Raw genomic sequence first — 56,691 nt, forward strand, 5'->3', positions numbered from 1 at the left:
CTCCACCCCGCGGCCGCCCCCCCCGAGGGGTGGCCGGCCGCGTCGTCGAGCCGCGCGTCAGGCGAGCGCGCGGGCGATGAGGTCCGCCTGCTCCACAGCGTGGATCTTCGACGAGCCCGTCGACGGCGCCGCCGCCGCCGGTCGCGACACGACCGAGATGCGCTTGCCGCTGCGGTTCGCGATCTCAAGCGAGATGAACGGCCACGCGCCCTGGTTCTCCGGCTCGTCCTGCACCCACACGACCTCGGCGTTCGGGTACTCCGACAGCACGGCCTTCAGCTCGGCGACCGGCATCGGATAGAACTGCTCGACACGCACGAGGGCGATCGAGTCGTCGGGCTTCTTCTCGAGCTCGCCGCGGAGATCCCAGTGGATCTTGCCGGAGTGCAGCAGCACCTTGCGGACGGCGCTCTTGTCGATCGCGCGGTCGTCGCCGATGACCGGCTCGAACCGTCCGCTCGTGAAGTCCGCGACCTCGCTCGTCGCGCCGCGCAGGCGCAGCATCGCCTTCGGGGTGAAGACGATGAGGGGCTTGCGCGGGCGCGCGTACGCCTGGCGGCGCAGGAGGTGGAAGTACGATGCGGGCGTGGAGGGACGCGCGACGGTCATGTTGTCCTGCGCGCACAGCTGCAGGAATCGCTCGATGCGCGCCGACGAGTGGTCGGGCCCCTGACCCTCGTAGCCGTGGGGGAGGAGCATGACGACGCCCGACTCCTGGCCCCATTTCTGCTCGGCGGCCGACACGTACTCGTCGATGACCGACTGCGCGCCGTTCACGAAGTCGCCGAACTGCGCCTCCCACAGCACGAGCGACTCGGGCGCCTCGACGGAGTAGCCGTACTCGAAGGCGAGGGCGGCGTACTCGCTGAGGAGCGAGTCGTACACCCAGAAGCGCCCCTGGCTCTCCGAGAGGTTGACGAGCGGCAGCCATTCCTGGCCGTTGACGCGGTCGTGGAACGCGGCGTGGCGCTGCACGAACGTGCCGCGGCGCGAGTCCTGCCCGGCGAGGCGCACGTTCGTGCCCTCGAGCAGCAGCGACCCGAATGCGAGCAGCTCGCCGAACGCCCAGTCGATCTTGCCCTCGCGGCTCATCTGCACGCGCTTGTCGAGCAGCTGCTGCAGCTTCTGGTGCACCGTGAAGCCGTCGGGCTTGTTGGCGTGCGCGTCGCCGATCTGCTGCACCACCTCGACGGGCACGCCCGTCGACTCCGGCGCCCCGACGACGACCTCGGCGGGGGCGTCGGGCGTCACGACGGGGTTCGCGCCCGTCTCGGCGGCGTGCGTCTCGGCGAAGGCGACCTCGAGGCGGTTCTGGAAGTCGGCCTTGGCCTGGTCGTACTCCTCCTCGGTGATGTCGCCGCGGCCCACGAGCGCCTCGGTGTAGAGACGGCGCACGGAGCGCTTCGCCTCGATGAGGTCGGTCATGAGCGGCTGCGTCATCGAGGGGTCGTCGCCCTCGTTGTGACCGCGACGGCGGTAGCAGATGAGGTCGATGACGATGTCGCGGTGGAACCTCTCGCGGTACTCGAACGCGAACTCCGCGGCGCGCACGACGGCCTCGGGGTCGTCGCCGTTCACATGGAGGATGGGCGCCTGGATGGTCTTGGCCGGGTCGCTCGCGTAGATCGACGTGCGGGAGTCGTTCGGCAGCGTGGTGAAGCCGACCTGGTTGTTCACGATGACGTGCACCGTTCCGCCGGTGCGGTAGCCGCGCAGCTGCGACATCTGCAGCGTCTCGACGACGACGCCCTGCCCGGCGAACGCGGCGTCGCCGTGCACGAGGATCGGCAGCCACGCGAACGAGGCGATGGGGCCGCGGTCCTGCTTGGCGCGCGCGATCCCCTCGAGCACGCCGTCGACGGTCTCGAGGTGCGAGGGGTTGGCCGCGAGGAGGACGTCGAGCTCGGCGCCCGCGTCCGAACGGAAGGTGCCCTGCGTGCCGAGGTGGTACTTGACGTCGCCCGAGCCGCGCTTGTTGCCCGGCAGCGCGCCCTCGAACTCCTGGAACACCTCGCCGTACGCCTTGCCGGCGATGTTCGTGAGCACGTTGAGGCGGCCGCGGTGCGGCATGCCGATCGCCGCGCCCTCGAGGCCGGCGTCGGCCGCGCCCTGCAGGATGCGGTCGAGGAGGGGGATGAGCGACTCACCGCCCTCGAGCGAGAAGCGCTTCTGGCCCACGTACTTCGTCTGCAGGAACGTCTCGAACGCCTCGGCCTCGTTGAGCTTGCTGAGGATGCGCAGCTGCTCGTCGTGGTCGGGCTTGACGTACTTGACCTCGAGGCGCTCCTGGAACCACTCGCGCTGCTCGTGGTCGGCGATGTGCATGTACTCGATGCCGGTCGTGCGGCAGTACGAGTCGCGCAGCACTCCCAGCACGTCGCGCAGCTTCATCTGGCGCTTGCCGCCGAAGCCGTTCGTGACGAACTCGCGGTCGAGGTCCCAGAAGGTGAGGCCGTGCGACTCGATCTCGAGGTCGTGGTGCTCGCGCTGGCGGTACTCGAGCGGGTCGACGTCGGCCATCAGATGGCCGCGCACGCGGTACGAGTTGATGATCTCCTGCACGCGAGCGGTCTTGTCGATGCGCTCGGACAGGTCGACGGCGACGTCGGGGTTCCAGCGGATGGGCGCGTACGGGATGCGCAGCGCCGCGAAGATGTCCTCGTAGAACCCGCGCTGCCCGATGAGCAGCTCGTGCACCTTCTTGAGGAACTCGCCCGAGCCCGCGCCCTGGATGACGCGGTGGTCGTACGTGCTCGTCAGCGTGATCGTCTTGCCGATCGCGAGCTCGTTGAGCGTCTTCGGGCTCGCGCCCTGGAACTCGGCCGGGTACTCGAGGGCGCCGGCGCCGATGATGGCGCCCTGCCCCTTCATGAGCCGCGGCACGGAGTGGACCGTGCCGATGCCGCCGGGGTTCGTGAGGGAGATCGTGGTGCCGGCGAAGTCGGCGGCCGTGAGCTTGTTGCCGCGCGCCCGCTTGACGAGGTCCTCGTACGAGGACAGGTACTCGTTGAAGGTCAGGGTGTCGGCCTTCTTGATGCTCGGCACCATGAGGGCGCGCGTGCCGTCGGGCTTGGGCAGGTCGATCGCGATGCCGAGGTTGATGTGCGCGGGCGCGACGACCGACGGCTTCCCGTCGATCTCGGCGTAGAAGACGTTCTGGCTGGGGAACTCCTTGAGCGCCTGGATGAGCGCCCATCCGATGAGGTGGGTGAAGCTGACCTTGCCGCCGCGCGCACGCGCCATGTGGTTGTTGATGACGATGCGGTTGTCGATCATCAGCTTCGCGGGGATGGTCCGCACGCTCGTCGCGGTCGGGACGGTCAGCGACTCGTCCATGTTCTTCGCGAGGGTCTTGGTCATGCCCTTGAGGACGGTGACCGTGTCCTCCTCGGACTCCGCGGGCTGCGCCGCGTTCGGCTTCGCCACCGGCTGGTCGGCCGGGATCGGGGCGGGCTTGGCGGGCCGGGCCGTCGTCCGTGCGACGGGCTGCTGGCCGATCACGGGGATGGGCGCGGTCGGCGGGTGCGCCTCGGTCGAGGCCTGCGCCGTCGTAGCGGGCGCAGCGGCGCTCGAGCCGGCGTTCGAGCCGTACGCCTCCAGGATGGGCCACCATTCCTTGTCGACGGAGTTCCGATCGACCTTGAACTGCTCATAGAGCTCTTCGACGAGCCACTCGTTGGCGCCGAACTCGCCCTCGCTCGATGCACCGACGCCCGTCACCTGGCTTGACACGGCAGGATCGCCCACTTTCGTCCCTGAATCGTTGGCACGCCGGCTCCCGAGGCGTTCTCGCGGCGACGGGTCTCTGCGCGTGCGTTCGGGCAACCAGCCTATCCCAATCCGCGGTGCCCACGACCCGGCTCCGACCGGCTCGAGTCGGCGCTCGCGCCTCGTCGTTCCGGTCCGTGCGCAGTCTCGTCGGGCTGCGGCGGCGGCAGGGAATCCATCGGAAAGCACCCCGCGGGCGGCCCCATCGCTTCGGACGTCTTGCGCGCCCCTCGCCGCTCGGGCGTGGCGAGCCGCCTGCGGGTCGATCCGACGCCCCGCGACGGCACACGGGCCCCGGGGCGCGTGCGCCCCGGGGCGTCACCGCCGCCGCCCTCGCTCCGTCGCGTCGTGCACCTCGCCGACGAGCTCCTCGATGATGTCCTCGAGGAAGAGGACGGCCGTCGTCTCGCCCTGCCCGTCGCGCACGCGCGCGAGGTGCCGGCCGGCGCGGCGCATGATGGCGAGCGCGTCCTCGAGGTCCGTCGTCTCCTGGACCGGCACCATGTGGTGGATGCGCTTGGCCGGGATGGGGCGGGCCGCCTTCTCCTCGACGTCGTCGCCCTCCGCGGCACGCAGGATGTCCTTGAGGTGCACATAGCCGACGGGCTCGTCCTCGTCGTCGACGATGACGTAACGCGAGTAGCCGTGCTTGGCGACGGCGCGCTCGACCTCGTCGGGGGTGACCTGCTCGGGGAGCGTCACGATGTGCGAGAGCGGCACCGCGATGTCCTTCGCCTTCTTGTCGGTGAACTCGACCGCGGCGGCCACCGTGCCGGCGGTGTCGTCGAGGACGCCCTCCCTGCGCGACTGCGCGACGATCGTCGCCACCTCGTCGAGCGTGAACGTCGACGCCGCCTCGTTCTTCGGCTCGACGCCGAACAGGCGCAGCACCGCGTTGGCGATCCAGTTGAGCACCCAGATGACGGGATGGAACACCTTCGACACCCACACGAGCGGCGGCGCGAGCAGCAGCACGGCGCGGTCGGGCACAGAGAACGCGAGGTTCTTCGCGACCATCTCGCCGAACACGACGTGCAGGTACGACACGAACAGCAGCGCGATGACGAACGCGACCGTGTCGACGGCCGCCTCCGGGATCCCGGTCAGCGCGAGCGGCTCGGCCAGCAGATGGTGCAGCGCCGGCTCGGAGACGTTGAGGATGAGCAGCGAGCAGATCGTGATGCCGAGCTGCGAGGTCGCGAGCATGAGCGTCGCGTGCTCCATGGCGTAGAGCGCCGTCTTCGCGGCGCGCGAGCCCTTCTCGGCGAGGGGCTCGATCTGCGACCGCTTCGCCGAGATGACGGCGAACTCGCCGCCGACGAAGAAGGCGTTCGCGAGCAGCAGCACGACGAGCCATGCGAGTCCTGCCCAGTCGCTCATCGGGCGTCCTCCTCGGCGTCTGCGCCCTCGGGGAGCGGGTCGGGGGTGAAGCGCACGCGGTCGACGCGGCGTCCGTCCATGCGCTCGACGCGCAGCACGCCGCCGTCGACGGGGACGGCGTCTCCTGTTTGCGGGATGCGCTCGAGCACGCTCATGATGAATCCGCCGACCGTGTCGTAGGCGTCGTCTTCCGGGACATCGACGGCGGCGCGATCGCGCAGCTCGTCGGGGCGGAGCTGACCGGGGAACGTGAGCGAGTCGCGATGACGCACGACGCCGGCGAGGCGGCGGTCGTGCTCGTCCGACACCTCGCCGACGATCTCCTCGACGAGGTCCTCGAGCGTCACGACACCGGCGGTGCCGCCGTACTCGTCGACGACGACGGCCATCTGGTAGCCGCCCGCGCGGAGCTCCGCGATGAGGGCGTCCAGGCGCACCGTCTCGGGCACCCGCAGCGGCTCGCTCGCGAGGGCGCCGGCCGGGACATCCGCCCTGCGGTCGCGGGGAACGCCCACGGCGGCCTTGAGGTGCACGATGCCGACGATGTCGTCCATCGACTCGCCGTACACGGGGAATCGGCTGTGCCCCGTCTGGCGGGCGAGCTGCACGACGGCGTCGGCGGAGTCGTCCGCGGCGATCGCGTGCACGCGGGGGCGCGGGGTCATGACGTCGGCTGCGCTGTGCCGTGCGAACGTCAGACTGCGGTCGAGCAGGGTGGCGGTGTCCTCCTCGAGGACGCCCGCGAGGGCCGAGCGGCGGACGAGGCTCGACAGCTCCTCCGCCGAGCGGGCGCCTGAGAGCTCCTCCTTGGGCTCGACGCCCATGGCGCGCAGCACGCCGTTCGCGCTGCCGTTGAGCACGGCGATGACGGGGCGGAACACGGCCGTGAACGCGATCTGGAAGGGCGCGACGACCTTGGCGGTCGCGAGCGGGAGCGCGAGGGCGAAGTTCTTCGGCACGAGCTCGCCGAGGATCATCGACAGGATCGTCGCGACCGCCATGGCGACCACGGTCGAGACGGGGACGACGACCGCCTCGGGCACCCCCCACGAGGTGAGCGGGGGGCGCAGCACGTTGGAGAAGGCGGGCTCCAGCGTGTATCCCGTGAGGAGCGTCGTCAGGGTGATGCCGAGCTGAGCGCTGGAGAGGTGCGTCGAGGTGTGGCGGAGCGCCCGGATGGTGAGCGCGAGCCGCGTCTCCCCGCGCGCCTGCCGCGCTTCGAGGTCGGCCCTGTCGAGGTTGACGAGGGCGAACTCGCTCGCGACGAACAGGCCCGTGCCGATCGTCAGGATGAGCCCCACGCCCATGAGAACGTAATCCATCACGCATCACCTCCGAGGGGCTCGGAGTGCGGGCTGTGGGGCGAACGTCTGCAACTGGGAGGGTCGTCCATCGTGCGTGTCATCCTACGGCACGGGCCGGGGCTTCGGCGGATGGCCGATGCGCCGACGGCATGACCGGTGCGCGGGCTCAGGCGAACGCGGCGGCGCGGTAGCCGCGGATGTACTGCGGCGGCCAGACGCGCTCGGGCTCCACGCCCAGCTCGCCCGCGGCCCGCAGGGCGAAGTGCGGGTCGCGGAGGAACTCGCGCCCGGCGAACACGGCGTCGGCGCTGCCCTCCGCGAGGACCTCCTCCGCCTGGCGGCCGGTCGTGATGATGCCGACCGCGGCCGTGAGGGCGCCCGTCCGCTCGCGCACGCGCTCCGCGTAGGGGACCTGGTACCCGGGGCCCACCTCGATGCGCTGGTGCGCGACGAGACCGCTCGCCGAGACGTCGAAGAGATCGGCGCCGGCGTCCGCGGCCCAGCCCGCGACCGTCGCGACGTCGTCGACCTCCAGCCCGCCCGGGGCGGAGTCGACCGCTGAGAAGCGCACGAACAGCGGGACGGCGTCGCCGACCTCCGCGCGGACGGCGCGCACGACGTCGAGCACGAGCCGCGCGCGGTTCTCGAGCGAGCCGCCCCACGCGTCGTCGCGGAGGTTCGACAGCGGCGAGAGGAACTGGTGCAGGAGATAGCCGTGGGCGGCGTGGACCTCGAGCACCTCGAACCCCGCGTCGACGGCGCGCCGCGCCGCGGCGCGGAAGTCCGCGACGACCTGCGCGATGCCGTCGGCATCGAGCTCCCGCGGCTCGGCGAAGCCCTCGTAGGCGACGGGCGACGGCGCCACCGTGGTCCAGCCGCCCTCGGGAACGGGCACGCTCCCCGACGCGTCGGCGAAGGGCCACCAGGTCGACGCCTTGCGCCCCGCGTGCGCGAGCTGGATGCCCGCGACGGCGCCCCGCGCACGGATCGACCGGACGACGGGCGCCCACGCGTCGCGCTGGGCGTCGTTCCAGATGCCGGCGTCGCGCGGCGAGATGCGCCCCTCGGGGGAGACCGCGGCCGCCTCGCTCATGACGAGGCCCGCCCCGCCGGAGGCGAACTGCGCGAGATGGACGTGATGCCAGTCTCCCGGCACGCCGTCTTCCGCGCTGTACATGCACATGGGCGACACCCACAGCCGGTTGGGGATGGTCGTGTCGCGGATCGAGAGGGGGCTGAAGAGCAGGCTCACGGCGGATCCTTTCGGCGGTCGCCGGGCCGAGGCGACGGCGGCGCGGATAGGGTGGCCGCATGCCGGGAGGACATGCAGCGCACTCGGACGAGTGGACGGGGCACGACGCGGCGCGCGTGCTCCGGGTGCCAACCGCCTCGGATCACAAGTATTCCCGCGGTGTCGTCGCGTTGCACACCGGATCGCGCGCGTATCCGGGTGCCGCCGTGCTCTCGGCGGAGGGGGCGTGGCGCGCGGGATCCGGGATGGTGCGGTGGGACGGCCCCCGCGAGGTCGCGGCGCTCGTGCTCGCCCGCAGGCCCGAGACGGTCGTCGGCGCGGGGAGGGCCGATGCCCACGTCATCGGCTCCGGCATCGACGCGCGTGCGCGGGACGATGCGCTCACGACGCGCCTGCAGGCCGTGCTGCGCGGCGGCGCGCCGGTCGTCGTCGACGCGGGAGCGCTCGACCTCGCGGCGCAGGCGCGCGTGCCCCTCGTCGTCACGCCGCACGACGGCGAGCTGCGCGAGGTGCGCATCCCCCTGGGCTTCGGGATCGACGACGTCGACGACGACCCGCTCGCGCCGCGGCTGAGCGGCGCCTTCGCCGAGCGCGTGCTCGTGGTGCGCGAGACGGCCGTCGCGCTGGGCGGCGTCGTCGTGCTGAAGGGGGCCGCCACGATCGTCGCGACCCCGGGAGGATGGTGGACGACGGTGCGTGCGGGAACCCCCTGGCTCGCCACCGCCGGCACGGGCGACGTCCTCGCCGGGGCGCTCGGCGCGGTGCTCGCGGGGGCGGCGGCAGCGGCCCGCGTCGAGGGGCGCGAGCTCGACGTGGAGGAGCTGGGGCCCGTCGCCGCCACGGCGGTGTGGCTGCACGGCACGGCGGGGCGCATCGCCGCGGGGCAGGTGTCACCCGCGGGCGGCGGATCCGGGCGTCCGATCACGGCCCTCGACGTCGCGGAGGCGCTGCCGGCCGCGTTCGTCCATGCGCGGGTTCCGTAGGATGGGGCGCGTGCCGAACCGCGTCGTCCTGTGGGCCGGGTTCGTCGCCGTGCACGCATGGGTCGCCGCCGCCGGGTTCTGGATGCCGAACCAGCCGATGGGCGACGTGAACCTCGTGTACGACCCGTGGTCGACGCGCGCGCTGTCGGGCGACGGCATCGTCGGCGTCACGGAGTCGTGGGTCTACCCGCAGCTCGCACTCGCCCCCATGATGCTCGCCCAGGCGCTCGCGGGGATCGGGGGATACGACCTCGGCTGGGCCCTGCTCGTGACCGCGCTCGACGCCGTCGCGTTCGCGATCCTGCTCGGGCGGGGGCGCTCCCGGGCGCGCGTCGGCGCTGCGGCGTTCTGGCTCGCCTTCCAGCTGCTCCTCGGGCCCGTCGGCATGTACCGGCTCGACGCCGTCACCGTGCCCCTCGCGATCACGGGACTGCTCGTGCTCGCGACGCGGCCCGCCGTCGCGTCGGCGGTGCTGACGGCCGGCGCCTGGGTCAAGGTCTGGCCGGCAGCGCTCGTCGCGACGGCGTTCGTCGCGCTCCGCGGGCGGCGGGGCGCGGTCGCCGTGGGAGCGGTCGTCACGACGGGCGTCGTGGTGGCGCTCGTGCTCGTGAGCGGGGGAGCGGCGCACCTCGCGGGGTTCGTCACGATGCAGACGGGCCGAGGGCTGCAGCTCGAGGCGCCCGTGAGCACCGCCTACCTCTGGGGCGCCATGCTCGGCATCCCCGACTGGTGGATCTTCTACGACCGCGAGATCCTCACCTTCCAGGTGACGGGCCCGAACGTCGACGCCGTCATCGCGGCCATGACGCCCCTGCTCGCCGTCGCGGTCCTCGCGGTGCTGGGGGTCGCCTTCTGGAAGGCGCAGTCCGGGGCCTCGTACCGGTCGCTCGTGCCGCCGCTCGCGCTCGCGCTCGTCCTCGTGCTCATGGTCTTCAACAAGGTGGGGTCGCCGCAGTTCCACGACTGGCTCATCGCGCCGATCGTGCTGTGGATCGTGGTCGACCGCGCGGCGGCGCGCGGGCCGGCGCTCGCCGCGCTCGGCTGCGCGCTGCTCACCCAGCTCGTCTACCCGCTGCTCTACATGGGGGTGATGACGGCGGATCCCGGCCCCGTGATCGTGCTCGCGCTCCGCAACGCGCTGCTCGTCGTGCTGCTCGGATGGGTCGTCGCTCGTCTCGTGCGCCTTCCGGCCAGGCGACGCGCCCCCGTCCTCCTCTCCGGGCGCTGACCCGGGTCGTCCTATCGAAGGGAACCGCCATGCTCGTCGCCTTCTCCGTCGCGCCGTCGGGAGACGGCCGCGCCGACGGATCCGTCCACGACGCGGTCGCCGCCGCCGTCGCCGTCGTCCGGGCATCGGGGCTCGCCCACCGCACGACCTCCATGTTCACGGAGATCGAGGGGCCGGACTGGGACACCGTGATGGCCGTCGTCAAGAGCGCGACCGAGGCCGTCCTGCCGTTCGGGTCGCGCGTCTCGCTCGTGCTGAAGGCCGACATCCGCCCGGGGTACGAGGGCGAGATCGACGGCAAGATCGCCCGGCTCGAGAAGGCGATCGACGCGCGCGACGATCGGGCCTCCTGATCGCCCGTAGACTCGACGGGTGACCACCTCGACCACCACGTCGAGGGGTGCGGCGATGTGGGCGCTCCTCTCGCTCTCCATCGGAGCCTTCGGCATCGGCATGACCGAGTTCGTGTCGATGGGCCTGCTCCCCGGCATCGCCGGCGACCTGCTCCCGACCGTGTACGGGGCGAGCCCGGAGGACGCCGTCGCGCAGGCGGGCGTGCTCATCAGCCTCTACGCGCTCGGCGTCGTCGTGGGCGCGCCGACGATCGCCGCCGTCGTGTCGCGGTACCCGCGGCATCGCGTGCTCATCGCCCTCGCCCTCGCTCTCCTCCTCTTCAACGCGCTCACGGTCGTCATGCCGACCTTCGAGCTCGTCGGCCTGTCGCGGTTCCTCTCGGGACTGCCGCACGGCGCCTACTTCGGGATGGCCGCCGTCGTCGCCGCCGACCTCTTCGGTGCGGAGAAGCGTGGGCGCGCGATCGCGGTCGTCATGGGCGGCCTCTCGATCGCGAACCTCGTGGGCGTGCCGGGAGGCACGCTCCTCGGGCAGCTGCTCGGATGGCGCGCCGCCTACCTCGTCGTCGGCGCGGTCTTCCTCGCGGCGCTGCTCATGATCGCCTTCTTCGTCCCCGCGCAGGCGGGAGACCCCGGCCGCACGTTCCGGAGCGAGCTGCGCGTCTTCCGCATCCCGCAGGTGTGGTTCACGATCGCGATCGGCTCCATCGGCTTCGGGTCGTTCTTCGCCGTCTACAGTTACGTCGCCACGCTCGTCACGGAGGTGTCGGGCGCCGACGAGCGGATGGTCCCGATCGCGCTGGTCGCCATCGGGCTCGGCATGACGGTGGGCAACTTCCTCGGCGGGTACCTCGCCGACCTCAGCGTGAAGAAGACGCTCGTCTACGGCCTCGTCGCGCTCGCCGCGGCGTCGGCGCTCGTCGGCGTCGTCTCGCACGTGCCGTGGCTGCTCGTCGTCGCGCTCCTCGTCTTCGCGACGGTCTCGGCGACCGCGACGCCCACGGTGCAGCTGCGCCTGCTCGACGTCGCCCGCGACCATCAGGCGATCGGAGCGGCTCTCAACCACTCCGCGCTCAACGTCGGCAACAGCCTCGGCGCGGCGCTCGGAGGCGCCGTGATCGCCGCGGGCTGGGGCTACGTCGCGCCCGTGTGGGTGGGCGTCGTGCTGGCCGTCGTCGGCGCCGCCATCGCCGTGACGGCGTTCGCCGTCGAGCGGCGGACGCCCGCGCGCGCGTTCGACGAGGCGTTCTCGTCCGAGGACACCTCGTCCGAGGACACAGGGACCTCGCCCATCCCGACGGCCTGATCCGGGTCGGCGCGGCGAACTAGGCTCGAGGCGTGACCGACCGATGCGCCTGGGTGCGCGACGCCATCCGCCTGCTCGAGGCGGACGCGAACCGCAGCGCCGACACGCACCTGCACGTCTTCCCGCTCCCGCCCGAATGGGGGATCGACCTCTACCTCAAGGACGAGTCGGTGCATCCCACGGGATCGCTCAAGCACCGGCTCGCGCGCTCGCTCATCCTGTACGGGCTCGTGAACGGCCGCATCGAGGAGGGGACCACTCTCGTGGAGGCCTCCAGCGGATCGACGGCCGTCTCGGAGGCGTACTTCGCCCGCATGCTGGGCCTCGACTTCGTGACGGTCGTGCCGCGCCGGACGAGCGCCGAGAAGATCGCCCTCATCGAGTTCTACGGAGGGCGCTGCCACTTCGTGGACGCGCCGGGCGACATGGACGGCGAAGCGGCGCGGCTGGCGGCGGAGACGGGCGGCCACTACCTCGACCAGTTCACCTACGCCGAGCGCGCGACCGACTGGCGCGGCAACAACAACATCGCCGAGAGCGTCTTCCAGCAGCTCGCCGCCGAGCGGTACCCCGTTCCCAGCTGGATCGTCGTGGGCGCGGGCACGGGAGGCACGAGCGCGACGTTCGGGCGCTATGTGCGCTACCGGCGCCATCCGACCCGCATCGCCGTCGTCGACCCCGAGAACTCGGCCTACCACGAGGGATGGCTCAGCGGCCGCGACGACATCGTCACCGGGCTGCCGAGCCGCATCGAGGGCATCGGCCGCCCGCGGGTGGAGCCGTCGTTCATCCCGGGCGTCATCGACGAGGTGCTGCCGATCCCCGACGCGGCGTCGCTCGCGGCCATCCGGGTGCTGCGGGATCGCACGATGCACTGGGCGGGCGGATCGACGGGCACGAACCTCGTCGGCGCGTTCCAGCTCATCGCGCGCATGCGCGCCGAGGGCCGCACCGGCAGCGTCGTCACGCTCATCTGCGACGGCGGCATCCGGTACGCGCACACCTATTACGACGACGCGTGGATCGCGGCGCAGGGGCTCGACCTCGCCCCGCATCGCGCCCGCCTCGAGCGGTTCCTCGCGACGGGGGAGTGGGACGCCTGAGAATCCGTCCAGGTCGGGCCGCGGCGCCGGCGGCGGCGCATAGCCTCGAAGGCATGGAAGCGATCTACACCACGGAAGCACTCGCCACGGGAGCCGGCCGCGACGGCCGCGTCGTCGTCGCGGGCACCGATCTCGACTTCGACCTCGCCGTGCCGAAGGCCATGGGAGGCTCGGGCGACGGCGCCAACCCGGAGCAGCTGTTCGCCGCCGGATACGCGGCGTGCTTCCACTCCGCGCTGCAGGCCGTCGCGCGCACGAAGAAGGTCTCGATCACGGGCACGTCCGTCGGCGCGCGCGTCGGCATCGGCTCGAATGGCGAGGGCGGCTTCGCGCTCTCCGTCGACCTCGAGGTCGTCATCCCCGAGCTCGACGCCGCGACCGCGCAGGACCTCGCCGACGCCGCGCACGAGGTGTGCCCGTACTCGAACGCGACGCGCGGCAACATCGACGTGCGCGTGAGCGTCGTCGACGACTGAGGGACTCAGGCGTCGAGCAGGCGCCGGAGGTGGTGCGCGACGGCTTCCGTCTCGATGAGGAAGCCGTCGTGCCCGAAGTCGCTGTGCAGGACCACCGACTCCTGCCCGTCGAGCGTGCGCGGGATGCTGCGGGCGATCCGGTGCTGCCCGTCGACGGGGAAGAGCCGGTCGCTGTCGACCCCGAGCACGAGCGTCGTCGCCGTGACGCGCGCGAGCGCCTCCTCGACGCCGCCGCGGTCGCGGCCCACGTCGTGGGAGTCCATCGCCTCGACGAGCAGCATGTAGCTGTTCGCGTCGAAGCGGCGCGTGAACTTGTTGCCGTGGAAGTCGAGGTACGACTCCACGGCGAACCGGCCGCCGTGGCCCAGCGGGCTCACGCCCGACTGCCATGAGCGCTGGAAGCGCTGGTTGAGCTCGGTGGGGCTGCGGTAGTTGAGCAGGGCCATCCGGCGCGCGAGGGCGAGGCCGCGGTGCGGGCCCTCGCCCGGTGCGGCGTCGTAGTAGTCGCCGCCCGCGAACCGCGGGTCCATCTGGATCGCCTCGAGCTGCACCGAGTTGAGCGCGATCTGGTCGGCGGTGTTGATGGGCGGCGACGACAGGATGGCCAGGCGCGCGACCCGATCGGGCAGCCCGACGGCCCATTCCAGCGCGTGCATCCCGCCCATCGACCCGCCGACGACGGCGGCCCAGCGGTCGACGCCGAGGGCGTCGGCGAGGCGCACCTGCGCGGCGACCTGATCGCGGATGGTGAGGTACGGGAAGCGCGACCCCCACGCCTCTCCGTCCGCGTGGATGCTCGCGGGGCCCGTCGATCCCTGGCAGCCGCCGAGCACGTTCGGGGCGACGACGAACCAGCGGTCGGTGTCGATGGCGAGCCCCGGCCCGACGAGCTCCTCCCACCATCCCGCGGTGGGGTGGCCGCGGCCGGCGGCGCCGCGCACGTGGCTGTCGCCCGTGAGCGCGTGCAGGATGAGGATCGCGTTGTCGCGTGCGGGCGAGAGCTCGCCCCAGGTCTCGTAGGCGATGCGGAAGGCCGGCAGCACGCCGCCCGCCTCGGTGCGGAGCGGACCGAACGCCGCGAAGGCGCGGTCGCCGGCCGGGTCGCCGTCGCGCCACGCTCCCGTCGCGCGCGGTCGCCCGGCCATGGAGCGGGCGTCGGCCTCCGTCACGGGAGCCGACGGCACCGTATCCTCGGAGATCTGCCAGTCCATCCGTCCATTCTCCCGTGCCGCGCGGTCCCGTCGCGCCAGTGTTACGCGCGGGCGCGTCGCGTCGCATCGCGTCGCGTCGCCCGGACGCCCGGCTGCCCTTCCGCCGAGACCAGCTCTCGTCGTCGAGACCAGTGCTCCCCGCACGGGTTTCGACGACCAGGGCTGGTCTCGACGAATGCGGCCGCACCGCCCCGGACGCGCCGCCCCGGACGCGCGGATGCCCCGGGCCGGGGCCCAGGGCATCCGCGGGGGAACGGCGTCAGGCGCGGGCGGCGGCGGACGCCTCGCGTGCGGCGACGAGCGCCTGCTCGAGATCGGCCTTCAGGTCCTCGACGTTCTCGAGGCCCACGGAGAGGCGCACGAGACCGGGCGTCACGCCGCTCGTCAGCTGCTGCTCCGGCGTCAGCTGCGAGTGGGTCGTCGACGCGGGGTGGATGACGAGCGAGCGCACGTCGCCGATGTTCGCGAGGTGGCTGAACAGCGTCAGCGAGTTCACGAACGTGCGGCCGGCGTCGACACCGCCCTTGAGCTCGAACGACAGCACGGCGCCGACGCCCTTGGGCGCGTAGCGGTTCGCTGCCGCGTACCAGGGCGACGAGGGCAGCCCGGAGTAGTTCACGGTCGCGACGTCGGGGTGCGACTCGAGCCACTCCGCGATCTCCTGCGCGTTCTGCACGTGGCGCTCGACGCGCAGCGACAGCGTCTCGATGCCCTGGATGAGCTGCCATGCGCTGGCAGGGGCGATCGACGAGCCGAGGTCGCGCAGCAGCTGCACGCGCGCCTTGATGATGTAGGCCAGCTCGTCTCCCACCGCCGCGGTGTAGCTGGCGCCGTGGTACGACGGGTCGGGGACCGTGAGCCCCGGGAACCGGTCGACGTTCTGCGACCACGCGAAGCGGCCGCCGTCGACGATGACGCCGCCGATGACCGTGCCGTGCCCGCCGAGGAACTTCGTCGCCGAGTGCACGACGATGTCGGCTCCGTGCTCGAACGGCCGGATGAGGTACGGCGTCGCGATCGTGTTGTCGACGATGAGCGGCACGCCGCTCTCGTGCGCGATGTCGGCGACGGTCTGGATGTCGAGCACGTTGACGGCGGGGTTCCCGATCGTCTCGGCGAAGAACAGCTTCGTGTTGGGGCGCACGGCGGCGCGCCACTGCTCGGGGTCGTCCTGGTTGTCGACGAACGTGACGTCGATCCCGAGCTTGCCGAGCGTGTACTTGAAGAGGTTGTACGTGCCGCCGTAGATCGAGCTCGACGACACGATGTGGTCGCCCGCCTCGGCGATGTTGAGCACGGCGAACGTCTCGGCCGCCTGGCCGCTGGCGACGAGGAGCGCGCCGGTTCCGCCCTCGAGTGCGGCGACGCGCTGCTCGACGACATCCTGCGTGGGGTTCTGGATGCGCGTGTAGATGTTGCCGAACTCGGCCAGCGCGAACAGGTTCTGCGCGTGGTCGGCGTCCTTGAACACGTACGACGTCGTGTTGTAGATCGGCGTGGCCCTGGCGCCCGTGACGGGGTCGGGCTGCGCGCCGGCGTGGATCTGTGTGGTCTCGAACCGCCAGGTGTCGGTCATGGTGCAGCTCCTCGGGTCGAACGATGGTCGGATGCGATGTCTCGGGGTGCCCGCCCTCGGGCACATCAGCGACAGTACGGAACCCCGCACGACCGGGCAATGCACGGGAAACGCGGCGTCATATCGCCCGTCGCCGGGCGTCACCGGGCGTCACACGACGACACGACGGGGACGGCATACTGGACGGATGGCGAACAGACGCGCGGTCGTGACGGGAGCGAGCTCGGGGATCGGGGAGGCGACGGTGCGGGCGCTGCGCACGCGCGGGTGGGACGTCGTGGGCGTCGCCCGCCGCGCCGACCGGCTCGCCGTCCTCGCGGAGGAGACCGGAGCGGACGTGTTCGCCGCCGACCTCACTCGGCAGGAGGACGTCGACGCCCTCGCCGACCACGTCGCCGCGGGCGGTCCGCTGCACTCCGTCGTCCAGATCGCAGGAGGCGCCCGCGGCACCGATCGCGTCGAGACGGGGAGGGCGGAGGACTGGACGTGGATGTTCGACGTCAACGTGCTCGCCACCCAGCGCGTCGTCAAGGCGCTGCTGCCCCAGGTGCGCGCCGCCGTCGACGGCGGCGCGGGACACGGCGATCTCGTCTTCCTCACCTCCACGGCGGCCCAGCTCGCGTATCCCGGCGGAGCCGGGTACAACGCCGCCAAGGCCGGGGAGTCGATGCTCGCGAACGCGCTGCGCCTCGAGCTCAACGGCGAGCCGCTGCGCGTCATCGAGATCGCGCCGGGGATGGTGCGCACGGAGGAGTTCACGCTCACGCGCCTCGGCGGCGACCAGGACGCCGCCGACGCCGTCTACGCCGGCGTGGAGAACCCGCTCACGGCCGAGGACGTGGCCGACGTCATCGCCTACGCGCTGGACGCGCCGGGGCACGTGAACCTCGACCTCGTGACGATGCGCCCCGTGGCGCAGTCGGCGCAGTACCTCCTCCACCGCGGTCCGCTCGCGACCCGCACGAACTGACGAAGGACCACCGATGACCGACGCGCCCCTCGACCGCGAGACCCTCACCTGGGACGGCTTCGGCGCCGCCACCCGCGACCTCGCCCGCAGCATCCTCGACAGCGGCTTCGCACCCGAGGTCGTGGTCGCGATCGCGCGCGGCGGGCTGCTCCCCGCCGGGGCGATCGCCTACGGGCTCGGCGCCAAGAACTGCGGCGCCATCAACGTCGAGTTCTATACGGGCATCGGCACGGTGCTCGATGCTCCGGAGGTGCTGCCGCCCGCGCTCGACATGGAGTACCTCGACGGGCGACGCGTGCTCCTCGTCGACGACGTCGCCGACTCCGGGCGCACGCTGGCGCTCGCCGTGAAGCTGCTGCAGGACAAGGGCGCCGACGTGCGCTCCGTGACGATCTACACGAAGCCGTCGACCATCATCCAGCCCGACTTCGCGTGGAAGGACACCGATCTGTGGATCGACTTCCCGTGGTCGTACAAGGGCACGGTCCGCGAGGAGGACCTCGGCCTGGCCCCCACGGCGTGACCGAGGTGGCCGGGAGATCTCTCGTCGAGCTCGCCGACGCGGGTCTCATCGACGCCGGATGGGCCGCCGCGCTCTCACCCGTCGCCGCGGACATCGCAGCGCTCGGCGAGCGGCTGCGCGCCGAGACCGCGGCCGGCCGCTCGTACCTCCCCGCGGGTTCGCGCGTGCTGCGCGCCTTCCAGCGTCCGCTGGCGGACGTGCGCGTCCTCATCGTGGGGCAGGATCCGTACCCGACGCCGGGCCATCCGATCGGGCTGTCGTTCGCCGTCGACCGGTCGGTGCGCCCCCTGCCGCGGAGCCTGCAGAACATCTACCGCGAGCTCGAGGCCGATCTCGGCATCCCGCCCGCCGCGCACGGCGACCTGTCGGCGTGGAGCGATCAGGGCGTGATGCTGCTCAACCGCGTGCTCACGGTCGCGCCGGGCGCGCCGGCGTCGCACCGCGGCTGGGGATGGGAGAAGGTCACGGAGACGGCCATCCGCGCTCTCGTCGCGCGCGGCGGCCCGCTCGCCGCCATCCTGTGGGGGCGCGACGCGGCGAACCTGCGGCCGCTCCTCGGCGATGTGCCGGCGGTCGAATCGCCCCATCCCTCCCCGCTCTCGGCGAGCCGCGGCTTCTTCGGCTCGCGGCCGTTCTCCCGTGTCAACGCCCTGCTCGCCCAGCAGGGAGCGGCCCCCGTGGACTGGACCGTCCCCGCGTAGGCTGGGCGTCATGCTCGAGGAGGAATACCAGAAGCGCCGCACGCTGCCGCGTCACCTCCGTCGGCCGCCCGAGCCCGAACGCCCGTTCAGCTACGAGATCCGCCCCGCCGTCGCGTCCGACATCGAGGACATCCGCGAGATCTACAACCACTACGTCACGAACTCCGTCGTGACCTTCGACGAGAAGCGCTGGACGCACAGGCAGTGGAAGGACAAGTTCCTGTACCTGCAGCGGCTCGGCCTGCCGTTCCTCGTCGCGGTCGCCCCGACCGGGCAGGTGCTCGGCTATGCCCTCGTCTCACCGTGGGCGGGCAAGACGTCGTACCGGCACACCGTCGAGAACTCGATCTACCTCGGCCACGCCGCCACGGGGAAGGGCCTCGGGGCTGCGCTGCTGGGCGCGCTCATCGAGGCCTGCGAGGAGAGGGGCATCCGTCAGCTGGTGGCCGTCATCAGCGACAAGGGCGCGGAGGGCTCGGTCGCGCTCCACGAGCGCTTCGGGTTCGTGGAGACGGGCCGTCGGGGCCGCGTCGGCTTCAAGTTCGGCCGCTGGCTCGGCACGATCTACATGGAGAAGAAGCTGCAGCCGCGCAAGCGGCCCGGGGTGCTCTCCCGCCTGTTCGGCGGCGGCGACGAGGCCGACGCCGTCGACTGACGGCCCCGCCGGCCTACGGCGCGATCGCCTGGCGGGGCGCGACGGGGGAGGGCTGCGTCAGCAGCACCGCCAGGTGCTCGAGCCCCATGGCGGGCGCGACGAGGCGCTCCCACGGGAACCGCGTGCGCGTCTCGTCGAGGAACGCCACCGCCTCGGCGAGATGGCGCGGCTCGTAGTTGTGCACACCGGTGATCGTGAGCCACCGCCGCACGACCCGCTCGGCGTCGATCGCCAACGGCTCGGCGGGCGCCACGGCACCCGCGAGCACGAGGCGTCCGCCGATCGTGAGCGCCGCGAGCGCCGACGTCGCCGCGGGCGTCGCGCCCGAGAACTCCATGGCGACGTCGACCTCGCCCGTGTGCGATCCGGGTGCCGCCAGCGCGGTCGCGCCGAACGCCGAGGCCAGCGAGCGCCGCGACGCATCGGGGTCGACGACGACCACCTCCGATGCGCCGCGCGACCGCACGGCCGCCGCGGCGGTGAGCCCGAGCATCCCCGCCCCGCTCACGAGCACCCGCAGGCCCATGAGGTCTCCTGCCGCCTCGAGCACGGCCATCACCGTCGCCGTGGCGCAGCCGGCCGGTGCCGCCACGCCGTCGCACAGCGTCGCCGGCACGCGCACGACCGTCGCCCCCGCGGGCAGCAGGATGTGCCGCGCGTACGCGCCCGACAGCGGCCAGGGCCCGTCCACGGGCTCGTGGCCGACCTTGCGCAGCTTGCGGCACTTCGCGGCGCGACCCGAGCGGCAGCGGTCGCACGCATGGCAGCCGACCGTCACACCCCACACGATGCGCTCGCCCGGCGACGCGGGGGCGCCCTCGCCCGCGGCGACGACGGTGCCGACCGCCTCGTGCCCCAGCACGCCGGGGCAGGGCGCCGCGCGGCGCCCTGCGAGCGTATGGCGGTCGCTCCCGCACACGGTGGCGAGGTCGACGCGCACGATCAGCTCGCCGTGCCGCGGCGCGGGCACGGGCAGCTCCTCGAGACGCACATCGGAGCCGCCGTGCCAGACCGCCGCCGTCGTGCGGGTGACGACGGCGGCGAGGGCCGGCTGGGCGAGCGTCACAGCCCGACGAGCGCGGGCACGTCCGCGACGGAGTCGAGGATGTGCGTGGCGCCCGCCTCGGCGAACTCGGCCGCTCCGTGCGTGCCCGTGAGCACGCCTGCCGCGATCAACGCACCCGCGCGCAGACCGCTGAGCACGTCCGACGCGGTGTCGCCGACGTTGGCGATGGCGCGCACGTCGTCGACGCGGAGGCTCAGGAGCGCGGTCAGCAGCATGTCGGGGAAGGGGCGGCCGCGCCCGGCGTCCGACGGCGACAGGGCGAGGTCGGCGATGCCGCGCCAGTCGAGCGCATCGAGCAGCGCATCGCGGGTCTCGGCCGAGAAGCCGGTCGTGAGGGCCACCCGCACACCGCCCGCACGCAGGGCGCCGATCGTCTCCGCGGCCCCCGGCAGCGGCGTCGCCGCGCCGCCGCGGATGAGGTCGAGGTAGGCCGCCTCGAACGCGCGGTTGGCGTCGTCGGCGCGTTCCCCGGACCCTGTCAGCGCGCGGAACACCTCGATCTTCGACTGGCCCATCGTCTCGATGGTGTAGGCGGCCGCCCGATCGCGCTCCGGCGTGCCGTCGGCGATGCCGACGGCGTCCATGGCGGCGCCGAACGCGGTCATGACGGCGCCGTCGTCGGCGACGGTCGTTCCGGCCATGTCGAGGCAGACGAGGCGGATGGGGACGGTGCTCATGCGGAGGTTCCTTCGCTGTCGAAGAGCTCGGCGACGACCGACTCGGCGAGGCCGAGCCCCGTCGTCATGCCGATGCCGGTGGTCACGGAGACGGCGCGCACGCCGTCGGCGGGCGTCGCCCGCAGGAAGTCGGCCGGCGCCGACGCGTACACGCCCTGCCAGCGCTCGCGGATGCGGGCAGGGGTGCCGAAGAGCTCGGCGGCGAGCGTCGAGAGCAGCGTGAACGATCCCTCGTCCTGGAACGGGGCGAGGGTCCCGCCTCGCACATGCGAGTCGCCCACGACGAGGGTGCCGTCGGGGCGCTCTGTGTACATCTGGTTGATGTCGCGGTCGAGGATCTCCGGCCGATCCGCCGCGATGCGCGCACGCAGGGCGGGCGCCGACGGTGTGCCGGCGAAGGCGGAGTACCGCAGCATGGACGATCCCGTGAGCACGGGCATCCCGAGCCCGACGCCGTCGGCGAGCATCATGTCGAGACCGCACCGGACGATGCCGTGACGCTCGGCGATGTCGGGGAGCAGCTGGTCGATGTCGTGGTTCACGGCGATCACGATGGCGTGCGCACGGATCCCGCCGCGTGTCGTGTGCAGCACGCCCGTCTCCGCGGAGAGGGCGGCCGTGCGCCACCGGAACGCGACGCCGCGCGCGGCGAGGTGCGCCGCGATGGCGGGGCCGGCCTCGCGCGGGTCGACCTGCAGATCGCGCGGCAGCAGCGCGCCCCCCACCGCACCGCGCACAGGGGCGCGCGCGCCGACCTCGGCTCCCGTCAGGAGCACGCCCTCGCCCGCCTCGGCCAGCACGGCGCGCTCCTCCTCGGTGCGGGCGACGAGCAGCGTCCCCGACGCGCGCAGCCAGAATCCCGCGCGCTCGGCGAGGCGCAGCCACAGCTCGCGCGCCCGCTCGGCGTACGCGCGGGCCTCGCCCGCCTGCACGCTCGTGCCGATGTGCCCGAAGTTGCGCACGGTGGCGCCGGCGATGGCGCTCGCGCGGTCGATGACGACGACGCGCAGCCCCCGCTCGACGGCGGCGGCCGCATGGCCGAGCCCGACGATGCCCGCTCCGACGACCGCGAGATCGTACGCGTCGTCGCTCACCGGACGGCCCGGCGGATGAGCAGCGACACGGTCTCGACGACCACGACGAGCGCGATGACGACGAGCACGTAGGCGAGCACCTCGTCGAAGTGGCGCCCCTGCAGGGCGTTCAGCAGCAGGAACCCGATGCCGCCGGCGCCGACGATGCCGAGCAGCGTCGCGGAGCGGATGTTCTGCTCCAGCAGGTACATGAGGTGGCTCACGAGCGCGGGCACCGACATCGGCACCGTGGCCGAGAAGAACACCTGCGCTCGCGTCCCGCCCGCGGCGGCGAGAGCGCGCTCCGGCCCGTTCGGCACCTCCTCCATCGAGTCGCCGATGAGCTTCGCGAGCAGGCCCACTCCGCCGATGCCGAGGGCGAGGGCCCCCGCCTGCGGGCCGATGCCGGCAGCGATGATGAAGAGGATGGCGATGACGAGGTCGGGGATGGCGCGCACGACGAGCGCGATCCCGCGGAAGACGTTGCGCACCCATCCGTTCGGCGCGACGTTGCGCGCCGACAGCGGGCCCACCACGGCCGAGATGACGGCCGCCATGAGCGTGGCGGCGAAGGCGATCTGGATGGTCGTGACGACGGCGGAGAGCACGTCGTCCCACCCTCGGCTGCCGAACGTGGGCGGCCAGATGGCGCGCTCGCGCGCGGGGTCGACGATCTGATCCCACGACGGCGTGAGCACGCGCGCGACGTCGGGCGCCGCGTAGAGGAACGCGGCGACGACGAGCGCGACGCCGAGCCAGATCCAGAGGTTCGCGGTCAGGCGCTCGCGCGTCCACGGCCGGTGCAGGGCCGCCTCGATGCGCGTTCCGCGCTCCTGCGCGGGGGTCTGCGCGGCCGGGGCGCCTGCGCCGGGCCGGCGGTCGGCGACGGCGCGTGCGACGGCGTCGCCGACGCCGCGCCCCGTGGGGCGCACGCCGAGCAGCCGCGCACGCAGCAGCGACGACACGATCTCGAACACGACGCACAGCGCGATGATGATGACGACGAGGGGGATGACGCGGCGCATGCCGGCGGGTCCTCCGTGCAGCGCGTCGTCGAGCTCGTAGCCGATGCCGACGACGCCGACGACGCCGAGGATGACCGTTCCGCGCAGGTTGATGTCGGCGCGGTGCAGCGCGACGGCGATCCAGGCGGGGAGCGCCTGCGGCACGACGCCGGCCCAGAACTCCTGGGCCCGAGAGCCGCCGGCGGCGCGGATGGCCAGGCGCGGGCCCTCGTCGATCTGCTCGATCGCGTCGGCGAACATCTTCGAGATCATGCCCACGGAGTGCAGGCCGATCGCGACGATCGCCGGCAGTGTGCCGGAGTTGAACCAGAGGAACGCGAGGAACACGACGAAGACGACGTCGGGGATGGCGCGCGCGACGACGCCGATGCCGCGGCAGACGGCGAGTACGATGCCGTTCGGCGCCGTGTTGCGCGCGGCGCCGTAGGCGACGGGCACCGACAGCAGCGCGGCGAGCGCGGTGCCGGCGATGACGAGGGCGAGCGTGATGGCGATCGTGAGGGCCATGTCGACGATCGGCTCGACGCCCACCCAGGTCGTCGTGAACGTCGTCGTGCCGTCGGCCCGCCGTTCGCCGGAGACCTCCCAGCCCGGCCACTGCAGGGGGGTGGCCAGGGTGAGGAACCGCGCGATGTTGCCCCCCGTCGCCTCCAGCCCCTTCGGGCTGTAGTCGAGGCCGATGAAGGACCACACCCCGAGGCCGAGGATGCCGACGATCACGGCCCATGAGGCCACCGTCGAGCTGCGCGGCGCGGGCCGCGGCACGGCGGCGATGCGCGCGGCGACAGCGCTCATGAGCGCCCCTCGTCGACGCTGTCCTGCGCGCGGCGCACGGCGTCCTCCCGGCGGAGCTCGCGGATGCGCACCTGCTCGCGCGCCTCGGCGAGCTCGTCCTCGATGGCGGTGATCTCGCTCGTCGAGGTCGCGACGCGGCCGTAGATCTCCATGACCTGCTCGCGCGAGAGCGCCTCGGTGCGGGTATCGAGCACGACCCTGCCGGCACGCAGGCCGACGATGCGGTCGCCCCAGCTGAGAGCCAGGTCGACCTGGTGCAGGGAGCACACCACCGTCAGGTCGCGCTCGGCCGCGATCTCGCGGATGAGGGCCATCACCTGGCCGCTCGACTCGGGGTCGAGCGAGGCGACCGGCTCGTCGGCGAGGAGGATCTCGGGGTCCTGCATGAGCGCACGCGCGATCGCGACCCGCTGCTGCTGGCCGCCCGAGAGGGTGTCTGCGCGCTGGTACGCGCGCTCGAGCAGCCCCACGCGGTCGAGGTGCCCGAGGGCCTTCTCCCGCAGATGCCGCGGGTAGGTCCAGATGCCGACGCGCGGCCCGCGCAGCGTCGAGAGGGCGCCCGTCAGCACGTTCTCGAGCACCGTGAGCGCGCCGACGAGCTCGAACTGCTGGAAGATGAAGCCGATCCGTCCGCGCAGGGCGCGCAGGGCGCCGCCGCGCAGCGCGGCGACGTGCTCGCCGAGCGAGACGACGGAGCCCGTCGTCGGCTCCTCGAGCCCGTTGATGTGCCGGAGCAGGGTCGACTTCCCCGACCCGGAGAGCCCGAGGAGCACCACGATCTCGCCGGGGGAGACGGACAGCGACACCTCCGCCAGGGCGGGCTCTGGCGCGCCGGGGTACGTCTTGCCCAGCTCGGCGATCCGGACGGCGGGGGTGTCGCTGCGCGTCATGTCGTGTCCGCTTCCTGCGTCAGCCGGCCGCGCTCAGGCGCGGCACGCCTCGACCTCGTCGGAGATCTCGTCGCACAGCGTGCGGATGAGGTCGTAGTACGCGTCGTCGACGGCGCCGAAGCCGAACCATCCGTCGGCGAGGAACTCGTTGAGCTCGATCCCGGCGTCCGTGAGGGATTCCTGCGTGCTGTCGGCGATGGCCGCGGTCAGCTCGTCCTGCACGTCCTGGGGCAGGGCCGACTGCATGACGATGGGCGCGGCGGGGACGAGCACGCGGTCGACCTCGACGAGGTCGCCCGACTCGATGAGCGGGTCGGCGTCGATGTCCTGGGCGAAGCCGACCTGGCAGTCGACGCCCTCGGCGATCTTCTGCGCGGTGAGGTCGTGCTCCTCGCCGAAGAGGCGGTCGTCCTCGGCCACCGTGACGCCGGCCTCGAGCAGGCTGCCCATCGGCACGGCGAAGCCCGACGTGGAGGTGGGGTTCACGAAGCAGACCGGCTGGTCGGCGAAGTCCTCGAGCGACGCCGCGTCGGAGGCGGGGTTCTTCACGGCGACGGAGTAGTAGCCGGGCGCCGCGCCCTCCTCCGTGATCTGCGCGCCGATCGGCGTGATCTCGGCACCCGCGTTCTGCGACTGGTAGTAGGTGAACGCCGAGATCTGGGCGACGTCGATCTGGTCGGCGGCGAGGCCCTGCACGACCGCGGTGTAGTCGGTCGCGGGGAAGAACTCGACCGTCTTGCCCGTGATCTCGGCGATCCAGTCGGCGATGGGCTGAGCATCCTGGTCGGCGCCCTCGTGGTCGGGGAGCGTGGCGAAGACGATCGTGTCCTCGTCCGTGGCGAACGTGCCCTCGGAGTCCGTCGACGTCGTGTCGTCGGCGGTGGCGGTGTCCTCCGAGGAGGACGAGCAGGCGGCGAGGCTGAGGGCCAGCGCGACGCCGGCGAACGCGGCGACGCCGCGCGTGAGGGTGGTGGTCATGACGGCCTTCCATCGGGTGCATGGGGACGGCGCCCTGGGGCGCCGTGAGCCGACGGTAGGCACGCGGCCTCAATCAGGTCGGGCGCCGCGGTTGCGTGCGGGTGAACGCGTCGTGAAGACGCGGTCAGCCGCGCGGATCGATGACGGGGACGGCGGCGAGGAGGCGCCGCGTGTACGGGTCCTGCGGATCGCCGAGCACGCGCTCGGTCGGCCCCTGATCGACGATGCGCCCGTCCTTCATGACGATGACGACGTCGCACAGGTTCTGCACGACGCCGATGTCGTGCGACACGAGCACGAGGGTCATCCCGTCGTCGCGGTGGAGCTCGCCGAGGAGGGCGAGGATCTGCGCGCGCACCGTGACGTCGAGCGCCGAGAGCGGCTCGTCGCCGACGAGGGTCTCCGGGCCGTGGGCGAGGGCGCGGGCCAGCGCGATGCGCTGCCGCTGACCTCCCGAGAACTCGTGCGGATGGCGCACGGCCGCGTCGGCGGGGAGGCCCACCCGCGCCAGGAGCTCGCGGGCGCGCGCCGGCCGGTCGATGTCGACGCCGAGCGCCCACAGCGGCTCCGCGACGATGCGCTCCACCGTCATCCGCGGATCGAGCGACGCGTACGGGTCCTGGAACACGATGCCGGTGGCCCGGCGCAGCCAGTGCAGCGAGCGCGCCCGCGCTCGCGCGTCGACCGCGCGCCCGCCGTACTCGACTGTGCCGCCGGTCGGGATGTCGAGCCCGAGCAGCAGGCGCACGAGGGTCGACTTGCCCGATCCCGACTCGCCGATGATCCCGACCGACTCGCCGCGGCGGATGTCGAGGTCGACGGGGTGCAGCGCGACCGTGTCGCGCCGCGGGGCGAACGGATGCGGGCGCGGTGACGGATGGCGCCGCTCGAGCCCGCGGGCGCGCAGGAGGACGTCAGCCATCCGCTTCTCCTCCCGCCGGCCGCCACAGCGTCGCGGTCGCGTCGCGCAGCAGCGCGCGCGTGACGGGATGGCCGGGGGCGGTGAGCAGGTCCGTCACGGGTGCCGCCTCCACGACGCGCCCGTGCTCGAGGACGACGCCGTGCGTGGCGACCTGCGACAGCACGGCGAGGTCGTGCGTGATGAAGACGAGCGCCATGCCGTCCTCCGCGACGAGCGAGAGCAGCAGCCGCAGGACCTCCGCCTGGATGGTCACGTCGAGCGCGGTCGTCGGCTCGTCGGCGATGAGGAGGCGGGGGCGGCAGGCGAGCGCCATGGCGAGGGCGACACGCTGGCGCTGACCGCCCGACAGCTGGTGCGGGTAGCGCGCGACGAGGCGCTCGGGGTCGGGGAGGGCGACGCGCGCGGCCTCGGCGACGGCGATGCGGGCGGCCTCGCGCCGGCCCGCCCCGCGGTGGATGCGGACCGACTCGGCGATCTGGCGTCCGACCGTGCGGATGGGGTTGAGCGCCGTCTGCGGCTCCTGGAACACCATCCCGATCTCGTCCCCGCGCAGGCGTGCGAGGTCGCGGTCGGCCATCCCGAGGATCTCCGTGCCGTTCCAGCGCACGCTGCCGGTCGCCGTCGCGCCGTCGGGGAGCAGCCCGAGGACGGCGAGGGCCGTGAGCGACTTGCCGGACCCCGACTCGCCGATCAGCCCGAGCCGGGCGCCGTCGGCCACGGAGAACGACACCCCGTCGACGACGCGTCGCCCCCCGATCTCGATCGAGAGCCCGTCCACCTCGAGGGTCATGCCGTGCGCTCCCCTCGAACGGCCATCCGATCGCCCGGCGCACACCCGATTGCCCCCACTCCCGTGTCCTCTCGTCCAACGGATATCCGTTGGACGAGAGGACACGGGAAAGCGCGAAAACGGATGCGCGTTCGGCAAAGGGATGTGCTCACGCGATCACCGTCGGCTCGTGCGCCTGCGGCTTGGCATCGCCGCGCCGGAGGGTGGGGTCGGTCGCCTCGCGCAGCGCGTCGCCGAGGAGGTTGAGCGCGAGCACCGTGACGGTGATCGCGAGGCCCGGCCACAGCACGGAGAGCGGGTGGAGGGCGATGTAGCGCTGCGATTCGCCGAGCAGCAGGCCCCAGCTCGGCTCCGTCACCGGCGCCCCGAACCCGAGGTACGACAGGCCGGCCTCCGCGAGCACCGCGGCCGCCATCGACCACGACAGCTGCACGATGAAGACGGGGAGGACGTTGGGGAGCAGATGCCGCACGAGGATCTGCGCCGGCGTCAGCCCCGACGCCCGCGCGGCGAGCACGAAGTCGCTGCGCTGCACGCGGCGCAGCTCCACGCGGGCGACGCGCGCGATGTTCACGCCGAAGCCGATGCCGACCGACCACACGACGACCCACAGCGACCCTCCCCACACCGCGGAGAGCATCATGGCGATGAGCAGGACGGGGAAGGCGATGAGGATGTCGACGAGCACGGCGACCGCCTCGCGCACGGGGCGCGCCGTGAGGGCCCCGAGCGCGGCCAGCAGCACGCCGACCGCGGTGGCGACGACACCCGATCCGACCGCAACGAGCACGGTCGTCCGGGCGCCGACCATGAGAAGGCTGAGGATGTCGCGGCCGTTGCCGTCGCCGCCGAGCAGGTGGGGCCATCCCGGCCCCGTCCAGCGGATGGCGAGGTCGACCGTTCGCGGATCGAACGGCGTCCACACGAGGGAGACGAGCGCCGTCGCCGCGATCGCGACCGCGACGACGAGCCCGAACCGGCCGGTGCCGATGGCCCACAGCCTCTTCATGCCGCCTCCCTCTGCCGCGGATCGACGAGCCGGTGCACGAGGTCGACGACGAAGCCGACGACGAGCACGAGGCCGGTGAGGGCGAGGAGCTCGCCCTGCACCTTGACGAGGTCGCGCGCGCCGACGTCGGCGACGAGCATGCGGCCCACGCCGGGGAGGTTGAAGACCTGCTCGATGACGACGGCGCCCACCACGATCCCGGCGATCTGCAGGCCGAGCACGGTGACGATCGAGAGGCCGACCGACGGCAGCCCGTGGCGTATGAGCGCCTGCGTGCGGGTGAGCCCCTTCGCCGCGGCCGTGCGAACGTGGTCCTGGCCCATCGCCTGCAGCGTGGCGCTCCGCACGAATCGCAGGAGCAGCGCGCCCTCGACGACGCCGATGGTGAGGGCCGGCAGCAGGAGGGAGCGCAGCGCCGCGGCGGGGTCGGCCCATCCTCCCCGGGGGAACCCCTGGGCGGGCAGCCATCCGAGGGCGATCGCGAAGACCACGACGAGCATCATGCCGGCCCATACGACGGGGACCGCGGCGAGGAGCTGCGCGGCCACGCTGATGGCCGTTCCGGAGGGGCGCCCCCGGCGCACGGCCGAGAGCACGCCGAAGGGGAGCGCGACGAGGAGCGCGATGAGGAGGGAGAGGAGGCCGAGCGGCACCGTGATCTGGGCCTTGCGCGCCAGCTCGTCGGCGACCGACGCACCCGTCAGCAGTGACCTCCCGAGGTCGCCCGTCGCGACCCCGGCCATCCATTCGGCGTACTGCGCGAGAAGGGGGCGGTCCAGGCCCAGGCTCTCGCGGATGGCCGCCACCTGCTCGGGGGTTCCCTCCGTTCCCGCGACGAGCTGCGCGACGTCGCCGGGAAGGACGCGCAGCGTCGCGAAGACGAGGGCGCTCGCGACGACGAGGCCCAGCGCGAGCAGCGCGAGCCTCGTCAGCGCGTAGCGGATCACGTCGGGATCAGCCCGCGAGGGTGACGCCGGCGAGGTCGAGGCGGGAGTTGATCGAGTCGACGGGGAACCCCTCGACGCCGTCGCCGACCGCCACGATCGTCTCGCCCGTGTAGAGCCAGTCGGCCGCGTGGTCCTCCGAGACGATCCGGGCGGCCTGCGCGAGCAGCGCCGCGGAGTCGTCGGGATCGAGCGCGGCGACCGACTGGGCGTAGAGGTCCTGCACCTCGGCGTCGTCGTAGTGGAAGTAGTAGTCGGGGTTCGCCCACGCGGCGAAGTCGCGCGGCTCGACGTGGTTGACGAAGCTCAGCTGGTAGTCGCCGTTGGTATACACATCCTGCAGCCACACCGAGAACTCGACGGGGTTCACGGTGAGCTCGACGCCGATGTCGGTGAAGGCCGAGACGAGGTAGGTCGACGCCGTCGTGCCGTAGAACGAGGGGATGGTGAGCTCGAGCTCGAGGCTCTCCGCGCCCGCCTCGGCGAGCAGGTCCCGCGCGCGCTCGGGATCGTACGGCGCGACGTCGGACAGGTCCTCGTAGCCGGGGTCGAGCTCGGGGATGGGCCCGTACAGCGGCGTGCCGGCGCCCACCGCCTCGATGAGGGCGTCGTGGTCGATCGCGAGGCGCAGCGCCTCGCGCACGCGGACGTCGTCGAGGGGAGCCGCGGCGTTGTTGAACGCGAGCACGTACTTGTCGGTCGTCTTGCCCGTCGTCAACGTGAACCCGTTCTGGCCGTCGAGCTGCGGGGCGAGCTGCGGGTCGACGGCCGTGAGCACGTCGAGCGAGCCGTCGAGTGCGGCGTTGACGCCGGCCGTGAAGTCGGGGATGTAGCTCGCGACGACCTCGGCGACGCCGGCCGGCTCGCCCCAGTAGTCGTCGTTGCGCGCGAGCACGATGCTGTCGCCCTGGTTCCATTCCGCGAGGGAGAACGGCCCCGTGCCGTTGGCCGACGTCTGCAGGTCGGTGTCGTCGCCCTCCTCGAAGACGAGCCCCGCGGGCCCCGTCAGGGCGAACAGGAGGTTCTGGTCGGGCGCCGAGAGCGCGATCTCGACGGACGATTCGTCGGGTGAGGTGATCGAGGCGACGGCGGCGAGCTCGGCGTGACCGACGATGCTCTCGTCGTCGACCACCTGCTGCAGCGACGACACCACGTCCTGCGCGTCGAGCGGCTCGCCGTCGTGGAAGGCCACTCCGTCGGCCAGCGTGAACGTGTAGACGAGGCCGTCGTCGGACACGTCCCACGCGGTCGCGAGCGAGGGGACGACCTCGTTCTCCTGCGTGCGCGTCACGAGGCCCTCGTAGACGTTGTCGACGAGGATCTGCTCGAGGGCCGCGCCCGAGGTGCGGCGGATGTCGAGGTTGGTCGGCTCCAGGACGAGCCCGACGCGCAGACTGGCGTCGGCCTCGGGCTGCTCCGCATCGGGTGACGCCGCGCAGCTCGCGAGCACGAGCGCGGGGACGGCGAGTGCGGCGACGGCGGCGGCGCGGATGGTGCGGGTCATGCTTCCTCCTCGTGTGCGACCTGCGCCGGGTCGGCGAGGCGCGAGATGAGCGCGGCGAGGTCCGCGAACGCGACCTCCTGCACGTTGTGGGGTGCATCCATCACGACCACGTCGCCACCGGTCCGGCGCGCGAAGTCGTCGGCGTCGGCCGGCGACACGAAGCCCTCCGTCGCCCGCACGAGCGTGACGGGCGCTGTCGCGGCAGCGAGATCCGACCATCCGTCGTCGGGGGAGAGCGCCGCGCCCGCTGAACCGTCGGCGATGAGGCGGGCGTAATGGTGCTTCCACTCCACGCGCCCGTCGTCGCGCACGCGGGAGTTGAGGACCACGCCCCGCCTGGCCTGCGCGGGGGAGCCGCCGAGACCGAAGGAGAGCGCGTGCTCCACGAGCGCATCGTGCGAGTCGAACACGGTCCTCTCGTAGAAGCGCCGTAGCGCCGCCGGCCCGGCCGAGGAGTCGATCCCGGGCGTGATGTCGACGACGACGAGGTGCGCGACGAGATCCGGGCGGCGCGCGGCGACGGCCGCCGCCGTGAGGCCTCCCAGCGACTGGCCGACGAGGACGACGGGCGCCTGCGCCCACTCCTCGATCGCCGCCGCAACGTCTTCCGCGAGCACCCGGGGCGCGTAGGCGGCGTCGTCGCGCCACGAGGAGTCGCCGTGACCTGCCAGGTCGACAGCGAGCACGGGCGCGCCGAGCGCGATGACCGTGCTGTCCCACGTGTGGGCGTTGAGGCCCGCCCCGTGGAGGAGGACGACGCGCGGCGCACCCCCTGCCGCGTCGCCCGCCGCGAGCGCGCTGAGCGTGCGCCCGTCGGGGAGGGTGAGCGCACGGCGGCGAATCACCGGGACGGGGCGCCCCTGCAGGGCCGCCTGCTCGGGCAGGAACGCGAACTCGTCGGATGTCGCGTGCACGCTGACCACGGTGCTCCTCGGCTGTCGGGAGGACGCCGTCCGCGTCCTCGTCCATTCTGCCGACCGGCGCCGCGGCACGGGAACTCGGGCACGGCGCGTTCGGACTCGTCCGGTAACAATGCCGCGCGGGCGCGGGGTATTCCGCGGGTGCTCTCCGCGCGGCGCGGGTAGGGTCGGATCATGGCGGAGCAGCGTGTGCACCTCGCGAAGTCGGCGATCGAGGCGTATCAGGCTCTCGACGCCTTCTCGAAGACCGTGGGTCGCGTCGCGCGCGAGCACGGGATCGACGACCGTCTCAAGGAGCTCGTGCTCCTGCACTGCTCGCAGCTGAACGGATGCGCGTACTGCGTGCGCGTGCACGCCGACCGCGCGGCACGGGCGGGACTCGGGGCCGACGAGCTCACGCAGCTCGCGGTGTGGCGCGAGTCGGGCGTCTTCACGGAGCGCGAGCGGGCAGCGTTCGAGCTCGCCGAGGCGCACACGTTCATCCATCGCGACGGCATCCCCGACGACGTCTACGACCGGGTCGGCGGCGTGCTGAGCGAGCAGGAGTACGTCGCGGTGAGCTGGCTCGCGATCTCGATCAACGCCTTCAACCGGCTCGCGATCGCGGGGCGCTACCCCGTCCCGCCGAAGGATCCGATCCCCGCCGCCTGAGGTAAGGCAACCCTTCCGAGCGTGTAGGATGGGCGTGTCATGGAGAGCATCGAGACGACCCCCGAGCACGGCGCGAAGGCCTGCCGTGCGTCGCGCCATGCGCGCGTGCAGCACCTCATCACGGCCGACGAGCACGCGCTCGTCGACCTCGAGCTGCTCGTCGCGACGCTGCCGATCTGCTCGACGGGCCGCATCTTCATCGAGGTGCCCGATGCGTCGTGGGTCGCGCCCATCGCGGCACCCGCGCGGATGATCGTGACCTGGCTCGACCGTTCGCGCCGTTCCGGCGCCCCCGGCACCGGGCGTGCCTGCGCCCCCGGCCAGGCGCTCTCGCGGGCCGTCACCGCATGGGCGGACGAGATGATGTGCACGGGCGACGACGCGACACGCGTGACCCTGCTCGGCGGGTTCCTCGGGACCGCCGACATCGTCGACCATCTCACCGAGGTCGTGGGGACGCCCGCGTCGGCCATCCACGTGCCCGACGCGTTCGCCGCCCTCATCCGCTGACGTAGCCGCCGTCTTCCAGGCCCGCCTCGATCTCGAAGCGGTTGCGGAGCGGGTTGCGTCCGGCAAGCAGGTACAGCACGGGCATGAGCAGGCCGTAGCGCCGCCACTGGCGCACGTGCACCGCCTCGTGACGCAGCACGCGGTCGGACGGCCGCCGCCCGGTGAGGAAGCAGCCGCCCACGCACACGCCGCCGCGCGGGAACGTGCCGCGCGGCATGCCCTGGAAGACGACGAGGCCGCCGCGCCGCTCCACGCGGCCCCGCGACCAGAGCCCGCCCCACAGCCATCCGAGCGCCGTGCCCCACCAGAAGCCGACGCGGCTCACGGGCGAGTCGAGCAGCCAGCGCGGGATCCGCGCGTCGACGCGCCGGCCCTCCGCGACCTTGAGGTCGGCGATCTCGCGCCAGTGCCGCGGGACCGGCGCGGAGGGGAACTGGATGCGCATGCGTCCATCTTCGCCGCGATTCGGGGGGACTGTTGTGGGTTTCGCCGCGTTTCGGGGTGACAGTCGGGTGGGAATCGCCGCGTTTCGGGGCGACTGTCGTGGGTGTCGCGATGATTCGGGTTGGGTGTCGCCGCGTTTCGGGGCGGCTGCCGTGGGTTTCGCCGCGTTTCAGGGCGACACCCGGGCGGGGATCACCAGGCGGGGATCACCCGGGCGGGATCGCCCCACGCCGATCACCCCCGGCCGGGATCACACGAAGCGGTTGACGAGCGGGACGCCGGCCACCGTGATCTCGACGGCCGCGGGCAGCTCGATGGGGAACGCCGACCGCGGTGCGCCGGTCATGACGACGTCGCCGGGGCCGAGCTCGATCCAGGCTGCGACGTAGGCGAGGCATTCGGCGACGGACGCCGGGAGCTCGCGCGCCCCCGTGCGCACCCGATCCACCCCATCGATCCGCACGATGAGCTCGGCCGTCTCGGGGTCCGCCGCCGTGTCGATCCACGGCCCGAGCGGCGTGTACCTCTCGCCGCCCTTGACCTCGAAGTTGCGGACATCCGGCCGGTCGGGGCTCGACACGTCGTTCACGGCGGTGACGCCGAGGACGTACTCCCGCGCGTTCGCGGCGGTCAGCCCCCGCGTGGACCGGCCGATGACGACGGCGACCTCGCCCTCGATCACGGTGCGGCCGGCGTCGCGGCGCGCGGTCACCTGCGCGCCGCTCGCGGCGACGGTGCGCGGGCTCTTCAGCCAGGCGCCGATCCCGCCGCCGGGCTCGGCGGGCTGGGCGATGCCGACCACGACGGTCGGGGCGGCGGCGGGGAGGAGCTGCCCGTCGGCGACGACGGCGCCGACGGGCTCCGGCTCGACCCCGCGCGCGAACGCCTCGTACGGGTCGGCGACGGGCTGCCATCCGCCGTCGACCGGCACGGCGTGCACGGCGGCGCCCGTCGGGAGGGCGATGCGCGCGAGCCTCATCGGCCGTCCGCCACGACGACCGAGACGAGGCCCGTGTCCTTCTCGTCCGTCGACACGCGCACGGCATCCTGGACGCGCAGCAGGTCGCGGCTGCGCGTCTCCGGGATGAGGAAGGTCGAGGCCGTCGTGATGGCGGCGAGCGTCGCCAGGTAGAGGCCCATGACGACCCAGTTGCCGTCCGTCAGGGTGAGCAGCCACGTGCCGAGAACGCCCGCGAGGCCGCCGGCGAGAACGGCGGAGATCTCTCGCGCCATGGCGACGCCGAGGTAGCGGTGGCGGTTCCCGAACATCTCCGGCAGCAGTGCGCACTGCGGGCCGAGCATGGAGTTGACCGCGACGCCGATGCCCACCGCGATGACCGCGACCGTGAGGATGGGGTCGCCGAGCGACAGCATCCACCACGCGGGGAACGCGAACAGGAGCATGAACACGGCGCCGAAGCGGTAGACGGGGCGCCGGCCGACGCGATCGGAGATCCAGCCCGTGAGCGGGACGGTGAAGATGCCGATGAGCGAGCCGATCGTCACGCCCCACGTCGCGATGCCGCGGTCGACGGGGTTGGCGATGAAGGTGCCTGCCACGAACGCGAGCGACACGTTCTGGAAGATGTACGAGCCGCCGTTCTCGGCCATCCGCAGGCCGATGCCCGTGATGACGCCCGGCATGCCCGTCGTGAAGATGTCGCGGAACGGGTGCGCCGCGACCTGCTCGTGCTTCTCCAGCTCGACGAACGTCGGCGTCTCGCGCAGGCGCATCCGGATGAACAGTGCGATGAGGATGAGGAGGAACGAGGCGAGGAAGGGCACGCGCCATCCCCACGAGAGGAACGCGTCCTCCGGCATGAGCGACAGCCCGGAGAACACCAGAGCGGCGAGCAGCGTGCCCGCCTGGATGCCGATGAAGGGGAGCGCGGCGAAGAATCCGCGCTGCCGGACGGGCGCGTATTCCGCCATGAGCACGGTCGCCCCGGCCTGCTCGGCGCCGGCGCCGAAGCCCTGCAGGAGCCGCATGACGACGAGAAGGACGGCCGCCCACGCGCCGACGACCTCGTAGGTGGGGAGGAGGCCGATGGCCGTCGACGCGCCGCCCATGAGCAGGATCGTGACGACGAGGACCCACTTGCGCCCGAGCCGGTCGCCGATCGTGCCGAAGAAGAAGCCGCCGAACGGGCGCGCGACGAAGCCGACGCCGTAGACGGCGAAGGCGCCGATGATGCCCATCGCGGGGTCGGCCGGATCGAAGAACAGGCGGTTGAAGACGAGCGCGGTCATGAGGCCGTACAGGGCGAAGTCGAAGTACTCCAGCGCGCTGCCGACGCTCGAGGCCAGCGTGGCCCTGCGCAGATTTGCGGCGTACTCCGGATCGTCCTGGAAGCTCGTCGGGTTCGAGGCTGTGCTCACGTCATCTCCTTCGATGAGATCCCCGCGGGTGGCGGGACCTCGACAACGTACCACATGCCGAACGGTGTGCAACATGCTGGACGAATGGCCCGATCGTGGGCGCGCGGCAGGAGGGTTTCGCCGCGAATCGCGGCGAAACCCGGAGCGTTCGCCGCGAATCGCGGCGAAACAGCGCCTCAGGCCGACCGGCTCGCGAGCGGGTTCGTGAGGAGCGCCGCCGCGGCCAGCAGTGCGCCCCCGACGCGGGCCACCCGCTCGCCGTCGGCGTCGTCGGCGGACAGGGCTGCGCCCATCGCGAGCGGCGGATCGCTCGGGTTCCAGGGCGGCAGCGGCACGGCGACGCCCGTGATGCCCGCGAACGAGCTGCTCTCGTCGATCGCGTACCCGCGCTCGCGGGTCTGGGCGAGGAGGGGCAGCAGGGCGGACAGCGACGGGACGCTCCGATCCGTCACGCTCGCGAACGCCCCATCGCGCAGCAGCTCGGCGACGTCGGCGTCGTCCATCGTCGACAGCACGGCGCGACCCGTCGCGCTCTGCGCCGCGGGAAGCCGCGATCCGAGCGGCGTGCCGAGGCGATGCGGCGCCCGCCCCTCGTGCCGGGCGAGATAGAGCATGTCGGTGCCGTCCAGCATGGCGATCTGCACGACCTCGCGATGGAGCTCCTCTGAGGCCGAGCAGATCGCGAAGAACTCGCGCACCTGGTTGAACTGCATCGCGAAGGCGCCGCCGAGCTCGGCGGTCCGCCGCCCGAGGCGGAAGCCCCGAGCGTCGCGCTCGATCATCCCGCCCTCCTCGAGCGACGCGCAGAGGTTGGCCGCGGACGACTTCGCGATCCCGACCGCGCGCGCGAGCTCGCTCAGGGTCATCGGAACGCCCTCTGCCGCCTCCAGGGCGGAGAGGATGCGCAGGGCGCGCGAGACGGCCGGGGCGGGATCCCGGTCGGGGGCGATGGGCATGGCGCTCCTTCGCGCCGGCGGAGCCGGCTCAGTAGAACTCGACGGTGTCCACCACGTTACGCAGGGGTTCGCCATCCAGCAGACGACGCGCGTTGTCGGCGAAGAGCCGGGCGATGCGCGCATCCTCCTGCGTCGACAGCGCGGCGGTGTGCGGGCTGACGAGCACGCGCGGATGGCTCCACAGCGGGCTGTCCTGCGGCAGCGGCTCCACCTCGAACACGTCGAGGGCCGCGAACGACACGCGGCCGTCGTCGAGGGCCGCGAGCAGCGCCCTCTCGTCGATCACGGTGCCCCTGCCGACGTTCGCGACGATCACGCCGGGCTTGGCCGCTTGCAGCAGCTCCTCGCCGACGAGGTGCGTGGTCTGATCGGTGCCGGGGAGCGTGACGACGATCGCATCGGCCGCGCCGGCGGCGGCGTGCAGCTCTTCGAGGGGGATGAGCCGGTCGACGCCGTCGACGGGGCGTCCCGATCGGCTCGTGCCCCATACGGTCGATCCGAATGCCGCGAACCGCTGCGCCACCGCAGCGCCGATGCCGCCGAGGCCGATCACGAGCACCGTCATCTCGTCGAGGTGGCGCATGGTCCAGCGGTCGTCCCATGCGCGGTCGGCCTGGGCCCGCTGCAGTCGGGGGAGGTCCTTCGCCCCCGCGAGCACGCCGAACACCGCGAACTCCGCGAGCGTCGATCCGTGGACGCCGGCGCTCGTCGTGAAGACGACGCGGTCGAGCTCCTCGCGCGTGAGGTCGGCGGCCTTCACTTGCGCGCCCCCGCCCGCCGCCATGACGTGCACCCATCGCAGGCGCGGATTGGCGCGCACGGTGCGCGCGAGCGCGCCGGGTTCGGTGTCGGGGATCGAGAAGAGGATGTCCGCGCTGTCGACGAGCGCGTCGAAGGCGGACTGCTCCTCGGCGGTGCGCACGTGGGCGGGGTCGCCGCCCCAGTCGGCCGGCCAGCGCATGGGCCGGTACAGTCGGTGATCGCGGACCACCTCCAGTCGCGGCTCGAGGCGCTCGATCTCCTGGCAGAGCTCCTCGGAGAGGTCTGCGGCGACGACGGCGCGCAGCCGTCCGGTGCTCTCGGTCATGGTCATCCTCTTCGATGGGAACGGTGTCGGACCAGCATACCGAAACGGCCAATGATTTGAACGCCGTTCCATATCCTGAACAAGGTGACTAGGCTGAGGCGCATGACCGACGACGTTCGCACCGGGCCCCGTGTCGGGGTCATCGGCCTCGGCGCCATGGGGCGCCCCATGGCTGCCCATCTTCTCGCCGCCCATGGCGCCCTCGCCCTCACCGGCCGCGCTCGCCGGCACGGCGACCTCGAGGCGGCGGGGGCGAGCTGGCACGACACGCCGCGCGCGCTCGCGGCAGGCTCGGACGTCGTGCTGTCGATGCTCCCCGACCTGCCGGAGCTCGAGCAGGCGCTCGCCGGCGACGACGGCCTGCTCGCCGGGATCGGGGGACCGCTGCTCCTGCTCATCGGCTCGACGTCCTCGGCCACCGCCGTGCGCGCGCTCGCCGACCGGCTCGCCGCCGAGACGGATGGCAGGGTGCGCGTCGTCGACAGCCCCGTCTCAGGCGGGGAGGACGGAGCGATCGCGGGGACGCTGTCGATCATGCTCGGAGGGGAGGAGGAGGACACCGCCCTCGCCGCGCGCGTGCTCGCCCCGTGCGGGACGCCCGTGCGGCTCGGACCGCTCGGAGCGGGCGAGGTCGCGAAGTCGTGCAACCAGCTCGTCGTGTCGGCGACGATGCTCGCGCTCGCCGAGGCGACCGTGCTGGCGGACCGCAGCGGCATCGATCCCGCAGCGCTCTGGGACCTGCTGGGCGGGGGATACGCGGGGTCGAACCTGCTGCGCAGCCGCCGCGACAAGCTCGTGGAACGCGACTACAGCCCGTCCGGCGTGGCGAAGTACATGGTGAAGGACCTCCGGTTCGCCGGCGACGTGGCCGACGCGACGGGAACCCGTCCCGTGCTGCTGCCCGCCCTGCGCGCCGCGTTCGACGAGCTCGTGGCGCGCGGTCTCGGAGACGACGATCTCGCCGTGGCGCGCCGGCTCGTCGAGGAGCGCTGAGGCGCGCCGGAGACCGGACGGCATCCGGCCGGCGTCACCGGGCGAGGGCGCCGATGATGCGGAGGATGGTCCCCATGTCGTCCACCGCGGCGGCCGGGGTCGCGGGGGCGAACCCCGTCACCGACGCGCCGGCGAGGGGCAGCACGGTGCGCAGCGCGGCGATCGCCGCGACGAGATCGGACGGCGCGAGACCGAATGGCTGCGCGTCGGTGACGCCCGTCACGTGCGCGGGGTCCAGCACGTCGAGGTCGACGTGCACGTACACGCGCGCGGCCCCCGTCGCCGCGACGGCCTCCACGAGCTCGTCGGCGTCGAAGGTCGCCGCGGAGAGGTGCGCGATGCCGCTCCCGTCGAGGTAATCGGCCTCCTCGTCCTCCAGCGCACGGGCGCCGGCCAGCACGACGCGCTCCGGCGCGATCGCGCGCTCGCCGAGGGAGAGCGACGGATGGCCGCCGCCGAGGACCGCGCGCAGGGCCATCCCCGCGAACGCGGCCGACGGCGACGTGTCGGGCTCGTGCAGGTCGCCGTGCGCGTCGAACCACACCACGGCGAGATCATCGCCCGCGACATGGTCCACGGCGGGGACGGCGACCCCACAGTCGCCGCCCACGACCACGACGTGCCCGTCGGACTCGTTCGCCCGCAGATCGGCGGCGACGGCGTCGCGGACGCGATGCAGGGCGCTCGCACGCGCGACGCCCGTGCCGATCGCATCGCCCGCCTCGAGCGGGACCTCGATGGTCGTGCACGCGGCGCGGGGCAGGTCGCCCGCGATGATCTCGGCGCCGTCGATGAACGCCATCGCGCGGGAGGAGGGCGATCCCTGCCACTGGGGGACGACGAGGAAGCGAGCCATCTCCCCATCTTCCTCCCGGCCGGACCTGCGCGCGACCGGGCGGCGCGGCGCGGCGCGCGCATCCGCCGACGCGACGACGCCGCCCTCCCGGAGGAGGACGGCGTCGTCGGGGCGCGGGTCAGGCGCCGAGCTGGCCCTGCGGCTGGCCGCCCGACTTCAGCGCAGCCAGGCGCGCCTCGACCTCGGTGAGCTCGCCGATGTCCTCGAGCGACTCGAACTGGGCGTCGAGGCTCGATGCGGCGATCTCGGCCTTGCCGGCCGCGAGCGCCTCCTGGCGGCGGACCTTGTCCTCGAAGCGGCCGAGCTCGCTCGTCGGGTCCATGACGTCGATCGACTTGACGGCGTCGTGCACGCGGTTCTGCGCCTCGGCGGTCTTGGCGCGCGCGAGCAGCTCGGCGCGCTTGCCCTTCAGCTGCTCGAGCTTGACCTTCATGCCGTTGAGGCCGTCCTTGAGCTTGTTGACGACCTCGGTCTGCTGTGCGAGCTGCGGCTCGACGGCCTTGATCTCGTTCTCGGCCGAGAGCTGGCGCTGCAGCGCGACCTTCGCGAGGTTGTCGAACTTGTCGGCGTCGGCGGTGTTGCCCGTCGCGCGCAGCTCGTCGGCCTTGCGGCTCGCCGCGAGCGCCTTGTTGCCCCACTCGGTCGCGGTCTGGCGGTCCTCCGCCGTGTCGCGCTCGAGCAGACGCAGGTTGCCGATCGTCTCGGCGATGGCGGCCTCGGCGTCGGCGATGTTGTTCGTGAAGTCGCGCACGAGCTGGTCGAGCATCTTCTCCGGGTCCTCGGCCTGGTCGATCAGGGCGTTGACGTTCGCCTTGATGAGGGTCGAGATGCGTCCGAAGATCGACTGCTTGGTCATCGGTGTTCCCTTTCGGTTGGGGTCGGTGTCGGGGGGATGCGGGGTGCGGGAGCGGTCGGGTTCAGAATCGGCGGCCTCCGCTGCGTCCTGATCGGCCGCCGCCTCCGAAGGAGCGCCCGCCCGAGCGGCCGCCGCGGCTGCTGCTGCGACCGCCGCCGAACGAGCCGCCGCGCGAACGGCTCCCGCCTCCGCCGCTCCATCCGCCGCCGCCTCCGCCGAACAGGCCGCCGCCGCCCCATCCGGAGCCCGAGCGGCGGCCGCCCATCGAGCTGCCGATGAGGCCGCCGAGGAGCCCTCCCAGGAAGTCGTCTCCGCCCGACGACCTCGTGGCGGTCGGGTAGCGCGTCTCGAACGAGCCCACGTCGCGCTGCGCCGATGCGATCGCGTCGTTCGCGAGCTGGAGCGCGTTCCGTGCGTGGCTCAGGGCCGTGGCGGGATCGGCCTGCTGCAGGCCCTCCGCGCGGGCGAGGTCGGCGCCGGCCTGTGCCAGCCGCGTGCGCGCGTCGGCCCCCACGCCGCCGCGTCGCGCCGCGATGAACTCCTCGGCGGAGGCGATGGCGCTGCGCGCCTGCAGGATGGTCTGCGAGAGCATCTGCGACGCACGGTGCTGCCGGTCGGCCGCTTCGCGGCCGCCCGCGATGACGCGGTCGATCTCGTCGTCGGCCTTCTGCAGCGCCTCCAGCATGAGGAGAGGCCGGCGCCCCGCGCCCGCGAGGTTCTCGCGAGCCGTGGCGATCTGCTGCTCGGTGCGCGCGACCGCCCCGGCGACCTGGCCGTCGCCATCCGGGAGCTGCTTGGCCGCGGCGACGTCGCCTTCGAGCTCGGCGATGAGGGCGGCCGCCTGCTTCTCGCCCTCGGCGAGCGACGCGCCGAGCTGCGACACGGCGGAGTCGAGACCGCGTGCCTGGGCGATCGCCTGCTCGGCGGTGCGGATGGCGACGGCCGCCTCGCCGCCCTTGCCCGCTCCGATCGCCTGCTGCGCCGCGACGAGCTGCTCGTCGGCGAACACGAGGCGCGCCTGCGCCTGCTCGGGGTTGTCGGCGACGGACGCGAGCGCCTCCGGCGCGTAGCGCGCCGAGAGCGCCGCGAGCTCCTGCCGCGCCTCCGCGACGACGCCGTCGGCCTGGCTCCGCTTCTCCTGCACCTGGGCGAGCGCCTCGGGCGCGTTCTGCTCCAGCTGACGCAGCTGCGCGAAGCCCTGGGCCTTCTCGTCGAGGGCGGCGTTCGCCTGCTCGCACAGCGCGATGATCTCGCCGTTCCAGGCGCGCACATCCGCCTCGGCGTCCTTCTCGTGGTCGTCGAGCTGCGCCTTCCGCTCGAAGGCCCTGGCGAGCGAGGCCTTCGCCGCGGCGAGCGTCTCGCGGAACTCGCCCGTCGCGCCCTCGCCGAACTGCGCGATCGCGAAGCCGAGCTCCTGCTCGCTCGTGCGCACGGCGTCGTCGGTGGCGATGAGGAGCGAGGCGGCCCGGCGCTGCAGCTCCTCGACGGGGACCGCGTCGGGGGGAGCGCTCCCGGTGTCGCCGGCCGGTGTGCGGCGCCTGCGGGAGAGGAGCACGATGACGATGACGACGCCCGCCACGACGACGAGCCCGATGATCCACGGCCACGCGCCGCCGCCGCCGCGCGAGGCGAGGGAGTCGGCCGCGACGTCGACGGCCGCCGCCCAGTCGTCGTCGGCGAGGGCCGTGCCGACGGCGGCCTCGATCTCGCTCGCCCTCGCCTCGCCGACCGACCCGGAAGGGGGGTACGAGAGGGCCAGCGCCCGGCCCTCCGTGGCGATGGCGAGGAGGTACTGGCCGTCGCCCAGGCTGTTGCGGTTCGCCGTCTCATCCGCCCATTCGAGCGGATCGGACGGGTTCTCGAAGTCGTCGACGTACACGACCCACAGGTCGACGCCCTCCTCCGTGGACAGCTCGCGGAGACGCGCGTCCGCTGCCTGCTCCTCGCTGTCGGTGAGCACGTCGGATCCGTCGTAGACGCGGGAGGAGTCGAGGGCGACCGGCGTCTCGGCGAGCGCCGCCGTCGCCGTCCCGCCGATCAGGATCGTGAGTCCGGCGCACAGCACCGCGGTCCACCGTGCCCGCATGGCGACATCCCCTCCGCGGGCCGTCTCGGCCCCGCGAGACCGATCCTATGCATCGGGCGGCATGCGGGGGAACCCGCGGGTTGCACCCACAGCGGATTCATCGGAGTTGCCGGGGTCCGGGGCCGGCGGCCCGCGGCGGCGGTCGACGGCCGCCCCGCCGGGCCGCGGGAGGGACGGCACGGCGATGCGGCCCGCCGGCGTCGGGGCCTCGTGATGGGATGGGAGGGTGATGGAGGACAGGTACGGCGCCGACGTGCTCGCGGCCGGATGGCGCGAGGCCGGCAGGAAGACGTCGCGGCCGGTCGCCGCCGAGATCGACCTCGTCGTCGAGGTGGCGGGAGACGGCTACTGCGGCGCGATCACGCGCGTCGAGAACGGCAGCGTCGAGCTCGAGGACTGGAAGGGCCGCACGCGCGTCTTCCCCCTCGGCGCGGGATTCCTCATCGACGGGGAGCCGGTCGCGCTCGTCGTGCCGAAGGCGCAGCCGCAGGGTCGGCGCCGCACGGCGTCGGGGTCGTTCGTCGCCGACGACCAGCGCGCCAGGGTCGCACTGCCGAGCCGCATCCTCGTCGAGGGCAAGCACGACGCCGAGCTCGTCGAGAAGGTCTGGGGAGCCGACCTGCGGGTCGAGGGGGTCGCGGTCGAGTTCCTGCAGGGCATCGACCTCCTCGACGACCTGCTGCGCGCCGAGCCGCCGTCGCGGACCCGCCGCTACGGCGTGCTCGTCGACCACCTCGTGCCCGGCTCCAAGGAGACCCGCATCGCCGAGGCGATCGCGCGCGGACCGCACGGGCGGCACGTGCGCATCGTCGGCCATCCCTTCGTCGACGTCTGGCAGTGCGTCAAGCCGCAGGCCGTGGGGATCGCGCGATGGCCCGTCGTCCCGCGCGGCACGGACTGGAAGACCGGCATCTGCCGCGGGCTCGGATGGCCGGCCGAGACCAAGGAGGACCTCGGCCTCGCGTGGCAGCGCATCCTCTCGCGCGTCTCGACGTTCCGCGACATCGAGCCGGAGCTTCTCGGCCGCGTCGAGGAGCTCATCGACTTCGTCACCGAGCCGGCGGAGTAGGCCGCGCCCTCGCGGAACGTACCCTGGGACCATGCCCGAAGACCGCACGTTCCGCGACCATCCCGTCTCGTTCGTCCGCCGGAGCGGCCGGATGTCGGAGGCGCAGGAGCGCGCGTGGGCCGAGCTCGCCCCCCGCTACGTCGTCGACGTGCCGCGCGCGATCGCGTCGACCTCTGTCCACCCCGACGCGCGCCTCGTCCCCGCCGACGAGTACGGGCGCGACGCACCGCTCGTCGTGGAGATCGGATCCGGCCAGGGGCACGCCATCGTGCACGCCGCCTCATCCGCGCCGGAGCGCGACTTCCTCGCCATCGAGGTGTTCCGCGCCGGGCTCGCGCGCACCATGCTCGACGCCGACGCGGCGGGCGTACGCAACCTGCGGCTCGTCGAGGCCAACGCACCCGAGGTGCTCGAGACCCTTCTCCGCGAGGCGTCGGTCGACGAGGTCTGGATCTTCTTCTCCGACCCGTGGCACAAGAAGAAGCACAACAAGCGGCGGATGGTCCGCGACGGCTTCGGCGCGCAGTCCGGCCGGGCGCTCCGCGACGGCGGGCTGCTCCGGCTGGCGACGGACTGGGAGGACTACGCGCTGCAGATGCGGGAGGTTCTCGACGCGGCGCCCGAGTTCGAGCGCGCCTTCGACGGCGAGTGGGCCGACCGCTTCGACGGACGCGTCATGACGGCGTTCGAGCGCAAGGGCATCGACAAGGGCCGCGACATCCGCGATCTCGTCTACCGTCGCATCGCCCGGGGCTGACGGATGGCCGCAGGACGCCGCGCGCGAGGGGAGCAGCGCCCGCTCCGGGTTCCGACGCTCGCGGCCGCCCTCCTGGTGTGCCTGGCCGCGCCCGCGTTCTTCGTGCTGCGGGTGCCGTGGCTCGGGTGGCTGCTGCTGGCCGCGGGGATCGCCGTCGCGGTCGTCGCCGACCGGACCCAGGGCATCGCGCCCTGGCGCGTCGCGGGCGGGGCGGCGCCGGGCGGGGCGGCGCCGTCCCTCGCGCGGGATCTCTCGCTCATCGCGCTGGGGCTGCTCGTCGTGTCGGCCATCCCGCTCGCGGCCGAGCTCGACGACGCCGCCATGGTGCGGTTCACCGTGGCGCTGGGCGGGGCCGTGGCGGTGCCCTACGCGGTGTCGCGGTGGGCGTACCGGGACCGCGCCGTCCGGTTCCCCTGGCGCGGGGGCGGACGGTGGACGGCGATGCAGTGGGGCTGGCTCGCCGCCGTGCTCGCGCTCGGCTGGCTCATCCTGCCGTTCTACTTCGTGACGTCGGGCGTCTACCGCAACTGGCCCGTCGTCGACACCCCCGACCTCGTCGCGCGGCTCTTCGTCGGCGTCGGGGCGGTGGGGATCTGGGACGAGCTGTTCTTCATCTGCACGGTGTTCGCGCTGCTGCTGCGGCACTTCCCCGTCGCCGCCGCGAACGCGCTGCAGGCGATCGTGTTCGTCTCCTTCCTGTGGGAGCTCGGCTACCGCGCCTGGGGGCCCGTGCTGACCATCCCGTTCGCGCTGCTGCAGGGGTGGATCTTCCTCCGCACCCGGTCGCTCGCCTACGTCGTCACGGTGCACCTGCTGTTCGATGCCGTCGTCTTCCTCGTGCTCGTCCACGCGCACAATCCGGGGGCGGTGCCGCTCTTCCTCGTGTGACGGCGGGCGGACACAGCGCAGGAGATCCGCGGCCGCCGGATGGTCCTGCCCCCGGAATCACGCGGGCGGGTGCGGGGAGCCGGGCGCGATCTCCTGCGGGATGTCCGCGGGCGCGTCCGCTGTGCGGCGGCGCGTGCGGGAGGATGGGGGGACGCGGCGGAAGGACGGCGGATGGCGGAGCGGATCGACGTCGAAACGGTCGTGGTCGGGGGCGGGGTCGTCGGCGCCTCCGCGGCATGGGCGCTCGCGCGCGCGGGCCGCGAGGTGGCGCTGCTCGAGGCGCACGAGCCCGCGCACGCAGCCGGCGCCTCGCACGCCTCCACCCGCAACTTCAACCCGTCCTACGCGGAGCCCTCCTATCTCCGGCTGCTCGAACGCGCCCTCCCGCTGTGGCGGGAGCTCGAGGCGGAGGCGGGGGAGACCATCCTCGAGCAGACCGGGATCGTCAACCGCGGGCCGTTCCCGGACTCCGACCTGCTGCGCGAGCGGGCGGGCGCGGCCGGCTTCGCCGTCGAGACCCTCCCTGCCGACGAGGCGACGCGGCGCTGGCCCGGCATGCGGTTCACGAGCGACTCGCTGTTCCTCCCCGCGGGCGGACGGCTGTGGGCCGAGCGGGCCGTGAGGGCGTTCCACGCGATCGCGGCGCGCGAGGGCGGCGTGGTCCGTCACGGCACGCGCGTCGAGCGGGTGCGCGTGCTCGGCGGCGACGCGGTCGAGGCCGTCGCGGGGGATCTCATGGTGCGCGCGCGGCGTGCGATCGTCGCGGCCGGCGCCTGGTCGTCCGAGCTGCTCGACGGTCTCATCGACCTGCCGCCGCTGCGGGTGACGGAGGAGAACCCCGCCCACTTCGCGCTCGCCGCGGGCGACGACGGCTCGGGATGGCCGAGCTTCAACCACCGTGCGGAGCCGTCCGGCTTCGAGTGGCTCGGGCCGATCTACGGACTCGTGTCGCCGGGCGAGGGACTCAAGGTCGGATGGCACGCCGTCGGCCCCGAGGTCACGCCGGCGACGCGGACGTTCGAGCCCGTCCCGCACGTCATCGCGGCGCTGCGGCAGTACGTGCGCGAGTGGATGCCGGGTGCCGACGCCGACCGGTTCGCGCCGATCAGCTGCACGTACACGTCGCGGAAGAGCGAGGACTTCATCCTCGACACGGCGGGGCCGATCGTCGTGGCGGCGGGGTTCGCCGGGCACGGCTTCAAGTTCGCCCCCGCCCTGGGAGAGCACCTCGCCGCCCTCGCGACCGGCACCGGCCGTCCGGATCCCTTCTTCGGGCTGCACCGCTGAGGCGGTCGCGGACGCCCGGGCGGTGGCGCGGGCACGGGCGACCCGCGCGCCGGTGGGTGGAGCGGGTCGCATTCCCACGGGCGGAGCGGTCGAAACCGCCCAGGTGCGTGGACGCGCCGCCGCTTCGCCCGAGCGCGAGGGCACGCAATGCCGATGCGAGCGCGGTGCGGATCCTCGCCACCGCGGGCCGGAATCCTGCGCGTCGATGTCCGACGTGCACGCGGATGACGCGCCATCCGGCTGCCGCGGCCGCGTCGAGCGCGTCGATGTCCTTCCTCTGCGGAACGGGGTCGGCGAAGTGGTGCGGTCCGTCGTACTCTTGATGGCGCGAGGGAAAGCGGCGCGTTCCACCCACCGGCGAGGGGGGAGCCCGAGGAACGGACCGTCGCACCCGGTGTCCCTGCTCCGTGCGAGGGTGGAGGCATGACCGCCCCCCTCCACGACGCCGCCCTCGCCGCCCTCCGCCGACTGGTGGGACGCGACGACGCGGTGTTCCACGACGGCCAGTTCGAGGCGATCGACGCGCTCGTCGGCGGTCGACGCCGCGCGCTCGTCGTGCAGCGCACCGGATGGGGCAAGTCGGCCGTGTACTTCGTCGCGACACGGCTGCTGCGCGACCAGGGGGCGGGGCCGACCGTGCTCGTCTCCCCGCTCATCGCGCTCATGCGCGACCAGATCGCCGCCGCCGAGCGGGCGGGGGTGCGGGCGGTCGCCATCAACTCCACGAACGCGCACGAGTGGACCGACGTGCTCGCCCGGCTCGAGGCCGACGAGGTCGACGTGCTCCTCGTGTCGCCCGAGCGGCTCAACAATCCGTCGTTCCGCGACGAGCAGCTGCCCGCGCTCGTCCGGCGCATCGGCATGCTCGTCGTCGACGAGGCGCACTGCATCAGCGACTGGGGGCACGACTTCCGCCCCGACTACCGCCGCCTGCGCGACCTCATCGCGCAGATGCCCGACTCCGTGCCCGTGCTGGCGACGACGGCGACCGCGAACAGCCGTGTGGTCGCCGACGTCGTCGACCAGCTCGGAGCCGAGGGCGTCACGACCATCCGCGGCCCGCTCGCCCGCGCGTCGCTCCGGCTCGGCGTGCTGCGCCTCCCCGACGCGACGGCGCGCCTGGCCTGGCTGCTCAGCCACCTCGACGAGCTGCCGGGCTCCGGCATCATCTACACGCTCACGGTCGCCGCGGCCAACGACACCGCGCGGCTGCTGCGCGACCACGGTCATGCCGTGCGGGCGTACACAGGACAGAGCGACGCCGACGAGCGCGCCGAGTCGGAGGCCATGCTCAAGCGCAACGAGGTGAAGGCGCTCGTCGCCACCAGCGCCCTCGGCATGGGCTTCGACAAGCCCGACCTCGGGTTCGTGCTCCACCTGGGCGCGCCGTCGTCTCCCGTGGCCTACTACCAGCAGGTCGGCCGCGCGGGCCGCGCGACCGACTCCGCCGACGTCGTCCTGCTGCCGGGCCCGGAGGACCGAGACATCTGGCACTACTTCGCGACGGCCTCCATGCCCGACCAGGATCGGGCCGAGCGCGTGCTGTCGGCGCTCGCCGCATCCGACCGGCCGATGTCGACCGTCGCGCTCGAGGCGATCGTCGACATCCGCCGCACGCCCCTCGAGCTGCTCCTCAAGGTGCTCGACGTCGACGGAGCCGTGCGCCGTGAGAAGGGCGGATGGTCCGCGACCGGCGACGCGTGGACCTACGACGCCGAACGCTATGGGCGGATCGCCGCCGAGCGCCGCGCCGAGCAGGACGACATGCTCGCGTACGAGACGACGACCGGCTGCCGGATGGAGTTCCTCCAGCGGCGGCTCGACGACGACACCGCGTCGCCCTGCGGGCGGTGCGACAACTGCGCGGGCTCCTGGCTGACCGCGGAGATCGGGCAGGGCGTCGCGGCGTCGGCGGCGTCGGCGCTCGATCGCGTCGGCGTGCCGATCGAGCCGCGCCGGCAGTGGCCGTCGGGTCTGGACCGTCTCGGCATGCCGCTCAAGGGCCGCATCCCCGCGGACGAGCAGGCCGACGAGGGGCGCGCCCTCGCGCGCCTGACCGACCTCGGCTGGGGCGGTGCTCTCCGCGAGCTGTTCGCCGCCGGCGCGCCCGATCAGGAGGTCCCCCCGCGACTTCTGGACGCCTGCGTCCGCGTCCTCGCCGACTGGGGATGGTCGGAGCGCCCCGTGGCGGTGGTCTCGGTTCCGTCGCGCTCACACCCGCTCCTCGTCGAATCCCTGGCGCGCGGGCTCGCGGGCATCGGCCGTCTGCCCTATCTCGGGGCGCTCGCGCTCGACCCCGCGGCGCCGACCGGCCGCCCCGGCGGCAACAGCGCCTTCCGCGTGGCCGATCTGCATGGGCGGATGGCCGCGGAGGGCATCGAGGTGCCGGCGGGACCCGTTCTGCTCGTCGACGACCTCGCCGACAGCCGCTGGACGCTCGCCCTCGCGGCCCGTGAGCTGCGCCGCGCCGGCGCGCCGGCGGTGCTGCCGTTCGCCCTGGCCCTGCGCGGCTGAGCCCGGGCCTGCGCGGCTGAGCCCGGGTCCACGCGGCTGAGCCCGGGCCTGCGCGGCTGAGCCCGGGCCCGCGCGGGCGCTCAGCGGACAGACCGCAGGAGACCCGCGCGAGCGCCGTCGGCCGGCTCGCGTGAACGGGACTCACCCCTCGCGCAGGCGCCGGTTCGTCTTCGCCGTCGCGATGGCGCTCCACGGGTCCTCCGGCCAGGGATGCTTGGGGTAGCGACCGCGCATCTCGCGGCGCACGTCCTGGTACGGCCCGTTCCAGAACGACGCCAGGTCGTCGGTCACGGCGAGCGGGTGCCGCCCGGGCGACAGCAGGTGGAACAGCACGGGAACGCGGCCGTCGACGAGCCGCGGCGTGCGGTCGAGGCCGAACACCTCCTGCAGCTTGACCGCGACGACGGGCCGCTCGCCGTAGGCGATGCGGACGTGCGATCCGGACGGCACGGCGAGGCGCTCGGGCACCAGCTCGTCCAACCGCGACGCCTCCGGCCACGGCAGCAGACGGCGCAGGGCGGACGTCGCGTCGACGCGATCGAGGGCGGCTCCGGCTCGCGCGAGGTCTGGTGCCAGCCAGTCGTCGGCGGCCGCGAGCAGCGCCTCGTCTCCGACATCGGGCCACGGGGCGCCGAGCTCGCGGTGCAGCATCGCCATCCGCGCGCGGAGCGCGGTCGCGGCGTCCGTCCAGGGGAGGGCGCCGATCCCGACATCGCGCAGGTGCGCCGTGAGCGCCGGCGCGAGGTCGTCGGGCAGGGGCGTCGCGGGGGTCGACGACAGCGGGATGGCTCCGAGCCGCCGTTCGACGCGGACGCGCACGCGACCGCCCTCGACGCGGGCGATGCGCTCCGAGGCGGCCAGCGGCGCGCCGATCGCGAGCGCCTCGTCCTCGGGGATCGGGGCGGCGAGCCTCACGACGGCGCCCGTGCCCTCGGCGGCACGGCCCTCGGCGCGCTGCACCTCGGCGACCGCGATCCATTCCGATCCGACGAGCCCCGAGCCCTCGGGAACCGCGGCCCGTGTGCCGCTCGCGAGCAGATAGGTCCGCGACCCCGTCGTCGTGCGGCGGGCGATCCACTCGGGGCGCGCGAGGGCGACGACGGCGCCGACCGCATCGGCGAGACCCGGCGCCTCCTGCGCGGAGATGCGGGGTTCGGAGCCCGCGCCCGGGCTGCCCGCACCGCCCACGGGTGCCCCCGCCCCTGCGGCGCCGCCCGCGTCCGCAGCCCCCGCCGCGACCCGGGCGAGCCGCGTCGCCTCGCGCCGCCAGCGCGCGGCGCCCGGCACCCGGTCGTCGCGGAGCCCGCGCAGCAGACCCGGCAGATCCGCATCGGGGGCTCGGTGATCGTCGGACACGGCGGCGACGACCTCGGCGGCGCGCCGCGCATCGCCGAGGCGCATGGCGCCGTCGAGCAGCGCGCGGGCGTCGCGCACGCCGACGGGGAGCGCGGCGATGCGGCGTCCGAGCGGCGTCGGGCGCCCCTCGGCGTCGGCGAGGCCGAGGTCGTGCAGCACGGCCACGGCACGCGTCATGGCGTCGTCCGGCGGCGGGGTCAGCAGGGCGAGCCCGCGCCCCGCCGGCGTGCCCCACGCCCCGAGGAGCAGCGCGGCGTCCACGAGGTCGGCCGAGGCGATCTCGGGCGGCGCCGCCGGCGCCATGCGGGCGAGATCGGTCTCGCCGTAGAGGCGGATGGCGCGGCCCGGCGCCTCGCGAGCGGCGCGCCCGGCGCGCTGCCCGGCGGCGGCACGCGACGCGCTCACCGTGACGAGGCCCGTCATGTCGCGGGCACGATCACGGCGCACCTCGCGCGCGAGACCCGCGTCGACGACGAGCCGCACGCCGGGGACGGTGAGCGAGCTCTCCGCGAGCGCCGTCGTCACGATCGTGCGGGGCCGGGCGCCCGTGCGGCCACCCGTCGCGCGATCCTGCTCGCGCGACGGCAGCCGCCCGTGCAGTGGCAGCACCTCGCGGTCTCCGGCCGCGAGGATGCGCACGACGGCGTCGACGTCGCGGGCCGACGGGACGAACACGAGCGCGTCGCCGTCATCGCCTGCGGTCCGCGCGACGTCCGCGACGTGTACGAGGAACGCCGGGGAGACGCCGCGCTCGTCGAGACGCGGCCCCGTGTGCGGTGCGTAGGAGACGTCGAGGGGATGCAGAGGCGACGGCACGTCGACGACGGGCGCCGGAGCGCCGCCAGCGCCGAGCAGCCCGGCGAGGCCCGCCGCGTCGAGCGTCGCCGACATCGCGACGACGGTCAGGTCGTCTCGGAGTGCGCGCACCTCGGCGAGGAGCCCCAGTAGGAGGTCGCCGTCGAGCGAGCGCTCGTGCACCTCGTCGAGGACGACCGCCGACACGCCGCCGAGCTCGGGGTCGTCAAGCAGACGCCGCAGCAGGACGCCCGGTGTCAGGATCTTGATGCGCGTCGCCGGGCCGACCATCCGCTCGCCGCGCACCGTGAAGCCGACGGCGTCGCCGACGGCGGATCCGTCGAGTGCGGCGATGCGGCGGGCGGCGGCGCGCACGGCGACACGGCGCGGCTGCGTCACGATCACCGACCCCGGGAGGAGGTCCGCAAGGAGCGGCGGCACGAACGTCGTCTTGCCGGTGCCGGGCGGCGCCGTCACGACCATCGCTCCGCGGCGGGACGCGGCGCGCAGCTCCGCCGCGGCCGTCGACACCGGGAGCCCGGCGCCGATGCGGGCGAGGTCGAAGCGGTGCGGGGCGGCGGATGTCACCCCGAGATCATCTCAGCCCCGCCCCGTTCTCAGCCTCGTACGGTGACGAGGGTGCGCTGCCATCCGCTGGCGCCGTCCGGCGCGATGGGGGCGCGCTCCTGGATCTGCAGGTTGCCATCGGCGTCGGTGGCCCGCACGGCGATGTAGTGCGTGCCCGCCTCGGCCTCCCACGCGAGCTTCCACTGCACCCAGGTGTCCTCGTTGACGGGCGCCGACAGCTCGGCCTCCTGCCAGTCGCCGTCGTCGATCGACACCTCGACGCGCGAGATGCCGACCGTCTGGGCCCACGCGACGCCCGCGACCGCGACGGTCCCGGCGTCGACGGGCGTCCCCGAGCGGGGGGTGTCGATGCGCGACGACATCTTGATGGGAGCCTTCGCGCTGTAGCCGCGCGGCGTCCAGTACGCCTCGTCCTGCGCGAACGTCGTCACCGTCAACTCGGTGACCCATTTCGTCGCAGAGACGTACCCGTAGAGGCCGGGCACGACCATCCGCACGGGGAACCCGTGCTCGAGCGGCAGCGGCTCGCCGTTCATCGCGACGGCGAGGATGGCGTCGATCCCGTCGTCGGTGAGCGACGTCAGGGGAGTCGACGCGGTGAAGCCGTCGACGCTCGTCGACAGCACCATGTCCGCGCCCTCCTGCGGACGCGCGAGCGCGAGCACGTCGCGAACGGGCACGCCCTGCCACAGCGCGTTGCCGACGAGCCCTCCGCCGACCTCGTTCGACACGCACGTGAGGGTCACGGCGTACTCGTCGAGCCCCATCGCCAGGAGGTCGTCGAACGTCAGCTCGACGCGCTCACCGACCATCCCGTCGACGACGAGGCGCCATTCCGCCGGATCGACCGTCGGCACCGTCAGGGCCGTGTCGACGCGGTAGAAGTCGGCGTTGGGGGTGAAGAGCGGCGACAGCCCGGGGACATCCAGCTCGGCGCCGTCGGGGATCGTGACGCGAGAACGCGGAGAGGGTAGGCGCAGAGCGTCGCGGATGGCCGTGATCGACGTCGTCACGCCGTTGAGTGCGCGCGAGCCCAGGCCGACGACGAGGGCGGAGGCGCCCGCGATCGTCGCGATGAGCAGGAAGCCGCGGCGGTCGACGCCCTCCTCCGGCGCCGAGGAGGCGGGACGCAGCCGGCGGATGAGGGCGACGAGCACGACACCGCCCGCGACGACCCCGACGACTGAGGGAGCCCAGGCGAGCGCTGACGCGCCCGGGCGCGTCACGGTCGTCGCGAGCGTCGCGGCGCCCGCCGCGCCGATCACGATGAGGCCCGAGGGAGGGAGGCGGAGCTGCAGCACGCCGGCGAGCACGGCGGCGGCGACGACGGCCACGCCGAGGCCCGCGAGCAGCGCGACCTTGTCCATGGCGCCGAACACGGCGATGGCGAGCTCCTTGACGGGCTGCGGGACGATGTCGATGACGAATCCGCCGAGCGCGAGCAGCGGGCTCGCCTCCTTCGCCGCGAGCAGCGCGACGAGCTCGGCCGCGGCGAGGAACACCGCGGCGCTGACGACGCCGGCGATCGCGGCGAGCGGGTACCGGCGTGTGCGCATCCTCGGCCTCATGTCCCTGATTCGGCGCGGCGCGCCGATCGGATGGCCAGGCTACTGCGCGATGGGCGCGTGCGGTGCGAAAGCCGGCGGGTCGTATGCCGCGACGCGCGGCAGCTCGCCGTCCCAGCGCTCCACGGCGACGAGCACGTGCGCGCCGCTCGACCCCTGCGAGAGGGGCGTCGTGCCGACGTCGTGGGTGAGCACGTTGACGTTGCCGGCGATGCAGTCGGCGATGTCGGGGCGCGACGGGTCGAACCACGCGCCCGTGGACATCTGCGCGACGCCGGGCAGCACGTGGTCGGTCAGCACGGCACCCGCGAGCAGGGAGCCGCGCGGCGATCGCACGCGCACGACGTCTCCCGCGCGGATGCCCCGGGCCGCGGCGTCGTCGGGATGGAGACGAATCGGCTCACGGCCCGCCACCTTCGTCGAGCGGCTCGCCGCGCCCATGTCGTGCTGCGAATGCAGGCGGTGACTCGGCTGGTTGCAGAGGAGGTGGATGTCGAACGTCGCGGCATCCGGCGCGCCCCACCACTGCGTGCGCTCCGTCCACACGGGATGGCCGGGGACCTCGACGAGGCCGAAGCCGGCGATCACGTCGGAATGCAGCTCGATCCGCCCGCTCGGCGTCTCCAGCGGGTGCGCCGCGGGGTCGGCGCGGAAGCGGGAGAAGACGGCGTCCGGGTAGGGATCCTGAGGGAGCGGCGCACCGCCCTCGTCCCAGAACTCGTCGAAGGGAGGGGCCGGCGGGCTCTGCGGCGCCGACCGCCACCGCTCGTAGAGGTGGCGCAGCCAGGCGCCCGCGTCGCGGCCCTCGTGGAACGCCTCTCCCCGGCCGAGGCGGTCGGCGAGGCCCGAGAGGATGCGGAACTCGTCCCGCGCCTCGCCGACGGGCGCCGCCGCCGCCCGGACTACGCGCAGCCGGCGGTCGCCCGCGCCCGCCGCGACGTCGTCGCGCTCGAGCGTGCTCGTCGCCGGGAGGACGATGTCGGCGTGCTTCGCCGTCGCCGTCCAGTGCGTCTCGTGCACGATGAACGTCTCGAGGCGGGCGATCGCGGAGCGGAGCCGGCCGAGGTCCTGATGATGGTGGAAGGGGTTGCCGCCCGCCCAGTAGGCCAGCGCGATCGAGGGGTAGCGCAGCGTCCGCCCGTCGTATGCGTACTCCTCTCCGGGGCGGAGCAGCAGGTCGGAGATGCGCGCGCACGGGATGAAGGCGTCCACGGGGTTGACGCCCTGATCGAAGACGGGCAGCTTCGCCCCGACGACGCCGACGCCGTAGTCGCCCATCGATCCGTAGCCGTGCGAGAAGCCGCCGCCCGGCAGCCCGATCCGCCCCAGGAACGCGGCGAGGGCGAGCGCGGCGTGCACCGCGTGCTCGCCGTGCTCGCCGCGCTGCAGCGAGAACGCCACGTTGACGAGCGTGCGCCCCGCGGCCATCCGCCGGGCGAGATCGCGGATGGCCCCGGCGGGCGTCCGCGAGATCGACTCCGCCCACTCCGGCGTCTTCGGGATGCCGTCGTCATCGCCCCTGACCTGCCGGCGGATGCGCTCCGCGCCGGTCGTGAAGCGCGCGAGGAACCCCTCGTCGGCGAGCCCTTCGGCATCCAGGACGTGGATGATGGCGAGGAGGACGGCGGTGTCGGTTCCCGGCATCACGCCGATCCACTCCGCGCCCACGTCGCGGAAGGCGTCGTCGCGCAGAGCCGAGAGCGACACCACGTGCGTGGAGCCGGCCATCCGCCGAGCCCTCCCGGAGGCGATGTGCCGGTCGTGGCCGCCCGGCACGACCCACGTGTTCGATCGGCGCAGGCCCCCGAAGGTGACGAGGAGGTCGGTGTGCTCCTCGATCTCGTGCCACGGCACGGGGCGGGCGCGCAGATCGAGGTCGGCCGCGCGGCCGATGAGATGCGGCAGCAGCACGATGCTCGCGCCGCGCGAGTACGAGTTGACCGAGCGCGTGTAGCCTCCCGTGACGTTCAGGAACCGGTGCAGCTGGCTCTGGGCATGGTGGAAGCGGCCGGCGCTGCCCCATCCGTACGAGCCGCCGAACACCGCGGAGTCGCCGTGGACGGCGCGCACCCGCTCCAGCTCGCGAGCCGTGAGCTCGAGCGCCGTGTCCCAGTCGACCTCCACGAACGCGTCTCCCGACCGGCCCCTCGACGGGTCGGCGCCCGGGCCGTTCTCGAGCCAGCTGCGGCGGATGGCCGGGCGGCGCACACGAGACGGCGCGTCGTGGGCGTCCGCGACGTTCCCGATCGCGGGCGACGCGTCGGGATCGTCGTCGTACGGAGCCGCGGCGATGATGCGACGGCCGTCCGTCGACACCTCGACGCGGTACGTGCCCCAATGGGCGCTGGTCTCGCTGACGGTCACGACGTGAGGCTACGCGGCGCGCATGCGCCGCGATCGGCGTGTTGCGCGGGGTGACGCGCGCGCATCGGAGGCGGGGAAGACCGCGCGGGCGTTGCGCGGGTATCGACGACACTGATGCGCTGCGATAAGCGATTCGAGGTTCCTGATGGCGACGGCGCTTGTGAGGCTGGACTCCGCCCCCCTCATCCCGCCGACCGTGCGGGCGAGGGGGCGGGATCGACGAAGGAGTTGATGTGACGACAGACGTGCCGGCAGAGGGCGCAGCGCCCCGCACCGTCAAGTGGAGCTACATGGACCACTGGCGCAAGAACGGACCATCCGGACCGCTCGACCAATGGCATTCGCGGCTCGAGATGACCCGTTTCCTGCGGCAGGTGGCGGCCGTCGGGTTCGACGCCATCGACACGTTCGACTTCCGCTACTGGCAGATCCTCGAGCAGTACGGGTCGGTGGCGAACTACCAGGAGTTCGTGCAGGAGCAGGGGCTCGAGCGGATCGTGAACACGTTCCACGGCGTCTACTACACGCCCGACCGCTACGCGCCGGAGGTGCCGGCCACCCACGCCGCGATCCTCGAGGACTTCCGCGTCACGATGGACCGGTGGTCGGGCATCCAGCTCGACAACATCATCGTCATGCCCGGGTCGCGGTACTTCGACGAGCAGGGCGTGCCCGACGACGGCCTCAAGCATGCCGCCGACGTCTGGGGGCAGGTGGGGGAGATCACGCAGCAGTACGGCGTGAACCTCACGTGCCATCACGAGTTCTACGCGGGCATCCGCACGAGGCGTCAGATCGACACCTTCTACGGGCATGCCGATCCGCGATACGTGAAATTCTTCGTCGACACGGCGCAGCACTGCATCGCCGACGTCGACCCGGTCGCGGTCTACGAGGCGCATCACGAGCGCGTGAGCGGATTCCACTTCAAGGACACGCGGCACAAGGACGTCAACGACGATTACCGCCGGTTCCCCGACGCCGAGGTGTCGGCCGTGACGACCGAGAAGTGGTTCTACGAGATGGGCACCGACGAGGGGCTCGTCGACTTCGAGGCGATGATGCGCTCGGTGCGCGACCACGGCTACTCGGGCTGGATCTCCGTCGAGCACGACAAGGCGGACAAGCTCGGCGGCGACTACGCCGAGAGCACCGCGATCTCGCGCTGGTACGCGAAGAACGTGCTCGACCGCATCTACGAGGAGGCCTCCGCATGAGCGGCGCGCGATGGAGCTATGCCGTCAACCAGTGGGACACGAACATCGATGCGTTCGTGCGGCGGCGCGAGCACGAGCGGGCCTTCAAGAC

Annotated in this window: 49 protein-coding genes (1 of these 49 only partly in view); 20 read left to right on the top strand and 29 right to left on the bottom strand. The window is 73.2% G+C overall.

The window, feature by feature from the left end; translation table 11 throughout:
- Positions 1-57 precede the first annotated feature (57 nt).
- The 4 genes from ACWGPF_RS07365 to ACWGPF_RS07380 all read right to left on the bottom strand — a co-directional run bounded on the left by ACWGPF_RS07365 (position 58) and on the right by ACWGPF_RS07380 (position 7,704).
- On the bottom strand, positions 58-3,732 hold the full coding sequence (locus ACWGPF_RS07365) for a multifunctional oxoglutarate decarboxylase/oxoglutarate dehydrogenase thiamine pyrophosphate-binding subunit/dihydrolipoyllysine-residue succinyltransferase subunit (protein WP_452332210.1): 3,675 nt from the start codon (positions 3,730-3,732) through the stop codon (positions 58-60).
- Between the two features lie 354 nt (positions 3,733-4,086).
- On the bottom strand, positions 4,087-5,148 hold the full coding sequence (locus ACWGPF_RS07370) for a hemolysin family protein (RefSeq protein WP_452332211.1): 1,062 nt from the start codon (positions 5,146-5,148) through the stop codon (positions 4,087-4,089).
- Complete coding sequence (locus tag ACWGPF_RS07375; protein ID WP_452332212.1) at positions 5,145-6,470, bottom strand: hemolysin family protein; 1,326 nt, start codon at positions 6,468-6,470, stop codon at positions 5,145-5,147. The genes ACWGPF_RS07370 and ACWGPF_RS07375 overlap by 4 nt, the downstream gene beginning before the upstream one ends.
- A 148-nt stretch (positions 6,471-6,618) precedes the next feature.
- Complete coding sequence (locus ACWGPF_RS07380) at positions 6,619-7,704, bottom strand: NADH:flavin oxidoreductase/NADH oxidase (RefSeq protein WP_452332213.1); 1,086 nt, start codon at positions 7,702-7,704, stop codon at positions 6,619-6,621.
- A gap of 59 nt (positions 7,705-7,763) precedes the next feature.
- Here ACWGPF_RS07380 and ACWGPF_RS07385 point away from each other — a divergent pair, with 59 nt between their 5' ends.
- Genes ACWGPF_RS07385 through ACWGPF_RS07410 form a run of 6 tightly spaced genes read left to right on the top strand, consistent with a single transcriptional unit; the run spans position 7,764 to position 13,153 of the window.
- Positions 7,764-8,687: an ADP-dependent NAD(P)H-hydrate dehydratase gene (locus ACWGPF_RS07385; protein ID WP_452332214.1), complete on the top strand. Its 924-nt coding sequence runs from the start codon at positions 7,764-7,766 to the stop codon at positions 8,685-8,687.
- A 10-nt stretch (positions 8,688-8,697) separates the two neighbouring features.
- Positions 8,698-9,915 (top strand): hypothetical protein, encoded by a 1,218-nt coding sequence (locus ACWGPF_RS07390; RefSeq protein WP_452332215.1) that lies wholly within the window; start codon positions 8,698-8,700, stop codon positions 9,913-9,915.
- 29 nt (positions 9,916-9,944) lie between these two features.
- Positions 9,945-10,268: a thiamine-binding protein gene (locus ACWGPF_RS07395; protein ID WP_452332216.1), complete on the top strand. Its 324-nt coding sequence runs from the start codon at positions 9,945-9,947 to the stop codon at positions 10,266-10,268.
- Positions 10,269-10,323: 55 nt separating this feature from the next.
- On the top strand, positions 10,324-11,574 hold the full coding sequence (locus ACWGPF_RS07400) for an MFS transporter (RefSeq protein WP_452332266.1): 1,251 nt from the start codon (positions 10,324-10,326) through the stop codon (positions 11,572-11,574).
- A gap of 32 nt (positions 11,575-11,606) precedes the next feature.
- Positions 11,607-12,677 (top strand): PLP-dependent cysteine synthase family protein, encoded by a 1,071-nt coding sequence (locus ACWGPF_RS07405; protein ID WP_452332217.1) that lies wholly within the window; start codon positions 11,607-11,609, stop codon positions 12,675-12,677.
- A gap of 53 nt (positions 12,678-12,730) precedes the next feature.
- Positions 12,731-13,153: an organic hydroperoxide resistance protein gene (locus tag ACWGPF_RS07410; RefSeq protein WP_452332218.1), complete on the top strand. Its 423-nt coding sequence runs from the start codon at positions 12,731-12,733 to the stop codon at positions 13,151-13,153.
- Between the two features lie 5 nt (positions 13,154-13,158).
- Here the strand turns inward: ACWGPF_RS07410 and metX are convergent, their stop codons facing one another.
- Both metX and ACWGPF_RS07420 read right to left on the bottom strand, forming a co-directional pair.
- On the bottom strand, positions 13,159-14,364 hold the full coding sequence (gene metX / locus ACWGPF_RS07415) for a homoserine O-acetyltransferase MetX (RefSeq protein ID WP_345439522.1): 1,206 nt from the start codon (positions 14,362-14,364) through the stop codon (positions 13,159-13,161).
- A gap of 259 nt (positions 14,365-14,623) precedes the next feature.
- Complete coding sequence (locus ACWGPF_RS07420) at positions 14,624-15,940, bottom strand: bifunctional o-acetylhomoserine/o-acetylserine sulfhydrylase (RefSeq protein ID WP_452332219.1); 1,317 nt, start codon at positions 15,938-15,940, stop codon at positions 14,624-14,626.
- A 187-nt stretch (positions 15,941-16,127) separates the two neighbouring features.
- Here ACWGPF_RS07420 and ACWGPF_RS07425 point away from each other — a divergent pair, with 187 nt between their 5' ends.
- From ACWGPF_RS07425 to ACWGPF_RS07440, 4 genes are read left to right on the top strand one after another with little or no spacing between them, the layout of a single operon-like run.
- Positions 16,128-16,910: an SDR family oxidoreductase gene (locus tag ACWGPF_RS07425; RefSeq protein ID WP_452332220.1), complete on the top strand. Its 783-nt coding sequence runs from the start codon at positions 16,128-16,130 to the stop codon at positions 16,908-16,910.
- 13 nt (positions 16,911-16,923) lie between these two features.
- Positions 16,924-17,433 (top strand): phosphoribosyltransferase, encoded by a 510-nt coding sequence (locus tag ACWGPF_RS07430; protein ID WP_452332221.1) that lies wholly within the window; start codon positions 16,924-16,926, stop codon positions 17,431-17,433.
- Positions 17,434-17,438: 5 nt separating this feature from the next.
- Positions 17,439-18,134 carry a uracil-DNA glycosylase gene (locus ACWGPF_RS07435; RefSeq protein ID WP_452332267.1) on the top strand — a complete coding sequence of 232 codons (696 nt, stop codon included), beginning with the start codon at positions 17,439-17,441 and terminating at the stop codon, positions 18,132-18,134.
- A gap of 10 nt (positions 18,135-18,144) precedes the next feature.
- Complete coding sequence (locus tag ACWGPF_RS07440; RefSeq protein WP_452332222.1) at positions 18,145-18,789, top strand: N-acetyltransferase family protein; 645 nt, start codon at positions 18,145-18,147, stop codon at positions 18,787-18,789.
- 13 nt (positions 18,790-18,802) lie between these two features.
- Here the strand turns inward: ACWGPF_RS07440 and ACWGPF_RS07445 are convergent, their stop codons facing one another.
- From ACWGPF_RS07445 to ACWGPF_RS07500, 12 genes are all read right to left on the bottom strand, one after another.
- Positions 18,803-19,855: a zinc-binding dehydrogenase gene (locus ACWGPF_RS07445; protein ID WP_452332223.1), complete on the bottom strand. Its 1,053-nt coding sequence runs from the start codon at positions 19,853-19,855 to the stop codon at positions 18,803-18,805.
- Complete coding sequence (locus tag ACWGPF_RS07450) at positions 19,852-20,532, bottom strand: HAD family hydrolase (protein WP_452332224.1); 681 nt, start codon at positions 20,530-20,532, stop codon at positions 19,852-19,854. The genes ACWGPF_RS07445 and ACWGPF_RS07450 overlap by 4 nt, the downstream gene beginning before the upstream one ends.
- Positions 20,529-21,626, bottom strand: a complete 1,098-nt coding sequence (locus ACWGPF_RS07455; protein WP_452332225.1) for a TIGR03364 family FAD-dependent oxidoreductase — start codon at positions 21,624-21,626, stop codon at positions 20,529-20,531. Before ACWGPF_RS07455 ends, ACWGPF_RS07450 begins: the two co-directional genes overlap by 4 nt.
- Entirely contained in the window at positions 21,623-23,425 is a 1,803-nt protein-coding gene (gene phnE, locus ACWGPF_RS07460; RefSeq protein WP_452332226.1) for a phosphonate ABC transporter, permease protein PhnE, read from the bottom strand. Before phnE ends, ACWGPF_RS07455 begins: the two co-directional genes overlap by 4 nt.
- Positions 23,422-24,315, bottom strand: a complete 894-nt coding sequence (gene phnC / locus ACWGPF_RS07465) for a phosphonate ABC transporter ATP-binding protein (RefSeq protein WP_452332227.1) — start codon at positions 24,313-24,315, stop codon at positions 23,422-23,424. Before phnC ends, phnE begins: the two co-directional genes overlap by 4 nt.
- A gap of 33 nt (positions 24,316-24,348) precedes the next feature.
- A complete protein-coding gene (locus ACWGPF_RS07470) occupies positions 24,349-25,293 on the bottom strand; it encodes a PhnD/SsuA/transferrin family substrate-binding protein (RefSeq protein ID WP_452332228.1) in 945 nt (314 codons plus the stop codon).
- Between the two features lie 124 nt (positions 25,294-25,417).
- Positions 25,418-26,215: an ABC transporter ATP-binding protein gene (locus ACWGPF_RS07475; RefSeq protein ID WP_452332229.1), complete on the bottom strand. Its 798-nt coding sequence runs from the start codon at positions 26,213-26,215 to the stop codon at positions 25,418-25,420.
- Positions 26,208-27,005: an ATP-binding cassette domain-containing protein gene (locus tag ACWGPF_RS07480; RefSeq protein ID WP_452332230.1), complete on the bottom strand. Its 798-nt coding sequence runs from the start codon at positions 27,003-27,005 to the stop codon at positions 26,208-26,210. The genes ACWGPF_RS07475 and ACWGPF_RS07480 overlap by 8 nt, the downstream gene beginning before the upstream one ends.
- Before the next feature lie 148 nt (positions 27,006-27,153).
- A complete protein-coding gene (locus tag ACWGPF_RS07485) occupies positions 27,154-28,014 on the bottom strand; it encodes an ABC transporter permease (RefSeq protein ID WP_452332231.1) in 861 nt (286 codons plus the stop codon).
- Positions 28,011-28,961: an ABC transporter permease gene (locus ACWGPF_RS07490; RefSeq protein ID WP_452332232.1), complete on the bottom strand. Its 951-nt coding sequence runs from the start codon at positions 28,959-28,961 to the stop codon at positions 28,011-28,013. Before ACWGPF_RS07490 ends, ACWGPF_RS07485 begins: the two co-directional genes overlap by 4 nt.
- A 7-nt stretch (positions 28,962-28,968) precedes the next feature.
- Positions 28,969-30,462, bottom strand: coding sequence for an ABC transporter substrate-binding protein (locus ACWGPF_RS07495; RefSeq protein WP_452332233.1), 1,494 nt, complete (start codon positions 30,460-30,462; stop codon positions 28,969-28,971).
- Positions 30,459-31,385, bottom strand: a complete 927-nt coding sequence (locus ACWGPF_RS07500) for an alpha/beta fold hydrolase (RefSeq protein WP_452332234.1) — start codon at positions 31,383-31,385, stop codon at positions 30,459-30,461. The genes ACWGPF_RS07495 and ACWGPF_RS07500 overlap by 4 nt, the downstream gene beginning before the upstream one ends.
- Positions 31,386-31,553: 168 nt before the next feature.
- Here ACWGPF_RS07500 and ACWGPF_RS07505 point away from each other — a divergent pair, with 168 nt between their 5' ends.
- Both ACWGPF_RS07505 and ACWGPF_RS07510 read left to right on the top strand, forming a co-directional pair.
- The gene (locus ACWGPF_RS07505) at positions 31,554-32,033 is read left to right on the top strand and encodes a carboxymuconolactone decarboxylase family protein (RefSeq protein ID WP_452332268.1); all 480 of its coding nucleotides are present in this window, start codon (positions 31,554-31,556) and stop codon (positions 32,031-32,033) included.
- A 39-nt stretch (positions 32,034-32,072) separates the two neighbouring features.
- Complete coding sequence (locus tag ACWGPF_RS07510; protein WP_452332235.1) at positions 32,073-32,543, top strand: SIP domain-containing protein; 471 nt, start codon at positions 32,073-32,075, stop codon at positions 32,541-32,543.
- Here ACWGPF_RS07510 and ACWGPF_RS07515 read toward each other — a convergent pair.
- The 5 genes from ACWGPF_RS07515 to ACWGPF_RS07535 form a co-directional block, all read right to left on the bottom strand.
- A complete protein-coding gene (locus ACWGPF_RS07515; RefSeq protein ID WP_452332236.1) occupies positions 32,533-32,988 on the bottom strand; it encodes a Fe-S oxidoreductase in 456 nt (151 codons plus the stop codon). The genes ACWGPF_RS07510 and ACWGPF_RS07515 overlap by 11 nt on opposite strands.
- 249 nt (positions 32,989-33,237) lie before the next feature.
- On the bottom strand, positions 33,238-33,966 hold the full coding sequence (locus tag ACWGPF_RS07520) for a fumarylacetoacetate hydrolase family protein (protein ID WP_452332237.1): 729 nt from the start codon (positions 33,964-33,966) through the stop codon (positions 33,238-33,240).
- Positions 33,963-35,366: an MFS transporter gene (locus tag ACWGPF_RS07525; RefSeq protein ID WP_452332238.1), complete on the bottom strand. Its 1,404-nt coding sequence runs from the start codon at positions 35,364-35,366 to the stop codon at positions 33,963-33,965. Before ACWGPF_RS07525 ends, ACWGPF_RS07520 begins: the two co-directional genes overlap by 4 nt.
- Positions 35,367-35,542: 176 nt before the next feature.
- Positions 35,543-36,322, bottom strand: a complete 780-nt coding sequence (locus ACWGPF_RS07530) for an IclR family transcriptional regulator (RefSeq protein ID WP_452332239.1) — start codon at positions 36,320-36,322, stop codon at positions 35,543-35,545.
- A gap of 28 nt (positions 36,323-36,350) precedes the next feature.
- Positions 36,351-37,409: a D-2-hydroxyacid dehydrogenase gene (locus ACWGPF_RS07535; protein WP_452332240.1), complete on the bottom strand. Its 1,059-nt coding sequence runs from the start codon at positions 37,407-37,409 to the stop codon at positions 36,351-36,353.
- Positions 37,410-37,511: 102 nt separating this feature from the next.
- Here ACWGPF_RS07535 and ACWGPF_RS07540 point away from each other — a divergent pair, with 102 nt between their 5' ends.
- Complete coding sequence (locus ACWGPF_RS07540; RefSeq protein ID WP_452332241.1) at positions 37,512-38,402, top strand: NAD(P)-dependent oxidoreductase; 891 nt, start codon at positions 37,512-37,514, stop codon at positions 38,400-38,402.
- A 34-nt stretch (positions 38,403-38,436) separates the two neighbouring features.
- Here the strand turns inward: ACWGPF_RS07540 and ACWGPF_RS07545 are convergent, their stop codons facing one another.
- From ACWGPF_RS07545 to ACWGPF_RS07555, 3 genes are all read right to left on the bottom strand, one after another.
- Complete coding sequence (locus ACWGPF_RS07545; RefSeq protein WP_452332242.1) at positions 38,437-39,258, bottom strand: arginase family protein; 822 nt, start codon at positions 39,256-39,258, stop codon at positions 38,437-38,439.
- Positions 39,259-39,376: 118 nt separating this feature from the next.
- Positions 39,377-40,114: a PspA/IM30 family protein gene (locus tag ACWGPF_RS07550; protein ID WP_345439564.1), complete on the bottom strand. Its 738-nt coding sequence runs from the start codon at positions 40,112-40,114 to the stop codon at positions 39,377-39,379.
- Positions 40,115-40,175: 61 nt separating this feature from the next.
- Positions 40,176-42,200 (bottom strand): TPM domain-containing protein, encoded by a 2,025-nt coding sequence (locus ACWGPF_RS07555; protein WP_452332243.1) that lies wholly within the window; start codon positions 42,198-42,200, stop codon positions 40,176-40,178.
- A gap of 229 nt (positions 42,201-42,429) precedes the next feature.
- Here ACWGPF_RS07555 and ACWGPF_RS07560 point away from each other — a divergent pair, with 229 nt between their 5' ends.
- The 5 genes from ACWGPF_RS07560 (at position 42,430) to ACWGPF_RS07580 (ending at position 48,715) form a co-directional block, all read left to right on the top strand.
- A complete protein-coding gene (locus ACWGPF_RS07560; RefSeq protein WP_452332269.1) occupies positions 42,430-43,269 on the top strand; it encodes a DUF3097 domain-containing protein in 840 nt (279 codons plus the stop codon).
- Positions 43,270-43,300: 31 nt separating this feature from the next.
- On the top strand, positions 43,301-44,026 hold the full coding sequence (gene trmB / locus ACWGPF_RS07565) for a tRNA (guanosine(46)-N7)-methyltransferase TrmB (RefSeq protein WP_452332244.1): 726 nt from the start codon (positions 43,301-43,303) through the stop codon (positions 44,024-44,026).
- Positions 44,027-44,029: 3 nt separating this feature from the next.
- On the top strand, positions 44,030-44,914 hold the full coding sequence (locus ACWGPF_RS07570) for a CPBP family intramembrane glutamic endopeptidase (protein WP_452332245.1): 885 nt from the start codon (positions 44,030-44,032) through the stop codon (positions 44,912-44,914).
- Positions 44,915-45,085: 171 nt separating this feature from the next.
- A complete protein-coding gene (locus ACWGPF_RS07575) occupies positions 45,086-46,201 on the top strand; it encodes an FAD-dependent oxidoreductase (RefSeq protein WP_452332246.1) in 1,116 nt (371 codons plus the stop codon).
- A 423-nt stretch (positions 46,202-46,624) separates the two neighbouring features.
- Positions 46,625-48,715 (top strand): RecQ family ATP-dependent DNA helicase, encoded by a 2,091-nt coding sequence (locus ACWGPF_RS07580; RefSeq protein WP_452332247.1) that lies wholly within the window; start codon positions 46,625-46,627, stop codon positions 48,713-48,715.
- 141 nt (positions 48,716-48,856) lie between these two features.
- On the opposite strand, the gene hrpB is transcribed toward ACWGPF_RS07580, so the two are convergent.
- The 3 genes from hrpB to ACWGPF_RS07595 are packed head-to-tail and all read right to left on the bottom strand — an operon-like array spanning position 48,857 to position 55,383.
- Entirely contained in the window at positions 48,857-51,454 is a 2,598-nt protein-coding gene (gene hrpB, locus ACWGPF_RS07585; protein WP_452332248.1) for an ATP-dependent helicase HrpB, read from the bottom strand.
- Positions 51,455-51,483: 29 nt separating this feature from the next.
- A complete protein-coding gene (locus ACWGPF_RS07590) occupies positions 51,484-53,010 on the bottom strand; it encodes a molybdopterin-dependent oxidoreductase (protein ID WP_452332249.1) in 1,527 nt (508 codons plus the stop codon).
- Positions 53,011-53,061: 51 nt separating this feature from the next.
- Positions 53,062-55,383: a molybdopterin-dependent oxidoreductase gene (locus tag ACWGPF_RS07595; RefSeq protein ID WP_452332250.1), complete on the bottom strand. Its 2,322-nt coding sequence runs from the start codon at positions 55,381-55,383 to the stop codon at positions 53,062-53,064.
- A gap of 233 nt (positions 55,384-55,616) precedes the next feature.
- Between ACWGPF_RS07595 and ACWGPF_RS07600 the strand changes: the two genes are divergently transcribed.
- Both ACWGPF_RS07600 and ACWGPF_RS07605 read left to right on the top strand, forming a co-directional pair.
- Entirely contained in the window at positions 55,617-56,600 is a 984-nt protein-coding gene (locus tag ACWGPF_RS07600) for a sugar phosphate isomerase/epimerase family protein (RefSeq protein WP_452332251.1), read from the top strand.
- Positions 56,597-56,691: the 5' portion of a sugar phosphate isomerase/epimerase family protein gene (locus tag ACWGPF_RS07605; protein WP_452332252.1), read on the top strand. The gene runs 886 nt beyond the window's last position; the window shows 95 of its 981 coding nt (coding positions 1-95); the start codon lies at positions 56,597-56,599; its stop codon lies beyond the right edge, outside the window. The genes ACWGPF_RS07600 and ACWGPF_RS07605 overlap by 4 nt, the downstream gene beginning before the upstream one ends.

It is taken from the genome of Microbacterium sp. NPDC055683 (assembly GCF_053617895.1).

What these genes read in the sequence shown, in the direction of transcription:
- ACWGPF_RS07395 (WP_452332216.1), top strand. Translation starts at nt 9,945, where the DNA reads ATGCTCGTCGCCTTCTCCGTCGCGCCGTCGGGAGACGGCCGCGCCGAC.
- ACWGPF_RS07385 (WP_452332214.1), top strand. Translation starts at nt 7,764, where the DNA reads ATGCCGGGAGGACATGCAGCGCACTCGGACGAGTGGACGGGGCACGAC.
- ACWGPF_RS07510 (WP_452332235.1), top strand. Translation starts at nt 32,073, where the DNA reads ATGGAGAGCATCGAGACGACCCCCGAGCACGGCGCGAAGGCCTGCCGT.
- ACWGPF_RS07515 (WP_452332236.1), bottom strand. Translation starts at nt 32,988, where the DNA reads ATGCGCATCCAGTTCCCCTCCGCGCCGGTCCCGCGGCACTGGCGCGAG.
- ACWGPF_RS07430 (WP_452332221.1), top strand. Translation starts at nt 16,924, where the DNA reads ATGACCGACGCGCCCCTCGACCGCGAGACCCTCACCTGGGACGGCTTC.
- ACWGPF_RS07540 (WP_452332241.1), top strand. Translation starts at nt 37,512, where the DNA reads ATGACCGACGACGTTCGCACCGGGCCCCGTGTCGGGGTCATCGGCCTC.
- ACWGPF_RS07475 (WP_452332229.1), bottom strand. Translation starts at nt 26,215, where the DNA reads ATGGCTGACGTCCTCCTGCGCGCCCGCGGGCTCGAGCGGCGCCATCCG.
- ACWGPF_RS07530 (WP_452332239.1), bottom strand. Translation starts at nt 36,322, where the DNA reads ATGCCCATCGCCCCCGACCGGGATCCCGCCCCGGCCGTCTCGCGCGCC.
- ACWGPF_RS07550 (WP_345439564.1), bottom strand. Translation starts at nt 40,114, where the DNA reads ATGACCAAGCAGTCGATCTTCGGACGCATCTCGACCCTCATCAAGGCG.
- ACWGPF_RS07410 (WP_452332218.1), top strand. Translation starts at nt 12,731, where the DNA reads ATGGAAGCGATCTACACCACGGAAGCACTCGCCACGGGAGCCGGCCGC.
- ACWGPF_RS07590 (WP_452332249.1), bottom strand. Translation starts at nt 53,010, where the DNA reads ATGCGCACACGCCGGTACCCGCTCGCCGCGATCGCCGGCGTCGTCAGC.
- ACWGPF_RS07470 (WP_452332228.1), bottom strand. Translation starts at nt 25,293, where the DNA reads ATGACCACCACCCTCACGCGCGGCGTCGCCGCGTTCGCCGGCGTCGCG.
- ACWGPF_RS07485 (WP_452332231.1), bottom strand. Translation starts at nt 28,014, where the DNA reads ATGAAGAGGCTGTGGGCCATCGGCACCGGCCGGTTCGGGCTCGTCGTC.
- ACWGPF_RS07480 (WP_452332230.1), bottom strand. Translation starts at nt 27,005, where the DNA reads ATGACCCTCGAGGTGGACGGGCTCTCGATCGAGATCGGGGGGCGACGC.
- ACWGPF_RS07535 (WP_452332240.1), bottom strand. Translation starts at nt 37,409, where the DNA reads ATGACCGAGAGCACCGGACGGCTGCGCGCCGTCGTCGCCGCAGACCTC.
- ACWGPF_RS07495 (WP_452332233.1), bottom strand. Translation starts at nt 30,462, where the DNA reads ATGACCCGCACCATCCGCGCCGCCGCCGTCGCCGCACTCGCCGTCCCC.
- ACWGPF_RS07370 (WP_452332211.1), bottom strand. Translation starts at nt 5,148, where the DNA reads ATGAGCGACTGGGCAGGACTCGCATGGCTCGTCGTGCTGCTGCTCGCG.
- ACWGPF_RS07575 (WP_452332246.1), top strand. Translation starts at nt 45,086, where the DNA reads ATGGCGGAGCGGATCGACGTCGAAACGGTCGTGGTCGGGGGCGGGGTC.
- ACWGPF_RS07555 (WP_452332243.1), bottom strand. Translation starts at nt 42,200, where the DNA reads ATGCGGGCACGGTGGACCGCGGTGCTGTGCGCCGGACTCACGATCCTG.
- ACWGPF_RS07420 (WP_452332219.1), bottom strand. Translation starts at nt 15,940, where the DNA reads ATGACCGACACCTGGCGGTTCGAGACCACACAGATCCACGCCGGCGCG.
- ACWGPF_RS07425 (WP_452332220.1), top strand. Translation starts at nt 16,128, where the DNA reads ATGGCGAACAGACGCGCGGTCGTGACGGGAGCGAGCTCGGGGATCGGG.
- ACWGPF_RS07560 (WP_452332269.1), top strand. Translation starts at nt 42,430, where the DNA reads ATGGAGGACAGGTACGGCGCCGACGTGCTCGCGGCCGGATGGCGCGAG.
- trmB (WP_452332244.1), top strand. Translation starts at nt 43,301, where the DNA reads ATGCCCGAAGACCGCACGTTCCGCGACCATCCCGTCTCGTTCGTCCGC.
- ACWGPF_RS07545 (WP_452332242.1), bottom strand. Translation starts at nt 39,258, where the DNA reads ATGGCTCGCTTCCTCGTCGTCCCCCAGTGGCAGGGATCGCCCTCCTCC.
- ACWGPF_RS07400 (WP_452332266.1), top strand. Translation starts at nt 10,324, where the DNA reads ATGTGGGCGCTCCTCTCGCTCTCCATCGGAGCCTTCGGCATCGGCATG.
- metX (WP_345439522.1), bottom strand. Translation starts at nt 14,364, where the DNA reads ATGGACTGGCAGATCTCCGAGGATACGGTGCCGTCGGCTCCCGTGACG.
- ACWGPF_RS07375 (WP_452332212.1), bottom strand. Translation starts at nt 6,470, where the DNA reads ATGGATTACGTTCTCATGGGCGTGGGGCTCATCCTGACGATCGGCACG.
- phnC (WP_452332227.1), bottom strand. Translation starts at nt 24,315, where the DNA reads ATGACGCGCAGCGACACCCCCGCCGTCCGGATCGCCGAGCTGGGCAAG.
- ACWGPF_RS07450 (WP_452332224.1), bottom strand. Translation starts at nt 20,532, where the DNA reads ATGAGCACCGTCCCCATCCGCCTCGTCTGCCTCGACATGGCCGGAACG.
- ACWGPF_RS07570 (WP_452332245.1), top strand. Translation starts at nt 44,030, where the DNA reads ATGGCCGCAGGACGCCGCGCGCGAGGGGAGCAGCGCCCGCTCCGGGTT.
- ACWGPF_RS07440 (WP_452332222.1), top strand. Translation starts at nt 18,145, where the DNA reads ATGCTCGAGGAGGAATACCAGAAGCGCCGCACGCTGCCGCGTCACCTC.
- phnE (WP_452332226.1), bottom strand. Translation starts at nt 23,425, where the DNA reads ATGAGCGCTGTCGCCGCGCGCATCGCCGCCGTGCCGCGGCCCGCGCCG.
- ACWGPF_RS07580 (WP_452332247.1), top strand. Translation starts at nt 46,625, where the DNA reads ATGACCGCCCCCCTCCACGACGCCGCCCTCGCCGCCCTCCGCCGACTG.
- ACWGPF_RS07520 (WP_452332237.1), bottom strand. Translation starts at nt 33,966, where the DNA reads ATGAGGCTCGCGCGCATCGCCCTCCCGACGGGCGCCGCCGTGCACGCC.